Annotated in this window: 56 protein-coding genes (2 of these 56 running past the window's edge); 36 read left to right on the top strand and 20 right to left on the bottom strand. The window is 54.8% G+C overall.

Annotated features, from left to right (window positions below; genetic code table 11):
• Positions 1-3,779, top strand: the 3' portion of a protein-coding gene (locus OGM59_05180) for a leucine-rich repeat protein (GenBank protein ID UYI90103.1). Its footprint begins 1,030 nt before the window's first position; 3,779 of the gene's 4,809 nt are visible here — the last part of the coding sequence; the start codon falls outside the window, past its left edge; it ends in the stop codon at positions 3,777-3,779.
• A gap of 159 nt (positions 3,780-3,938) precedes the next feature.
• Here the strand turns inward: OGM59_05180 and OGM59_05175 are convergent, their stop codons facing one another.
• From OGM59_05175 to bsh, 3 genes are all read right to left on the bottom strand, one after another.
• Positions 3,939-4,703 carry a hypothetical protein gene (locus OGM59_05175; protein ID UYI90102.1) on the bottom strand — a complete coding sequence of 255 codons (765 nt, stop codon included), beginning with the start codon at positions 4,701-4,703 and terminating at the stop codon, positions 3,939-3,941.
• 33 nt (positions 4,704-4,736) lie between these two features.
• The gene (locus OGM59_05170; protein ID UYI90101.1) at positions 4,737-5,309 is read right to left on the bottom strand and encodes a sigma-70 family RNA polymerase sigma factor; all 573 of its coding nucleotides are present in this window, start codon (positions 5,307-5,309) and stop codon (positions 4,737-4,739) included.
• 325 nt (positions 5,310-5,634) lie between these two features.
• Positions 5,635-6,609 (bottom strand): choloylglycine hydrolase, encoded by a 975-nt coding sequence (gene bsh / locus OGM59_05165; protein UYI90100.1) that lies wholly within the window; start codon positions 6,607-6,609, stop codon positions 5,635-5,637.
• Positions 6,610-6,742: 133 nt separating this feature from the next.
• On the opposite strand from bsh, the gene fliB reads away from it, so the two are divergent.
• Complete coding sequence (gene fliB / locus OGM59_05160; protein ID UYI90099.1) at positions 6,743-7,708, top strand: flagellin lysine-N-methylase; 966 nt, start codon at positions 6,743-6,745, stop codon at positions 7,706-7,708.
• Positions 7,709-7,734: 26 nt separating this feature from the next.
• Here fliB and OGM59_05155 read toward each other — a convergent pair whose 3' ends face one another.
• Positions 7,735-8,079, bottom strand: coding sequence for a transposase (locus OGM59_05155; protein UYI90098.1), 345 nt, complete (start codon positions 8,077-8,079; stop codon positions 7,735-7,737).
• Between the two features lie 149 nt (positions 8,080-8,228).
• Positions 8,229-9,110: an ROK family protein gene (locus OGM59_05150; GenBank protein UYI90097.1), complete on the bottom strand. Its 882-nt coding sequence runs from the start codon at positions 9,108-9,110 to the stop codon at positions 8,229-8,231.
• Between the two features lie 208 nt (positions 9,111-9,318).
• Between OGM59_05150 and OGM59_05145 the strand changes: the two genes are divergently transcribed.
• From OGM59_05145 to OGM59_05135, 3 genes are read left to right on the top strand one after another with little or no spacing between them, the layout of a single operon-like run.
• Entirely contained in the window at positions 9,319-10,089 is a 771-nt protein-coding gene (locus OGM59_05145; protein ID UYI90096.1) for a hypothetical protein, read from the top strand.
• Positions 10,079-10,876 carry an acyltransferase domain-containing protein gene (locus OGM59_05140; protein UYI90095.1) on the top strand — a complete coding sequence of 266 codons (798 nt, stop codon included), beginning with the start codon at positions 10,079-10,081 and terminating at the stop codon, positions 10,874-10,876. Before OGM59_05145 ends, OGM59_05140 begins: the two co-directional genes overlap by 11 nt.
• A 17-nt stretch (positions 10,877-10,893) precedes the next feature.
• The gene (locus OGM59_05135; GenBank protein ID UYI90094.1) at positions 10,894-11,766 is read left to right on the top strand and encodes a DUF4085 domain-containing protein; all 873 of its coding nucleotides are present in this window, start codon (positions 10,894-10,896) and stop codon (positions 11,764-11,766) included.
• 299 nt (positions 11,767-12,065) lie between these two features.
• On the opposite strand, the gene OGM59_05130 is transcribed toward OGM59_05135, so the two are convergent.
• Positions 12,066-12,317 carry a spore coat protein CotJB gene (locus tag OGM59_05130; GenBank protein UYI90093.1) on the bottom strand — a complete coding sequence of 84 codons (252 nt, stop codon included), beginning with the start codon at positions 12,315-12,317 and terminating at the stop codon, positions 12,066-12,068.
• On the bottom strand, positions 12,314-12,538 hold the full coding sequence (locus OGM59_05125; protein UYI90092.1) for a spore coat associated protein CotJA: 225 nt from the start codon (positions 12,536-12,538) through the stop codon (positions 12,314-12,316). Before OGM59_05125 ends, OGM59_05130 begins: the two co-directional genes overlap by 4 nt.
• A 199-nt stretch (positions 12,539-12,737) precedes the next feature.
• Here OGM59_05125 and OGM59_05120 point away from each other — a divergent pair, with 199 nt between their 5' ends.
• Positions 12,738-13,079 carry a type II toxin-antitoxin system PemK/MazF family toxin gene (locus OGM59_05120; GenBank protein ID UYI90091.1) on the top strand — a complete coding sequence of 114 codons (342 nt, stop codon included), beginning with the start codon at positions 12,738-12,740 and terminating at the stop codon, positions 13,077-13,079.
• A 74-nt stretch (positions 13,080-13,153) separates the two neighbouring features.
• On the top strand, positions 13,154-13,666 hold the full coding sequence (locus tag OGM59_05115) for a deoxyuridine 5'-triphosphate nucleotidohydrolase (protein UYI90090.1): 513 nt from the start codon (positions 13,154-13,156) through the stop codon (positions 13,664-13,666).
• A gap of 102 nt (positions 13,667-13,768) precedes the next feature.
• Here OGM59_05115 and OGM59_05110 read toward each other — a convergent pair whose 3' ends face one another.
• Positions 13,769-14,515 (bottom strand): ABC transporter ATP-binding protein, encoded by a 747-nt coding sequence (locus tag OGM59_05110; GenBank protein ID UYI90089.1) that lies wholly within the window; start codon positions 14,513-14,515, stop codon positions 13,769-13,771.
• Between the two features lie 120 nt (positions 14,516-14,635).
• Here OGM59_05110 and spoVAC point away from each other — a divergent pair, with 120 nt between their 5' ends.
• From spoVAC to OGM59_05090, 4 genes are all read left to right on the top strand, one after another.
• Positions 14,636-15,079, top strand: a complete 444-nt coding sequence (spoVAC, locus tag OGM59_05105; GenBank protein UYI90088.1) for a stage V sporulation protein AC — start codon at positions 14,636-14,638, stop codon at positions 15,077-15,079.
• A gap of 12 nt (positions 15,080-15,091) precedes the next feature.
• Positions 15,092-15,445: a stage V sporulation protein AE gene (gene spoVAE, locus OGM59_05100; protein UYI90087.1), complete on the top strand. Its 354-nt coding sequence runs from the start codon at positions 15,092-15,094 to the stop codon at positions 15,443-15,445.
• A gap of 145 nt (positions 15,446-15,590) precedes the next feature.
• Positions 15,591-15,911 carry an SCP2 sterol-binding domain-containing protein gene (locus tag OGM59_05095; protein ID UYI91759.1) on the top strand — a complete coding sequence of 107 codons (321 nt, stop codon included), beginning with the start codon at positions 15,591-15,593 and terminating at the stop codon, positions 15,909-15,911.
• A gap of 236 nt (positions 15,912-16,147) precedes the next feature.
• Positions 16,148-18,601: a glycoside hydrolase family 3 C-terminal domain-containing protein gene (locus tag OGM59_05090; GenBank protein ID UYI90086.1), complete on the top strand. Its 2,454-nt coding sequence runs from the start codon at positions 16,148-16,150 to the stop codon at positions 18,599-18,601.
• 66 nt (positions 18,602-18,667) lie between these two features.
• Here the strand turns inward: OGM59_05090 and OGM59_05085 are convergent, their stop codons facing one another.
• From OGM59_05085 to OGM59_05065, 5 genes are all read right to left on the bottom strand, one after another.
• Positions 18,668-19,540 (bottom strand): DUF4839 domain-containing protein, encoded by an 873-nt coding sequence (locus OGM59_05085; GenBank protein ID UYI90085.1) that lies wholly within the window; start codon positions 19,538-19,540, stop codon positions 18,668-18,670.
• Positions 19,541-19,855: 315 nt separating this feature from the next.
• Complete coding sequence (locus OGM59_05080) at positions 19,856-21,640, bottom strand: L-fucose isomerase (protein UYI90084.1); 1,785 nt, start codon at positions 21,638-21,640, stop codon at positions 19,856-19,858.
• Between the two features lie 21 nt (positions 21,641-21,661).
• Complete coding sequence (locus OGM59_05075; GenBank protein ID UYI90083.1) at positions 21,662-23,077, bottom strand: rhamnulokinase; 1,416 nt, start codon at positions 23,075-23,077, stop codon at positions 21,662-21,664.
• On the bottom strand, positions 23,074-23,514 hold the full coding sequence (fucU, locus tag OGM59_05070; GenBank protein ID UYI90082.1) for an L-fucose mutarotase: 441 nt from the start codon (positions 23,512-23,514) through the stop codon (positions 23,074-23,076). The genes OGM59_05075 and fucU overlap by 4 nt, the downstream gene beginning before the upstream one ends.
• 10 nt (positions 23,515-23,524) lie before the next feature.
• A complete protein-coding gene (locus OGM59_05065) occupies positions 23,525-24,235 on the bottom strand; it encodes a class II aldolase/adducin family protein (protein ID UYI90081.1) in 711 nt (236 codons plus the stop codon).
• A gap of 134 nt (positions 24,236-24,369) precedes the next feature.
• On the opposite strand from OGM59_05065, the gene OGM59_05060 reads away from it, so the two are divergent.
• Complete coding sequence (locus OGM59_05060; protein UYI90080.1) at positions 24,370-25,200, top strand: AraC family transcriptional regulator; 831 nt, start codon at positions 24,370-24,372, stop codon at positions 25,198-25,200.
• Positions 25,201-25,249: 49 nt separating this feature from the next.
• Here the strand turns inward: OGM59_05060 and OGM59_05055 are convergent, their stop codons facing one another.
• From OGM59_05055 to OGM59_05040, 4 genes are all read right to left on the bottom strand, one after another.
• The gene (locus tag OGM59_05055) at positions 25,250-25,369 is read right to left on the bottom strand and encodes a hypothetical protein (protein ID UYI90079.1); all 120 of its coding nucleotides are present in this window, start codon (positions 25,367-25,369) and stop codon (positions 25,250-25,252) included.
• Positions 25,366-25,617, bottom strand: coding sequence for an ethanolamine ammonia-lyase reactivating factor EutA (locus OGM59_05050; protein ID UYI90078.1), 252 nt, complete (start codon positions 25,615-25,617; stop codon positions 25,366-25,368). Before OGM59_05050 ends, OGM59_05055 begins: the two co-directional genes overlap by 4 nt.
• A gap of 98 nt (positions 25,618-25,715) precedes the next feature.
• Entirely contained in the window at positions 25,716-28,523 is a 2,808-nt protein-coding gene (locus tag OGM59_05045) for a YfhO family protein (GenBank protein UYI90077.1), read from the bottom strand.
• A 31-nt stretch (positions 28,524-28,554) separates the two neighbouring features.
• On the bottom strand, positions 28,555-31,326 hold the full coding sequence (locus OGM59_05040; protein ID UYI90076.1) for a YfhO family protein: 2,772 nt from the start codon (positions 31,324-31,326) through the stop codon (positions 28,555-28,557).
• A 354-nt stretch (positions 31,327-31,680) separates the two neighbouring features.
• On the opposite strand from OGM59_05040, the gene OGM59_05035 reads away from it, so the two are divergent.
• From OGM59_05035 to OGM59_05025, 3 genes are all read left to right on the top strand, one after another.
• A complete protein-coding gene (locus tag OGM59_05035) occupies positions 31,681-32,235 on the top strand; it encodes a hypothetical protein (GenBank protein UYI90075.1) in 555 nt (184 codons plus the stop codon).
• 203 nt (positions 32,236-32,438) lie between these two features.
• Complete coding sequence (locus tag OGM59_05030; protein UYI90074.1) at positions 32,439-33,266, top strand: Cof-type HAD-IIB family hydrolase; 828 nt, start codon at positions 32,439-32,441, stop codon at positions 33,264-33,266.
• Between the two features lie 15 nt (positions 33,267-33,281).
• Positions 33,282-34,535, top strand: coding sequence for a metallophosphoesterase (locus OGM59_05025; protein ID UYI90073.1), 1,254 nt, complete (start codon positions 33,282-33,284; stop codon positions 34,533-34,535).
• Positions 34,536-34,588: 53 nt separating this feature from the next.
• Here the strand turns inward: OGM59_05025 and OGM59_05020 are convergent, their stop codons facing one another.
• From OGM59_05020 to OGM59_05010, 3 genes are read right to left on the bottom strand one after another with little or no spacing between them, the layout of a single operon-like run.
• Positions 34,589-35,323, bottom strand: coding sequence for a YlmH/Sll1252 family protein (locus tag OGM59_05020; protein UYI90072.1), 735 nt, complete (start codon positions 35,321-35,323; stop codon positions 34,589-34,591).
• Positions 35,323-35,931 (bottom strand): hypothetical protein, encoded by a 609-nt coding sequence (locus tag OGM59_05015; GenBank protein UYI90071.1) that lies wholly within the window; start codon positions 35,929-35,931, stop codon positions 35,323-35,325. Before OGM59_05015 ends, OGM59_05020 begins: the two co-directional genes overlap by 1 nt.
• Before the next feature lie 31 nt (positions 35,932-35,962).
• Complete coding sequence (locus OGM59_05010; GenBank protein UYI90070.1) at positions 35,963-36,424, bottom strand: YfcE family phosphodiesterase; 462 nt, start codon at positions 36,422-36,424, stop codon at positions 35,963-35,965.
• Positions 36,425-36,521: 97 nt separating this feature from the next.
• On the opposite strand from OGM59_05010, the gene OGM59_05005 reads away from it, so the two are divergent.
• The 21 genes from OGM59_05005 to OGM59_04905 form a co-directional block, all read left to right on the top strand.
• A complete protein-coding gene (locus OGM59_05005; GenBank protein ID UYI90069.1) occupies positions 36,522-36,737 on the top strand; it encodes a hypothetical protein in 216 nt (71 codons plus the stop codon).
• 1 nt (position 36,738) lies between these two features.
• Positions 36,739-37,185 (top strand): hypothetical protein, encoded by a 447-nt coding sequence (locus OGM59_05000; protein UYI90068.1) that lies wholly within the window; start codon positions 36,739-36,741, stop codon positions 37,183-37,185.
• A complete protein-coding gene (locus tag OGM59_04995; protein ID UYI90067.1) occupies positions 37,185-37,478 on the top strand; it encodes a hypothetical protein in 294 nt (97 codons plus the stop codon). The genes OGM59_05000 and OGM59_04995 overlap by 1 nt, the downstream gene beginning before the upstream one ends.
• A 75-nt stretch (positions 37,479-37,553) precedes the next feature.
• Entirely contained in the window at positions 37,554-38,843 is a 1,290-nt protein-coding gene (locus OGM59_04990) for an insulinase family protein (GenBank protein UYI90066.1), read from the top strand.
• A complete protein-coding gene (locus OGM59_04985) occupies positions 38,840-40,123 on the top strand; it encodes an insulinase family protein (protein ID UYI90065.1) in 1,284 nt (427 codons plus the stop codon). Before OGM59_04990 ends, OGM59_04985 begins: the two co-directional genes overlap by 4 nt.
• Positions 40,116-41,123, top strand: coding sequence for a prolipoprotein diacylglyceryl transferase (gene lgt / locus OGM59_04980; protein ID UYI90064.1), 1,008 nt, complete (start codon positions 40,116-40,118; stop codon positions 41,121-41,123). Before OGM59_04985 ends, lgt begins: the two co-directional genes overlap by 8 nt.
• A complete protein-coding gene (gene folD / locus OGM59_04975; protein UYI90063.1) occupies positions 41,107-41,958 on the top strand; it encodes a bifunctional methylenetetrahydrofolate dehydrogenase/methenyltetrahydrofolate cyclohydrolase FolD in 852 nt (283 codons plus the stop codon). The genes lgt and folD overlap by 17 nt, the downstream gene beginning before the upstream one ends.
• 154 nt (positions 41,959-42,112) lie before the next feature.
• A complete protein-coding gene (locus OGM59_04970; GenBank protein UYI90062.1) occupies positions 42,113-43,576 on the top strand; it encodes a sodium:alanine symporter family protein in 1,464 nt (487 codons plus the stop codon).
• 123 nt (positions 43,577-43,699) lie between these two features.
• Positions 43,700-45,085, top strand: a complete 1,386-nt coding sequence (locus tag OGM59_04965) for an ABC transporter substrate-binding protein (GenBank protein ID UYI90061.1) — start codon at positions 43,700-43,702, stop codon at positions 45,083-45,085.
• A gap of 12 nt (positions 45,086-45,097) precedes the next feature.
• Positions 45,098-45,946: a sugar ABC transporter permease gene (locus OGM59_04960; GenBank protein UYI90060.1), complete on the top strand. Its 849-nt coding sequence runs from the start codon at positions 45,098-45,100 to the stop codon at positions 45,944-45,946.
• Positions 45,943-46,791 (top strand): carbohydrate ABC transporter permease, encoded by an 849-nt coding sequence (locus tag OGM59_04955; protein UYI90059.1) that lies wholly within the window; start codon positions 45,943-45,945, stop codon positions 46,789-46,791. Before OGM59_04960 ends, OGM59_04955 begins: the two co-directional genes overlap by 4 nt.
• Before the next feature lie 38 nt (positions 46,792-46,829).
• Positions 46,830-47,933 carry a sn-glycerol-3-phosphate ABC transporter ATP-binding protein UgpC gene (gene ugpC, locus OGM59_04950; protein ID UYI91758.1) on the top strand — a complete coding sequence of 368 codons (1,104 nt, stop codon included), beginning with the start codon at positions 46,830-46,832 and terminating at the stop codon, positions 47,931-47,933.
• Positions 47,926-49,437, top strand: coding sequence for a 4-alpha-glucanotransferase (gene malQ / locus OGM59_04945; GenBank protein ID UYI90058.1), 1,512 nt, complete (start codon positions 47,926-47,928; stop codon positions 49,435-49,437). Before ugpC ends, malQ begins: the two co-directional genes overlap by 8 nt.
• Positions 49,425-51,806 carry a glycogen/starch/alpha-glucan family phosphorylase gene (gene glgP, locus OGM59_04940; GenBank protein UYI90057.1) on the top strand — a complete coding sequence of 794 codons (2,382 nt, stop codon included), beginning with the start codon at positions 49,425-49,427 and terminating at the stop codon, positions 51,804-51,806. Before malQ ends, glgP begins: the two co-directional genes overlap by 13 nt.
• A 357-nt stretch (positions 51,807-52,163) precedes the next feature.
• Entirely contained in the window at positions 52,164-52,898 is a 735-nt protein-coding gene (locus OGM59_04935) for an acyltransferase (protein UYI90056.1), read from the top strand.
• Entirely contained in the window at positions 52,891-53,706 is an 816-nt protein-coding gene (locus tag OGM59_04930; protein UYI90055.1) for an HpcH/HpaI aldolase/citrate lyase family protein, read from the top strand. Before OGM59_04935 ends, OGM59_04930 begins: the two co-directional genes overlap by 8 nt.
• Positions 53,707-54,345 carry a sugar transferase gene (locus OGM59_04925; GenBank protein ID UYI90054.1) on the top strand — a complete coding sequence of 213 codons (639 nt, stop codon included), beginning with the start codon at positions 53,707-53,709 and terminating at the stop codon, positions 54,343-54,345. It abuts the gene before it with no gap.
• On the top strand, positions 54,342-55,250 hold the full coding sequence (locus OGM59_04920; GenBank protein UYI90053.1) for a hydroxyacid dehydrogenase: 909 nt from the start codon (positions 54,342-54,344) through the stop codon (positions 55,248-55,250). Before OGM59_04925 ends, OGM59_04920 begins: the two co-directional genes overlap by 4 nt.
• Positions 55,247-56,383: a glycosyltransferase family 4 protein gene (locus OGM59_04915; protein UYI90052.1), complete on the top strand. Its 1,137-nt coding sequence runs from the start codon at positions 55,247-55,249 to the stop codon at positions 56,381-56,383. The genes OGM59_04920 and OGM59_04915 overlap by 4 nt, the downstream gene beginning before the upstream one ends.
• Positions 56,384-56,394: 11 nt before the next feature.
• Positions 56,395-57,468 carry a glycosyltransferase gene (locus tag OGM59_04910; protein UYI90051.1) on the top strand — a complete coding sequence of 358 codons (1,074 nt, stop codon included), beginning with the start codon at positions 56,395-56,397 and terminating at the stop codon, positions 57,466-57,468.
• A gap of 3 nt (positions 57,469-57,471) precedes the next feature.
• A protein-coding gene (locus OGM59_04905; GenBank protein UYI90050.1) for a hypothetical protein crosses the window boundary here: on the top strand, positions 57,472-57,671 show its beginning. The gene runs 694 nt beyond the window's last position; 200 of the gene's 894 nt are visible here — the first part of the coding sequence; the start codon lies at positions 57,472-57,474; the stop codon falls past the right edge of the window.

Here is a 57,671-nt window from a genome sequence, read left to right as displayed (position 1 = left end):
TGGACTTGCCGAATACATTGACCACCATTCAAGACGCTGCTTTTTATAACTGTACAAAGCTGAAGGAAATTACGCTGCCCAATAGCGTAACCCAACTGGGTGAGGGCGTATTTCAGGGCTGTTCGTCTTTGTCGCAGGTGCGGCTGTCTGAAAACTTGAAAACGCTGCCCACCTCTACTTTTGACGGTTGTAAGGCGCTGACGGAGTTCGATTTTGCCGGCATTACGGAAATCGGCGAAGAGGCATTTCAAAATACCGGTATTCAAATCCTGGATTTGCCCACTACGGTAAAAACGCTGGGCGAAAGCGCATTTGCACACAGTGCATTGCAAGAAATTTGGAGTCTGGGCGGTGTGGAGACCCTGCCCACCGATGTGTTTGCTTACACGCAGATCCAGTCCTTTGATATTCCCCAGGGGCTATACATTGCCCCCGGCGCCTTTGAATACTCTGCTCTGCAAAAGGTAGCTACCGGTATAGATGTAACGGAAATCAACGACGGTGCATTCCGCAATTGCCGTAAGCTGACCTCGGTGGAGCTGAATGAGGACGTCACCCGCATTGGGGACAACGCCTTTCGTGCCTGCACGGCGCTGACTTCCATTGATTTTCCGGAGTCGTTGGTGAGCATTGGGGACTATGCCTTTTATACCAGTGGGCTGACTTCGCTGGTGGTACCCAACACGGTGCAGCAGATGGGCCGTATGGCTTTTGCAGGCAGCGCGCTCACAGAAGTATCTGTGGTCAGCGGCATCAAAACCTTGGGCGATTACGCCTTTGCCGGGTGCCATGCCACTTTCCGTTTGCCTATGAGTCTGACGGAGATGGGCAAGTATCCCTTGGGCTTTACCGCCTCGGAGAGCGACGGCAATGTGACCGTGTTCAAAATGGACGATGTGAATGTCATTGCGCCGGCGGCCAGCGAGGCCATTCGCTATGCTAAGGAAAACGACCTGCAGTATAAAATGATCGGCCCGGAGGACACGGACTTTAACGAGGAAAATTACCTGTATGGTACTGTGGGCGACGGCGACTGGTACTTTGACAAGCGCACCGGCGCACTGTCTACCAACGCCACCAATGTGGGGACGAAGCAGGGCTTTTATTTTACAAACGGCCAACTTTGGAAATATAAGCAGGCGGGGGTGCGCTCTGTGCACCTGCTAAATGGCGTGAAGAACCTGGGCGAGACCTTTGCCGGAATCACCACCTTGGAGCAGGTAACGGCAACGGACAGTCTGACCAATATTAACACGGGTGCCTTTGTAGGCTGCACCGGGCTGAAAAGTGTCAGCCTGCCGGCTGTGACCAAGATCGGCGCCAACAGCTTTGCCGATTGTACGGCACTGCAAACGGTAGATCTGCCCCTGGCCGCCACCATTAGCGACCATGCGTTTCAAAACTGCACAGCCTTGCAGTTCCTGGAACTGCCGGCGGTAACCAAGATCACTTCCACCGCCTTTGCCGGGTGCACCGGGCTGACCGATCTGACCCTGGGCAAAGGGGCGGCTGTGATCGACGATCGCGCCTTTACAGACTGTAAGGCGCTGACGAATTTAGATCTGGGCAGCACCGTGTCCATCGGCCGTGAGGCCTTTGCCGGTTGTACCGCTCTGGCAGCCATCAGCCTGCCGGATCGTGTGACCCGACTGGGCGTGGGTGCATTCCGTAACTGTACCGGCGCTACCGGGATCGAGATCGGCAGCGGGCTGACGGAAGTACCGGCCTACGCCTTTGCAGACTGTACCGGTGTCAAGGATATTGCCTTTGACGAAGGCGTGGTCACCATCGGCCCCAATGCGTTTCAAAATGCGGTTTCCGTGGTGTTCCTGACTCTGCCTAATAGTGTAACCACCGTTGGCAGTCGTGCCTTTGCCGGACTGCTGAATGTGGAAAAGATCACCTTGGGCAGCGGGCTAACCCAGGTGGAGAGTTACGCTTTTGACAACGCGGTGAATTGTTACCAACTGACTCTGGACAGTGCTGTGAACGCGCTGACCAACGCAGATATGGTGGCTTGCCACCTGGCCTATTACGGCGGCCAAAAGCCTATGATCCCCGGCGCAGGCGTGGCCTACTCTGTGGAGGGCTACAACAGCTTCCGCCGCATTGGCGAAAATACTGCCGGCTTGGCTGTGGTGGTGGGCGACCATGCCACCGCCCTGAGTATGCACTTCTTGGCAGCCCAGACGGATAAGGTCAAGCGTGTGACCCTGGGCAAGCAGGTGCAGCGGATCGGCTATGAAATCAAAAAGGGCTACCCCGCCGATTACACCAAGGCCTTTGCCGCCGAGTTTATCGGCAACGGCAACCTGGAGCAGGTGACCGTCAGCAGTGAGAACCCCTATTTGTACGCAGACGGCAGCGGGCTGTATTCTAAGGATAAATCCACGCTCTATGCCGCTGTAACCGGCAAGGGGGATTATACAGAAAACACCGCCTCCGCCATCGGCGACTGGGCGCTGTCTTGTAATGCAAAGTTAAAGAAGGTCACGCTGGGCAAGAGCGTGCGTACCGTTGGCACCAAAGCCTTTGCCTACGATCAGAAGCTGAAGTATGTGCAGCTGACCGACGGCTTGCAGCAGATCGGCGCCAGCGCCTTTACCGGCTGTACTGCGCTGAAAGTGCTGGAACTGCCGGATACAGTTACCAACTTGGGCAACAATGTGTTTGAGAACTGTACCGCCCTGGCGTCTGTATTGTTGTCCGGTGGACTGACGGCGCTGCCCACCTACGCATTTCGGAATTGTACTGCCCTGACAGGCGTGGTGGTGCCGGACAGCGTAGCTGCCTTTAATCCGGGCGCATTTGCAGACTGCAAGGCGCTGACGGAGGTGTACATCGGCAGCCAGAGCACCCGGTATGTGCAGCTGGGCACCAACCGCACCCATGTGTTTGCCCGTTGCCCGGCACTGACCGTTTACACCATGGCCGGGTCGGACGCGGCCGTGTACGCCAAGACCCGGAACATTCCCACAGAGCTGTACACGGACGCAGACGCGTTTGCCGATCTGTGCGCCATGAAGCGGGATATTTATGCCGGTTATCTGGGCTTTTGCACGGATGGTCACGGCGATATTCAGTGGCTGACCGTGTACGCTGCGGATTGCACTCATGACGGTTACGCCATTGGTGTATGCGAGTATTGCTCCGCAATTTTGGAAGAGCGGCACACCACCGCCACCGGTCACAACTATGTGGTTAGCGAGACCCCGGCGGCAGACGGTCGGGATGGGGTGCGCATCACCACCTGCCAAAACTGCGGCGACAGCAGCTACACGGTGCTGCCCGGCAGCGGCACGGCGGTGGAGGAGACCCACACCGTGACCGGCACGGTGGTGCTGGCAGCGGATCGAGCGGCAACCAAGGGCACCCACGCCGCCATTGGCGCAGATATTCTGCTAAACGGCTACACCCTGGCGACCACGGACGAAAAGGGCAACTTCTCCCTGCAGCTGAAAAGCGGCACTTATGCCCTGACTGTGCGCTATGCTTACGGCTTTAGCCGCACCCTGTATGTGGTGGTCAGCGACCGGGATCTGCAATGCGGCAGCGTGCCGGTCATCGGCTGTGACTGGAACAAGGACGGCAAGATCGACGATCAGGACTACTATATGTTTAAGCTGATCTTTGGCACCCATCAGGGTCAGGCCGGGTATCTCAGCTATGTGGATATGAACCACGACGGTATGATCAACACCCGGGATATGATTTTTGTGGAGCGGTGTATGGGGCTGCAAGCCGGCAGTTTTGCTTACACACCGCTGGTCATTCGGTAATCGGGGCTGCGGCCCGGATATACAAGTGGGGGCACCCACGGTCAAAATCAATATAAGCGGAAAGGCAGGACTTTAGGGTTCTGCTTTTCTGCTTTGCGGCAGCAAAAAAAGACAGCCGGTGCAGAGCACAAGGCTGTCTTCTTGTATGGGCGATTCTGTTTATGCCAGATCTTCGGCAAATGCCACGGCTGTGTCCTCGTCGCATTCCAAATACAGATCGTATTCGGTGTTACCGTCCCGATAGCGTAGGGTGCAGCTGTCGTCCCGGGCCAAAATCAGAATGTCCAGTCCGTTGGCGTGTACCAGCTTACCGCTGTCAATATCGGTCACCCGGTCTTTGCCATCCCAGTCATTGGCGGTGGCGTACCGGGTCACCGTCAGATCGCCGGCGACGCCGTCAGCTTCAAACAGAACCTGGGCGGCGGTCATGACGCTGTCGCTTTGAATGGTGCTCACAGACTGAATATGGCTTTGCGCCAACTGCCGGGGCAGGGTCACCGGGGAGATGCCCAGTTCCGCCAGTTGCTTGGCAACCGGACTTGCCGTCAGTGCATAGCCGGCGGCGCTTGTGTCTGCCTCCGCCAGATTGGGGTCAATCTGCGCACTGCCGTTGATCTTGTGGGCAATCTCGGACGGAATGTTAAAGTTGAACAGATGGGCGGATACGCTCATGGCAGATACGGTGGCGGCGGCAATCAGGGCTGCTACAATCACAGCTTTCAGCCACTTGCGACGGGGCTGTACGGTGATTTTGCCGTCGGCGTGCATTTCCATTAAGTCAAAGCAAGTGTCGATATAATTCATATCGATCTGGCTGCTGTCTTTTTCCAGCTCCCGGTCGATCATCTGCCGCAGCTCCCGATCGCTCAGATTGGGCAGTCCGTTATACAGTGCCCGCTTTACTTGTTTTTGTGTTGCAGTCATCGTGGTTTTCCTCTTTCATTTCGTTCTTTGATTTTATTTCAGCGATCGTATAGATCGCTTGATCTTTTCTTTCAATCGCACATGGCGTTTGCTGACAGCGTTCTCCGTCATGTTCAGTTCGGCTGCCACCTGCCGCAGCGGTTTTCGTCGCACATAATGCTCATAGTAAATACGACGATCTGTGTCGTTTAGTTTGGACAGAACTGTAACGGCACGACGGCGGATCTCCTCATCCGTAGGGTCCGGATCTGTATCCGAAGGGAATGTTTGTTGATAGATCCCGGCCTGCTCCATGGCGATCACTTTGTCGCTGCTGTTTTCAAATTGCATTTCCCGGCGCATTTTTTCCTCCCGGATCATCACCTGACCTTTGAGAATAGCGACTTTAAACAGCCAGGCTTCATAATTGTGAATGCAACGGCCGGCACGCAGCGCTTGCATCAGCTCTATGTATGCCTCTTGTACGCAGTCCTCCGCGTAGTCCGGCCAATCCCGGAAGTACAACCGACATCGCCAATACAATTTGTTTCGATAGCGCTGGCAGTCCTCCACCGTCTTTTGAACGGTGACTTCTGCCGGCGGCGCGTTTGGTGTTTGTTCTATCATAATGCCTCATATGGAAAAAATAAAAAAATCATCTGTATACAAGAGAAATATGCCATAAACAGTTCATTTTGTCAACACTTTGTCGGTAAAGTTTTGCGGTTAATGAACACTTACCCGCTTTAAAAAATTTTTTTGAAAAATTTTTGCTTTTTTTTGGCGTATTTTGGCAAAAAGGCACACTATATAATAGAGGGTCTTTTTTTCCTCGTTCAAAGAAAAGATGGAAGATTGGAATTAGGGTTGATGCCAGCCGCGTGGGGGCGACCCCCACAACACCGTGCCCCGGCGCAAGAATTCTTGTGCCGGGGCATTTCCTTTTGTTCATTCAGTTTTGATATAAAATATCCTGTTCTTGTTGCAGGGGATAGGTTTGCAGCGAGGCGCTGTCCGCTTCTGCTCCGGACAGGCGCACGGCACAGATCCGGTGATTGTCATAGGTGGTGTAGTAATAGGTGCCGGTGTCTGCGCTGCAACAGCTGGTGTATAGGGTGATCTCGTACTTGCCCTCTGCCACCTGACAGCAGCCCCGCTGTTGTTCCACACTGCCCAAAATATGCAGCAGCTGACTGACGGCGGCAGTTTCCGAGCGGGCGGATTTGGCGTTTGCCCGGGTAAACGCCGCTTTCACAAAGCGGGAGGGGGAGGACAGATCGCCGGGCAGCCCGTAGGCACCCATACCGCGGCTGAACAGTGGTAACTCTGCTCCGGGTACGGCGTTGTTTTCCGGCTGGCGGGGCGACAGCCCTTGGTACAGGCTCAGATGGCGCATTTGCTCCGGGAACGGTGGGTTGTTGGTGAGTACGCCGACCGGATTGTCGTACAGGTGCAGTCCGTCAGCCATAGACTCTACGACCACTGCGCCGGTACGATCCGCGATTAGCCAGTGCAGCTGGGCGCGAGGCATTGCGGTGTTAAAGAGCGTATCGGTGAGCTGCAGGTTTTGCAGTTTTTCTTTGGCCTCTGCCAAATTGGCACATTGACCCAGTAGCCAAGGGATAAATTCAAATTGTGCTACATTTTCTTTATCATGACCCGGTGCGGAATACGCAGCGTTGCCGACAAAATTCAGCCCCGCCATGCACAGGCCCTTTTCGTTCATCGCATCATAGTAAAGGGGATAGTCCTCTGCCACCAGCCCCATACCGATGATGGCGTAGTGGTGCGGCTGATCCTCCGTGTGGCGAAAGCGCAGGGCGTAGTTCCTGGGGGTGATCACGATTTGGTTGCCGTAAGAAACTTCATAATCCAGGGTGCGGCCAAAATAAAAACCGGCCGATTGATAGGTTGCTGCTGTGCACATAGGCGTGGCTCCTTTCTTTTTTACCATTATAGCATACCCAGTTTTTCATTGCAATTTTCAAATTGCACGCGGTGGCTTGACGGGATCGGCCATACATTATATAATAAAGGCCGATTTATGGGGAGGGATCTGTATGAAGTTGCGTGTGCCCGCTTTTTATCGGGATTTTGCGTGCATTGCCGGCGCTTGCCCGGACTCTTGCTGCCAAGGCTGGGAGGTGGATGCGGACCCGGCGTCCATGGCGTATTACCACACCCTGCCGGAAAGTGAAATACGCCGGCGTATCTTTTCTGTTTTGGATCAAGATGAGTACGGCAATACTATTTTTCGCCTGTCAGATCAAAAGCGCTGTCCCTTTTTGAACAGCGAGAATCTGTGCGATATGCACATTGCCATCGGCGGGGAGCATACGCCTTTTACCTGCCGTACCTTTCCTCGGTTTATCAATGACTTTGGCGCATTGCGGGAGATGGGACTGTCCTTTAGTTGCCCGGTGGCAGCTGAGATGATGTTTGATCCTAAGTATGATTTCTCTTTTACCGAGGAGATGAACGATCTGCCCCCAACCCTCAATGACATTGACGCCCGGTTATACTTCACTCTGCTGTCGGCACGCAAGACCGCTTATGCCCTGGTGCAGGACAGCACAAAGCCCCTTGCCCGGTGCCTGGCGGAATTACTGGATTTTGCAGAGGAGCTGCAAGGCCAAATCGGTGCGTTGCCCACAGCGACCGAGAAGATGAATTTTCGCTCTGTGTTCCAAAATCCGGAGCTGATCAATCCCCAGTGGCCAGAGAAGGTGGCAGCCGGTGATCTGACTGCCCCGGTGGGAGAGAGCCATTTCGGTCGGCAGATCGCCATGTATTTTCTGTTTCGCTACTTCCTGAATTTGGGACTGGAGGGTGATGTGCTCTCCGCTGCCAAAATGGCGGTGGTGGGCGTGCTGGTGCCCACTTATTTTGGTGCAGACAGCTGGGTGATGCACCTGTGGAGCAAGGAGACCGAGCACAGCGATGTGAATATGGAGCGCTATCGCCGCCTGCTTCGCACCGCCGATTGCTTGTCCGTTCCAGCCCTGAAATCTCGGTTGGATACATAAAAATAAAACAGCAGCGCACCTGTAAGTCATGCAGGTGCGCTGCTATTATTATAGTATGGGTCGTCTGCCCATTTAGCCGGATTTTCTTCAATATACCGGCATTTATTCAAGTAGTCGTCCTCATCGCGAATGATGTGGTCGTAGTAGCCTTTTTGCCACAGGCTGTAGCCCAGTTCCCGGCTGACTTGTCGCTTAAATTGCCCAATGACCGTAGGGGCGGCAATCTGCCGCCCGCCTTGCGTGACAGGGCGGATCTCTAACAAGAAGTGGAGATGATTGGGCATAATGACATAGGAAAGCACGCGGCAGCTGGGATACACTTTTTCGACCTTTTGCAGTGCAATTTGTACAACGGCACCGGCGTGGGTCAAGCGAACTTCCGGCGGGCGGATACTATCCGCCCCTACCAGTGCAGACAGGCAGTTTCGCCTTTCTTTTGTGCATATGGTAATGAAAAAACAGCCTTGCAAATACATCTCGGCGGGCAGTCTGTGCGGCTTCCTTACAGGTAAAGCCATCTTTACAACTGCGCGGCGGCGTAGGCGGCGCCAAGGAGGCCGGCGGTGCTGCCCAGCTTGGTGCGCACAATGTTCACCTTTTTGTAATTCTCCATCATATTTTTGTAGATCTTCCGGTCAATCAACTCAATAATATAGTCCTCGTTGATGACCCCGCCGCCTAAGATCACCAAAGGCGGGTTGAAAATATAAATCAAATTGGTGAGCCCCAGGATCATCTCGTCAATCCATTGGTCCACCACAGCGCGTACAGCCGGGTCCTGCAAATTTTCTTTTTCAAAGATCGTAAAAGCGTCCAGCGGTTTGTTTGTGGCGGTACGCACCTTTTCAATCAGCGCCTTGGTGGAGGCGTATCGCTCATAGCAGCCTTTGCCGCCGCAGGGGCAGTCCAAACCGCCGGCGTGGGTGATCATATGGCCGAACTCCGCAGCGGAGGAGGTGCAGCCTTTATAAAGCTGCCCGTTGAGATACAGCGCACCGCCGATTCCGGTGCCGTACATCAGGCAGAGAAAGTCCTTTTGTCCCTGTCCGGCGCCAAAGTGTGCCTCGCCCAGAGCTGCCGCATTCACATCATTCTCCACATAGGTGGGCAGACCGGTGTCGTTCTCAATGCGCTTTTTGATCATCATACCGGTATAGTAGGGGATATTTCCGGCGGAGTAGACCACAATGCCGTTTTGGCTGTCTACCTGCCCAACGGTGGACACCGCCACCCGGTCAATGTGCTGGTATGTACCGATGATCTCCAGCAGCCGCTCCATAATTTGCTGGCCGCCCTGTTGCGCCCGTGTAGGCACCGTGTGCACATCGCTGAGCCGAAATTGCTCGTCGCACAGTGCATAGCGAATGTTGGTCACGCCAATGTCAAAAGTGAGAATGTTCATAATCGTCCTCCAGTTATAAACGTTGCCTGCCGGTCTTGGTACCAGTGTATGCTCGTCCCGCAAAGGATAGAACAACCCATCGGCAAACAGGTTTCCCCTTGATTGTTATTATATCAGCAAAAAATTCAAATTTCAACACAATATGAATTGAAAAAAAGCCTTGTTTATGGTAATATCAAATCAGAACCACCAAATTGGAGGAATACCCATGAATGAAGAAAAAAAGCGCCCGGAGCAGGAAACAAAAGCACCGGCACAGATCGATATAACCCCCGGGGAGCCGACGACCCCGGCAGCAGAGGAACCGACCATTGCGGAAGAAAGCCCGGCGGCGGAAGCACCGCAGACGGAAAAGGCCGGGCAGACCGCACCGGTGCTGTGCAGCCCGCTGATCGTGCACAAAGAGGGAGACGCCTCTTACCAGCCGGACGCAGTGGAGGACGGAATGACCGCCACCCATACGGAGGACGAGCTGGAGGCACCCACCATTGAGCGTCACCGGTTCCGTAAAAAGAAAAAGAACCACAAGGGCGCCTATGTGCTGATCCTGTTGCTGGTGGCGGCTGTGGCTGTGTGCGCTGCCTTGTACTTTACCGGTACATACGACTTTGGCTTAAAACCTAAGGAGACCACCACCCAGGCGGCAAAGACGGAGGACACCACCCAGGAAACCACCAATTACGACCATGTGATCACCGTAAAGGGAACGTATCTGTTTTACGAGGGCCAGGAGGTGGACGGCGTAGAGGGACTGATCGCGGCGATTAAATATGAGCCGGCAGGCAGCACCTTTACCGTGCAGGATGAGAACGCCAACAGCAACTTCTTAAATAATAATGTGCTGTCTACTCTGTCCTTGTATAAGATGAATTACAAGATTACGCACATTGTGTCCTCCGGTCTGACCTCTAAGAATGAGACCACCCGGCCGCAGACCGCCAAGCCGACCGCTGCGGCAACAAAGAGCAATGATCAATGATTTTTATCTGCGTGCGGCGGATTTGCCGGCGGATACCCGCAGCTTGGTCACCGAATGGATAGAGGCGCACCCGCGGCGGCTGCAATGGGCGGTGCGCCGTACCAGACAGTATTTTGGCTATTTGGATCACTGCAGCGATTTGACCCGCCTGGCGGTGGTGCTGGCTATGCTGCCGGATACCCACGAAAAATACAGGCAACTGGGCATTGAAGATACGGTGTTTGCAGAAACCATGAGCGACATCGGTATTTGGTGCGCCAATTGCGGCGGTGGCGGCCTGCACAATGTGCACTGGATCAAAAATCATTTGGACGCCCGTCTGTTTCGCCTGGGGCGGCTGCAATTCCAGCTGTATCGGCTGCCGCCGGTGGCTGCATATCCCCGTACCGCGCCGCTGACGGTAGGCGCGCCGGTGGTGTATATCCATATTCCCCAGGGCGCGCCCCTGGAGACGGAAGCCTGTCGGTTGTCGATTGCCCGGGCACGGGCGTTTTTTGACCGGGTGTTTCCGGATTATGCCTATACCTGCTTTTTTAGCGAAAGCTGGCTGCTGTTTAGCGGCAACGAGGATTTTATGCGCCCGGGGTGCAATATTTTGCAGTTTGCGGCGCTGTTTCATCCGGTGTGCGACCTGCCTTTCCCGGCGCAGACCATGGAGCGGGTGTTTGGCACCAAGTGTCGCCGCACAGAGGATTACCCGGAGGAGACGGATCTGCAACGGCGGTTGAAAGCCTATTTGCTTGCCGGTGGGCAGCCGGGTATGGGCGTAGGATATATTGAGCGATAACGGCCATGGAGGCAATTATGAAGTATTTTACAAAAGAATGGTACCGTTCTGCGCTGGCTGAGGAACAGCAGCGGGCAGCAGGCGGCAAGTTAAAATTCAATAAAAAGCCGGACAACGCCATGCGGGACTATCAGCGGGCGCTGTCTAAAATTCAAAGCAAGCTGCCGGCGTGCGTGTGCAAGACCTTCCACGGCAGTGTGATCACCGATGTGGCGGCGCGCCATGACCAGGTGGTGCTGTATTTTGACAACAGCGAGAGCTTTTCCGATGTGGAGAAGCTGGTGCTGTACGATGCAGATATTACTTGCAGCGAGGGCGACCCGGTGGGCAAGACCTGGCTTCACGAGGAAGTAAGCTTGGCGGACGGTGCCTTTTGCCTGGCGGCGCTGCTGGGGGACGATCAGGGCGAGCTGTACGAATTTACCGTTCGCTTTACCCATGCGGAGTGCGTGGTCACGGACTATACGGACAGTACCGAGGCCGGTATGGCGGAGACTTTGGAGAGCATTACCGCCCTTTGCGCCGAGGAGGCGGGGCTGGATTATGACGCCCCCACGCCGGAGGCGCTGGGGAAATTCTTGCAGGGTATCGGCGGCTACAAGATCGCTGAGGAGAACCTGTACCGCTTTGAAGCGGGGGTGTTCAACCAGGCTTGCGAGGAGTTCTATGAACTGCTGTTTACCCGCCGGGTGTGTGCTCGCAGCGGCAACTGGGAGCTGACCATTTGCTTCTATTATCCGCCGGAGGCGCAGCTGGAGGAATACTCTGACCTGGTGTGCGCCGATGACCCGGACAGCTTTGTAAAAGAGGTGTTGGCGTCCGAAGCCCTGCAAACCGTGCTGACCCGGTACAAACCCATGCGCGTGCGCGTTCATGCCGAGCAGGTGTAAAAAGTTTACACGATTTATCTTTACAGAACGCGGACTTTCTGTGATAGTAAGCTATAAACTCTGTGCTTGTTTTGCTGATTGCATTTTTATGAACGAACTTCTTGAATCTAAATATCTGCTGCGGGCGGCGGATCAAAGGCGCTACGCCGCCATGTTGAAGCAAGTCGGCGCCTCTATGCGCGCGATACAACGGCTGACCGGCTTGTCCTTGGGCCTTATTGCGCAGTGCAAAAACACGAATAACCAAACGGACGATCCTTTGCCTTTCGGCAGGGGACCGTCCGTTTTTTTGTTGCGTTCTATTCGTCCGTGTCAAAGCCGGCATCCCAAGGCCAGGGGTCTTGGAGCCAGGCGTCGCTGTTGGCACCGTTTAAGGTCAGGGGGCCAAAGCGGGCCTCGTACTCCTTGGCCAGGGTATCGTATTTTTCTTTATAGGCGTTATAGAGCGCCTTGGCGTCCGGGCAGTTGGGGTGGGTATCCAGGAATTCCCGCATCTCCCACATAGCAAACTGCATGGCGGACAGGCGACGCAGCAATTTATCTTTCTTCACTTGGCGCTCCCTCCTAAAAAGACTTTGTTCAAGGCGGGGAACAGCGTGCCGCATTGCAGCGCTTTGTCCTCATCGTAGGTGATCATATCCGTTTGCAGCGGCACATAGGCCATGGTCACGGCAGCGTCCTTTGGCAGCGGGGGTCGATTGTCGCAGGCTTCCTTTGCCGCAGACTCTTTTTTTAAGAAAGAGGGGTTGAAAAGCTCCTCGTATTTCTCCATAATGAACTCTCCTTTCTCACTATTCTATGCCGTTTTTTAGGCGGGTGTGCACAGTTGCGCCCACCGGTGGGTGGCATAGAATGATAGGGGAGTTTTTATTTTCTCTCCCTTTGATTAAATTCTTGCAGATCCGGCTATCCTATGCATGACGGGAGTGCGGCCGCACCCGGGTCTGAATTTGCATACGAGGGTGATCCAAGTGCTTGTAAAGCGCGGAGAAATTTATTACGCGGACTTAAGCCCGGTGGTGGGCTCAGAGCAGGGGGGCGTGCGCCCGGTGCTCATTGTACAAAACGATGTGGGCAACAAATACTCGCCCACGGTGATCGCTGCCGCCATTACCTCCCAGCACGACAAAAGCCGCCTGCCTACCCATATTGAGGTGAACGCCGGCAGCTGCGGGTTGGCACGGGACAGCGTGGTGCTGCTGGAGCAGGTGCGCACCATTGACAAACGCCGCCTAAAGGAGCGTATGGGCGCGCTGGACGGTCAGGATATGGGCAAGGTGGACCACGCCATTTCCGTGTCCTTTGGGTTGTAGCTTTTGCGCATCGGCTCTTCCTTTTTGCCGCTCTTTGTGTTATACTGGGAGCAGAAACGCAAAGGAGAACGGATATGCAAAAGATCGCCAAGTTTGAAAAAGTAAGTTTTGACCGGTTCCAAAAGGACTGGCTAAAAGCGTTCCCGGAGACGGAGGATGTGCAGGCTGTCTATGACAGTATCGTGCTGCCACAGCGCGCCACCGCCGGGTCTGCCGGGTATGATTTTTATGTGCCGGCTGCGGTAATCTTCCCGAAGGACGCCTCTGTGCTGGTGCCCACCGGCATTCGCGCCCGGATGGCGGAGGGCTGGGTGCTGGCGATCTTTCCCCGCTCCGGGCTGGGCTTTAAGCACCGGATCGGGCTGGATAATACCGTTGGTATTATTGACGCCGATTATTACGGCTCCTCCAACGAGGGGCACATTATGATCAAAATGAGCTGCACCGCGCACGATGCGGGTCACAGCGCCACGGTAGCCGCCGGCGACGGCTTTGCCCAGGGTATTTTTCTGCCTTTTGGGATCACCGAGGACGACGCTGCCGACGGGGTGCGGGACGGCGGATTTGGTTCCACCACAAAGAAATAAATCACGCACAAATGGCCGTGTGACCACGCACGCGGCCTGTATTTTGGCAAAAGAAAAGGGCTTGAGATCATCAAATCTCAAGCCCTTTTTGTCTGCTTTCTATTAGCCCTGGTCGATGGGGTTGGCGTTGTCCTTTTTGGACTCGCGGCCGTATTTTTCCTCAAAGCCGGGATTGATGTAGTCCTCCACGATCTTGCCGTCACGGATACGCACCACCCGCTCCGCCTCCATGGCGATCTCATTATCATGGGTGATGACCACCACGGTGCGGCCCTCGTCCTTGAGTCGGTGCAGAATCGCCATAACCTCTTTGGTAGACTTGGTGTCCAGGTTGCCGGTGGGCTCATCGGCCAAAATGACCGGAGGTGCTGCGGCAATGGCGCGAGCCACGGCCACGCGCTGCTGCTGCCCGCCGCTCATTTCCGCCGGCAGATGGTGCATACGCTTATCCAGTCCCACGCGAGCCAGCGCTTTCTCGGCGATCTCTCGCCGCTCCTGGCGACCCATACCTCTGTATACCAGCGGCAGCTCCACATTCTCCACAGCGGTCAGGGAGGAGATCAGGTTGAACCCCTGGAAGATAAAGCCGATCTGCTCATTGCGGATCACGCTCATCTGGTCGTCGGTCAAATCCTCTACCAGGTTGCCGTTGATGTAATATTCCCCGCTGGTGGGTACATCCAACAGACCCAGCATATTCATCAAGGTGGACTTACCGGAGCCGGACTGGCCGATAATGGCTACGAATTCACCCTCGTCAATGGTCAGGCTTACGCCGTCCAGCGCGTTCACCTGGTTCTCGCCGGGGTTGTAGATTTTATAAACATCGCGTACATCAATCAAGTGCATGATGGTACCTTCTTCAATTAAGATTTACAAATAGTATAATGCTATTTTACAAAAGCGAAAGACAAATGTCAAGGGTATAATCGTGAAGTTTCTATGAATAATAGGAATGAGGTGATTTCTTTGGGTATCAGTAAGAGTGATTACAGCAAGATGGCGGACAAGGCCAGCCCCAATTCCCCAAAGCTGTTGAACGCGGTGAAAGCGTTTTTGTTCGGCGGTGGTATTTGTCTGCTGGGGCAGCTGCTGAATACATTGTTTGAGAGCCTGGGATTGGGGGAGCGGCAGGTGCGCCTGGCCACCCCGGCGGTGCTGATCGTTGCAACGGCTGTGCTTACCGGTATCGGTGTGTTTGACAAGATCGCCCGCCAGGCAGGTGCAGGCACGATTGTGCCCATTACCGGTTTTGCCAATGCTGTGGTGTCGCCGGCGCTGGAATTCCAGCACGAGGGCTTTGTACTGGGTACGGCGGCGCAAATGTTCTCCATTGCCGGGCCGGTGCTGGTGTACGGTGTGACTACCTCCGTGCTGTACGGCCTGATCCTCTTTGTTTTTCATTTGTATTAAGGGGGCGGGACGATGATCTATCTCTATGCGTTTTTGATCGGCGGACTGATCTGTATGGCGGGGCAGCTGTTGATGGATCTGACCAAGCTGACACCTGCGCGGATTTTGGTACTGTTTGTGTGTCTGGGAGTGGTGCTGGGCGGTCTGGGTTGGTATCCTAAACTGGTGGAGTTGGCAGGTGCCGGCGCTACGGTGCCGCTGACCGGCTTTGGCAATGCACTGGCTCAAGGGGTCAAGGAAGCGGTGCAAAAGGACGGTCTGCTGGGCGTGTTCACCGGCGGGTTTACCGCCTGCGCCGGTGGGGTGACCGTGGCGGTGCTCAGCGCACTGGTGGTAGCCTGGGTGGCAAGACCTAAGGATAAATAATTTGTCACTGCGAGTTATTACAAGAGAAAAATTGCGAATATTTGTTGAAAGTGCACAATAAATGTTCGGAAACTCCTATTGAATGTGCAAGACTATTGTGCTATAATGATAAAAAACAGATAGGAGGTACATACTAATGGCTGCTATGACATACGAGTCTATTGTTGCGGCTGTGCGCAAAAAGCTCAGCAAGGCAGATGTTTCGTCCATTCCCGGCACTTTGGCATTCCAGGTCGATGTGGAAGGCAAAGCAGAGGGTATCTTTTACATAGAGATCAAGGACGGCCAGCTGCATGTGGAGCCTTATGATTACCATGATCGCAATGCACGGCTGATCATCAACGGCACCAACTTGATGAAGTTGGTGAACGGCAAGCTGGATCCGGTGCTGGCTTTCACCACCGGCAAGCTGAAAGTAGACGGCGACACCAACGCCGCTATGGAGCTGATTCGCTTCTTAAAGTAAGCGGCTTTGACCGTTGTACGGACAAGCGCTGCACCTGTTTTCGTATTAAGCAGGGGCGGCGCTTTTTTCTTTCTTTTTGCGGGGGCAGGAGGTGCGGCAGGTTCTGTGTTTCCGTGATTTTGGTAAAAATCCCATATCTTTTTTTCTTTTTTCACAAAAGGTCTTGGAAACGACCGGCAAATATTGTATAATGTAACAGCGAATTCCATTCGGCATTATGTGAAGGGAGATTTAGAATGAAACACGCTGACATTGTGAACAAGATGAGCCTGGAGCAAAAGGCGGCTTTTGTTTCCGGTTTTGACTACTGGCACCTGGAGGAGGCCCCGGAGCTGGGTCTGCCCAAGATCATGGTAACGGACGGCCCTCACGGCCTGCGTAAGCAGAACCCGAACGGCGACTCCGTGGGTTTGGGTAACTCTTATCCGGCTACCTGCTTCCCTACCGCTGCTACTTCCAGCTGCTCTTGGGACGAGGAGCTGCTGCGCAAAGAGGGCGAGGCACTTGGTGAGGAGTGCTTGCAGGAAGAAGTTTCTGTAATCCTTGGCCCCGGTACCAACATTAAGCGCGCGCCGGTTTGCGGCCGTAACTTTGAGTATTTCTCTGAGGACCCGTACCTGGCCGGTAAGTGCTCTGCCAACATCATCAACGGCGTACAGTCCAAGGGCATCGGTACTTCTTTGAAGCACTTTGCCTGCAACTCGCAGGAGGCATACCGTATGGTCATCAACGAGGTGATCGACGAGCGTGCGATGCGCGAGATCTATCTGACCGCCTTTGAGATCGCCATTAAAGAGGCGCAGCCTTGGACGGTGATGAACTCTTATAACCGTATTAACGGCGTTTATGCTTCTCAAAACGGCTGGCTGCAACAGCAGGTGGCGCGCGGCGAGTGGGGCTTCCAGGGTCTGTTCGTGACCGACTGGGGCTCTTCCGTAGACCGTATTCCCGGCTTGGAGAACGGCACGGATCTGGAAATGCCGTCCTCCGGTGACCTGAACACCCAGCGGATCATTGCCGCTGTCAAAGAGGGTAAGCTGGACGAGAATGTGCTCAACGAGCGGGTAGACAATGTGGTCAACCTGATTCTGAAAGCCAAGAAGACCCTGGATGAGGGCAAAAAGACTTATGATGTGGATGCCCACCACGACCTGGCTTGCCAGGTGGCCGAGGGCTCCATTCAGCTGCTGAAGAACGACGATGGCCTGCTGCCGCTGAAGAAAGGGCAGAAAGTGGCCGTCATCGGCGAGATGGCTAAGGCTCCCCGTTACCAGGGTGCCGGCTCTTCCGTGATCAACCCCACCAAGATGGAAAATGCCTATGACAATCTGGTAGAGCTGGGCGTAGATGTGACTTATGCCCAGGGTTACAAGAAGGGCACCGAGCAGGTGGACGATGCACTGGTGGCCGAGGCTTTGGCTGCTGCTAAGGCAGCAGATGTGGCTGTGGTGTTTGCCGGTTTGACCGAGGAGTTTGAGGGCGAGGGCTATGACCGCGCGAATATTGAAATGCCCGCCAATCATAATCAGCTGATCGAGCAGGTGGCTGCTGCCAATCCCAACACCGTGGTGGTGCTGGCAGGCGGTTCCGTTATTCACATGCCCTGGCTGAACAGCGCAAAGGCGCTGCTGAACAGCGGCCTGTCCGGCCAGGCCGGCGGCAAGGCTGTGGCTCGTATTTTGACCGGCGCCGTATGTCCCAGCGGTAAGACCTCCGAGACGTATCCGCTGTCCTTTGAGGATAATCCCACCTATGGCAACTATCCCGGCCAGCCGGTGGTCAGCGAGCATAAAGAGAGTGTGTACATCGGCTACCGCTACTATGACACCGCAGAGAAAGAAGTGCAGTTCCCGTTCGGTTACGGCCTGTCTTATACCACTTTTGAATACAGCGATCTGGAGCTGTCCTCCTCCAATATTAAGGACACGGACGACCTGACCGTTACCTTTAAGATCAAGAACACCGGCGATGTGGACGGCGCAGAGATCGCAGAGATTTATGTGGCCGATCAGGAGAGCACCATCTTCCGTCCCAAGAAGGAGCTGCGTGCCTTTAAGAAAGTGTTCCTGAAAGCCGGGGAGGAGAAGGAAGTCTCCGTTACCCTGTCCAAGCGCGCCTTCGCATTTTACAATGTGGAGCTGCAGGACTGGCAGGTAGAGACCGGTTTGTTTGATATTATGGTTGGTGCTTCCAGCCGGGATATTCGCCTGACTAAGGCTGTAAATATCATTTCCGACTGCACCGCTGCCGTGCCGGATTACAGAAAGACGGCACCGGCTTACTACACCGCAGACCTGGCGGCAATGGACGATGCCCAGTGGACCGCTGTGTACGGTAAGGAGCTGCCTGCCCGTGAGCGGGACACCACCAAGCCCATTGACCTGTACAACTGCCTGGACGATGCCAGCCACACCAAGTGGGGCGGCAAGATTTGCCGTCTGATCAGCAAGGTGGTGGGCAAGTTCGGCTCTGCGGAGAACGGTGACGGTCAGATGCTGGCAGCTATGGCTACCCAGATCCCGATCCGTAACTTTATCGCCATGTCCATGGGCGTGTTCTCCCCCAAGATGGCTGAGGGCCTGTTGATGATCCTCAACGACGATCGTTCCACCTTCGTTGGCTTTAATAAGATCCTTGGTGGTATTGGCGGTGCTTTGGCGAAGCTGCCCAAGCTGCTCAAGTCCATCTAAATTTCCTTACATAACCGCAGAACCCCGCACCAAACGGTGCGGGGTTCTTTATGTGTTTTTGACGGATCAACGGTCTTCTAACTTGACCGGGTCTAAGAAGAATAGGGAAGTGTATTCGTCATAATCGGATACGATCGCTTTGATCTTTACATTTTTGCCTACATGCAGCCCCTCTCCGGTATATCCCATATCCGTGCGATTTACATTATCGTATTTGAAGTTTGGACCCTTTTGTTGGGACTCATTGTAATTGCCGTATCCAAACATAACATCATATCTGGTTTTATAAATCGTGCCGTCATCCTTATAGTGATTGGAAACAAAAGTGACGCAACCGTTAAACTGGATGGTATCGCCTTTATGTTCCTTTGCAAACGCCTTTACATACTCGTCATCCGGATTTTTCAGCTCTAATAGCTTTTTCAGTTCCGGGCAGTTCTTGACTGTCAGTACGGTTTGCTCCTTTGCTTGCGCGGAATGGGTCGTTGTGGTCGTAGTCGGTTTGGCGGCGGTTGTCTTTTCTGTGGTGCTTTCCGGTTTTTCTGTTGTGGCTTCAACTGTGGTCGTTTCTGTTAAATCACTGAAAGCCTCTGTACTTTCGTCCGTTATATGCACCGCTGAAGCAGTGTTTGTATCTGCACTCGTCGGTTGGTTTCGTTCGGTCGCTATGCCGATCTCAATAATGATAAAAAAGAACAGAAATATGATCACGATACCGACGATCCAGTATTTTTGCTGCTTGCGGTTATGCTTTTGTTCTAATTCTTTTTGTTCTTGTAGTAGCCGGGCTTCTTGCTGTTTGTAAGTATCGCTCTTTTTGATTTTATACCAGTTGTCCTTTCGTAATTTGTTCAGTTCCTCCCGAATTGTTTTCAGTCGTTGGGCTTCTTGTTTGAAGTCGCAGAGGTCGTCTTTCACCTTTTTTACAACTTTTTTCATTTTTCTTCTCCTTAAAATAAAAAAATGCGTACAGCAGAAGCCATACGCACAAAAAACGCATAGCTCAACTGTCGCCAAACATCATTACAACTCACTTAAAAAGCAGTATGCAAATAAGAGCATGCATTTTTATCAAGGATAAAAAGACATACTGCACAAGTGAGTTGTTCAAATGTAATAATGTTTGGCTCTTTCATTATATCATCCTTCTGCCGCCATAACAAGTTGCATTTGTAAAATTAAAAAGAAGAAGTTACAGACAAAGAAAACGCCATCCTGTTTCAAAGAACAGAATGGCGTTAGGTTTAATAGATCTTATTTATACAAGGGACCGTAGGTGGCGCAGGCGCGGTAATCTGCGGACTGGCGGTCTTCTGTGCCAAAGGCAGCCCAGGCGTGGGGGCGGAAGATCTGCGCTTCCGGCACATTGTGCATATTCACGGGGATACGCAGCATGGAGGCCAGGGTGATCAAATCAGCGCCCACATGGCCGTACACGGTAACGCCGTGGTTGGCGCCCCAGTTGGCCATCACACTATACACGTCCTTAAAGGCACCCTCGCCGGTGAGTCGGGGGCAAAACCAGGTGGTGGGCCAGGTGGGATCTGTGCGCTTGTCGATGGTGTTGTGGATCTGATCCGGCAGGTCGGCGGTGTACCCCTCCGCCAGTTGCAAAACCGGTCCGATGCCGTCGATCACATTCACGCGCAGCATGGTTACGGGCATTTCTGCACGGCAGCGGAAGTGGCTGGAGAAGCCGCCACCGCGGAAGTATTCATAGTTCGCTCGGCACCAGTCGGTGGCGTTCAGGCAGGCTTTAATGTCCGCATCCGTCATTTCCCAAAACGGTTTCATGCAAGGCTCGCCCTTGGCATTGCGGCAGGCACCGGTGCCGTCCAGTGCGGTAGCGCCGGAGTTGATCAGGTGGATAAAGCCATCTTTTGCCACGCCGGTGGGCGCCATTCCGGTGACCCGCTGGCAGGCCTCCGGGCTCCAATAGGTGCGCACATCGTGGAAGCAAGGCGCGGTGCCGGAGACCAGGGTGCCCAGCATCATCGCCACGCCGTTCAGAGTATCGTTCTCTGTGGCAAAGGGCGTGGGGGCCTTTTTGCCGTTCCAGTCAAAGCTGGAAGCCATAATGGCCTCGGTGAAGTCCGCATTGGGCAGCCAGTCGGTCCAGTTGCGTTGCCCCTGGAAGCCGCCGGCAATGGCGTTCTTGCCCAGAGCTTCCTCGTGCCAGCCCATTTCGTCCAGCTTGGGATTGCCGTACAAAATATCCCGCATGATCATGGTCATCTTGGTGATGAACGCCCAGTCCTTGTCCGGGTCTACCACCTTGGACTTGCGAATGATCTCCGGCAAGTCCTTACCGGCGTTGCAGTCAAAGCCCTCTTTGCAGTTGGCTTTAACCCAGCTCAGCGCCTTGTCAAACTCGTCATGATCGTAAATGCCCAGGGTGATCCGGCGCACAATCTCGGTCATATCTACCCACTCGGCACGAATGCCAAAGTATTTTTGGAACATTTCTGCGTTGCAGAAGCTGCCGGCAATACCCATGGCAATGCCGCCCAGGTTCACATAGGCCTTGTTCTTCATCCAGCCTACCGCAGCGGCTGCGTGGGCAAAGCGCAAGATCTTCTCTGCCACATCGGCAGGGATCTCTTTATCCGTCATATCCTGCACATCATGGCCGTAAATGGAGAAGGCAGGCAGTCCCTTTTGCGCGTAAGCAGCCATGACGGCGGCCAGGTACACAGCGCCGGGGCGCTCCGTGCCGTTAAAGCCCCAAACCGCCTTAATGGTGTGGGGGTCCATGTCAAAGGTCTCTGATCCGTAGCACCAGCAGGGGGTCACCGTCAGGGTGGCCACCACATTCTCGCCGGCAAAGTATTCGGCGCACTTGGCTGCCTCTGCGCCGCCGCCGATGGTGGTGGGGGAGAGCACGCACTGTACCGGCGTGCCGTCCGGATAGTGCAGATTTTCTTCAATCAGCGCTTTGGCTGCGGTGGCCATGCCCATGGTCTGCGCCTCCAGGCTCTCCCGCACGCCGCCCCAGCGGCCGTCAATGGTGGGGCGAATACCGATTTTTGGATAAGTCATCGTCATTACCTCCGTTTGCGCTTAGCGCAATATGTTTTGAAAGTCACGGTACGCCCGGTCTCGGGCTGCCGTGGGCTTAGGTTCATAGGTTTTTAAGGTCTCGGTTTTGCGGATCAGCTCCCGACCGGCTGCCACATCCGGTAGCTGGTCTAGTGCGATCAGTTGCAGCAGCATATTGCCCAGAGCCGTGGCCTCCGTAGGTCCGGCAATCACCGGGAAAGCCAGGCTGTCTGCCGTCATTTGACAAAGGAAGCCGTCTTTGGTACCACCGCCCAGCAGGTGCAGCACATTGAATTGCCGCCCGGTGCGGGCGCTGATCTGATCCAAAGCAAAGCGGTACTTCATGGCCAGACTCTCGTAAATGCAGCGTACCACGGCGCCTACGCTTTCCGGTACCGGCTGTCCGGTCTCCCGGCAAAAGTCACGGATCCGTTCCGGCAGATCGCCGGGGGTGGAAAAGCGAGGGTCGTCCGGGTCGATAAAGCAGGTGAACGGCTCCGCCGCCCGCGCCAGCTGCTCTAAGTCGTTGTAGCTGTATTCTGCGCCTGCACGGCGATAGGCTCGCCGGGTCTCCTGGATCAGCCACAGACCGCTGATGTTCTTTAAGTAATTGGTCTTTCCGTTGGCACCCTGTTCGTTGGACAAATCGTCCGCCTGGCTCTCCGGCGTTAGGATGGGTTCGTCCAGCTCGCAGCCGATCAGTGACCAGGTGCCGCAGGACAGGAATGCCGGCTGCTCACCGGCAGCGGCAGGCATGGCCGCTACGGCGCACTGGGTGTCGTGCCCGGCGCTGGCGATCACCTGTATGCCGCCGCCTGTTTTACCCAGAACGGTAGCCGACGGGCCTACGGCGGGCAGCAGCTGCGGGTCAATGCCGCAGGCCTTGGCAATATCTGTCCGCCAGGTTTGGTTGACCGGATCCAGCATCTGAGAGGTGGAAGCAATGGTGGGTTCCGTTTGCATACTGCCGCACAGATGGTGGGCAAATAAGTCCGGCATAAACAGCAGCTTCTCTGCACCGGCAGTGTCTTCCGTGGTCAACTGGAACAGGGTGTTGATCTCCATAATCTGATTGCCGGTGGCTCGGTACAGATTGTCTGCCGGTATTTTTTTCAGCACTTTCTCTACCGTTCCGGCGGTGCGGGTGTCTCTGTAATGGCAGGGCAGGCGCAGCAGGTTGCCGCTTTTGTTCAGCAAGCCGTAGTCCACACCCCAAGTGTCAAAGCTCAGGCCGTCGGCGCTGTTCATTTTAGAGAGCGCCGCGTCTACTTCCTTACAAATGGCAGGGAAGTTGTGGCACATACGGCCGTCGTCATCTACCGGGATATTGTCAAATCGGTGGACTTCCTTATATTCCAGTCTGCCGTCTTGATAAGTACCGGCAATAGCACGCCCGCTGGACGCGCCGAAGTCAAAGGCAACTACGGTCTTTTTCATGCCTGCACCACGCCTTTTTGCAGCAGAATGTTGGCATAAATGGCGGTCTCGCCGGTGGCGATAATCAAGTAAGCATCCTTTGCTTTTTCATAGAATGCAAAGCGCTCCACCATTTGAATACCGCTGTGTTCCGGCTCGTGCCGGTGAAGAATGTCCTTGTATTTGTCCCAAATCTTGGGTGTGCCGCAGGTGTCGCCGGGCACCACTTCCATCAGGGATACGGGGGCGTCCACATAGGCATCCAGAGGCAACAGCGCCAGTACCGCATCCAGCAGCTCCGGCACGCCGTGACCGTCTGCACGGATCACCTTGGCGTTTTTGCCGACACTCTCTGCCGGGAAGTTGCCGTCAGCGATTACCAGAGTGTCGCCGTGGCCCATTTCGTCCAGGGCCTTTAGCAGTTCCGGGGACAGTAGGGGAGAAATTCCTTTTAACATAGCCTACTCCTTAGTCTTTCTTGTGCAGCAGTTCGTCATCCGGGTTAAATTGTTTGTAGCCCGGGTGACGGCCGGTGACTCTGTAATAGCCCCGCAGATCAATGAGCTTTTGAATATTGTCTCGGCTGATGTCATGGCTGCCGCCCAGGATCACAGCGTTAATGGTGATCTTGGCCCAAAGTTCCAGGCTTTCCATACGATAAAAGGCAGTGATGACATCGCTGCCAACGGCCAGTGCACCGTGGTTCTCCAGCAGCATCACATCGTGCGCCTCCAGGTACGGCTCAATCGCGTTGGGCACTTCCACGGTAGAAGGGGTACCGTAAGGTGTCAGCGGTACGGCACCGATGACGGCCACATCTTCGATCATATTGTACATATCCATGGCCTTGTGTGCCACGGCAAAGCCGGTTGCTCCCGGCGGATGGGCATGGATCACGCTCATCACATCGTCCCGCTTGTCGTAGCAGCGTAGGTGCATTTTGATTTCGCTGGAGGGGCGCAGGCCGTCCGCGGCTTCCAACACATTGCCCTCCGGATCCAGCAGCACCAGCTTTTCCGGGGTAATAAAGGATTTGCTCATACCGGTGGGGGTGGCAAGAATTCGACCGTCCTCCAGCCGCACACTCACATTGCCGTCATTGGCGGCCACCCAGCCCAGCCGCCACATTTTGTGGCAAACATCGCAAATCTGGTCCTTGATCTCGTTGATATTTTGCATAGATAAACCTCCTTGCCCATGGTTGACAATCCAAGCCCGCCATGGTATGCTAATTGTATTATATTAGATATAAATATTCTTTGCACGCAGGATATGCACTTGCGAGTAGCACAATATTCACTTTTTGAGGGTCTATGAATTACAGCGAATTGCATGAGGACAAAAAGCGGGGCACTTTTGATTTTCCCATAGAGCTTTATTATGTGGAGCCGGGCGCGCCCCGGTACCAAATGCCCCTGCACTGGCACCTGGAATATGAGCTCATCTTGGTGTTGCAAGGCAGCTTTACCCTAAGCTTGGACGGCCGCCAGATGGAGTTGCAAGCCGGGGACAGCGCCTGGATCGCCGACGGGGTGATCCATGGAGGTGCGCCCCACGACTGTATTTACGAGTGTGTGGTATTTGACTTGGGTACCTTGCTCCAGGATACCCCGGTGTGCACCAAGTCGGCGGCAGCATTCCTGGCCAGCGAGAATGGCTTTTCCGGCCGCTTAGCCAAGGGCAGCACGGAGGCGGCGCTGGCGGATCGCATTTTTGATGCTATGGAGCGGGAGCAGCTGGGCTATGAGTGGACCACCGTGGGGCTGCTGTGGCAATTGCTGGGCTGCCTTTTGGGTATGCACAGCGACATCAAACCGCCACAAAGCCGCCAGCAGATCACCCGGATGAAAAATGTGCTCACCTATATCCGCAATAACTACGGCGAGCCCATTACTTTGGATGAATTGGCAGCTGTGGCGGGCATGTCGCCCCGGTATTTTTGTCGTGCTTTTGCAGCGCTCACCGGCAGGACTCCCATTGCGTACCTGAACTATTACCGCATTGAATGTGCCTGCGAGCGGTTGACCTTAACAGATAAAAGCGTGACGGAGATCGCCTTTGTCTGCGGGTTTAACGATATGAGTTATTTTTCTCGGGTGTTCAAGCAGCTAAAGGGAACCACGCCTACCGCTTACAGAAACTAAATAAAAAGCCTGTTGTCCACAGCAGACAACAGGCTTTTTTTGTTTGTCTTTACTTTCCGCCCTTTTGCAGCAGGTCTTGGATCACGTCGGCAATATAGGCTCCGGCTTCTACCGGTGCCATACCGTAGCGGCTGATGTTGGACACCACGGTGTAGTCGCTCTCGCTCATATCCGGTCGGGCGTTGTACCGGCCTTTTCCAGCTCCAGGTGGATGATGGTCTGCACCCGGGGCAGGTCAATTTGACCGTCTGCCAGCGGGGTAAAGTAAATGGGACTTTGGTATAGAATTGTTTTTTCTTTGATCTCGGCCTTGGGCACCGTGCCCCAGCCACGCTCCACGGCGATGCCGATGCGGCTGATGACCAGGTGCGTGGTTGTGGTGCCAATATCAATCCCGGCAGAAAGTAAATATTCCATAAAATACGCAAAAGGGACAGTTGCACACAGGTGTGCAGCTGTCCCGCTCCTTTACAGGTTACTGTTATTTTAGCACAAGGGGCGTCGGATGTAAAGGCTTAGCCCGCCGGGTGCTGTTTTTTCTTTTTTCGGTTGATCTCTGTGATGACGATCAGTGCGGCAAAGGCTGCCACGCCTGCGGCGCTCAGACAGGCGCCGGTGCGCAGGTAGGGGGTGTGGTAGTGCAGCTCCACCGTGTGCTTACCGGGTTCCAGCGCCAGGGCGCTGAATGCGGTGTTCGCTTGCAGCAGCTCTGCTTTTTTGCCGTCTATCGTGGCGGTCCAGCCGCTGCTGTATGGGATGGATAGGCACAGTATTTTTGCCTCTTTCAGATCCACTGTGCCGGTAATGGCGTTGGCGCGCATCTGCACATTTTGCATGGTGTCTGCGCTCAGGGCAGCGATCTGCGTCTTGGCATTATCTACCGGCTGCTCCAGCACTTCAATGTCTGCCAGGTCGTAAATGCCCCGCTCATCAAAGGTGATGGTGATGCTCTTTTTGGCGCTGTCCGTATAACCCAGCCCCACCAGGTAAGTCTTAGCACCGGTGTAGCGCACATAGGCGTCTGAGTAGCAGGTGAGGGTGTTGGTCTTGTAGGTCTTGCCGCTCTCCGTTTGGGCAGAGAAACGCAGGTTCAGCGAACTGGGCAGGCGGAACTTGCGGGCGCTGATCTTAACAAGATTTTGGTCGATCTCGTCCTTTTTGTTCCACTTCTCTGTGGAATAGCGGTGCAGTGGGTCGTTCTCCTGGGTCTTGTAGTAGGTGTACGCCGGGTAATCGGTGTAGTCTTTCAGCGTAAAGCGCAGGTAGGTTTCCTGTGCGGCGCTGCCGGTGAACTGAATGGTCACGCTGCCTTTTTTCTTGTAAATGTGCAGCTTTTGACCCTCCACGGCGGCGTCGTCATTGCCTACGATGGTGTAGGGCAGGCTCTTGTCTGTAAAGGTGGGCGTGGTGGCGGTCATACCGGTGGGTACGCTGTCCAGCACCACCCCTTGCAGCAGGGTCTGCTGCTTCTCCAGAGAGGACAGCTTTTCGTACTCCGCCCGGGTGATCACATGGGCGGTGGTGTAGCCCAAAGGCAGGGCGTTCTCGTTTTGATACACCTTGCCGCTGATCTTGGTAAAACCGTAGGGTAGGGCGGTCTTGCTCTGCTTGGCGTAGTATTTTACGCTGTTTACCGCGTTCAAGGCGGCAGAGCTGTTAAAGCTGCGGATCATATAGGCGGCGTTGGCCGGTTGCTCTGTCTCCGTAATAAACCGGGTCAGGTGCTTGTTTTGCAAGCTCCAGTAGAAAGAGGTGCCGTTCATACCGGCGGTGAGCGCCTCGTTGTAATTGACCTTGTCTCCGCTGTAACGATAAAAGCTGTCGTCGTTCTTGGTGGCTTTCTTCACCTTGCGAGCGGCAGTGGATTTTAGCTTTTTGTTCACATCGCTGTAGCTCACATAGCGGGCAATGTGGTTTTGGCCGTGGTGGCTGTAAAAGTAGGCGGCGTTACCTGCAAAGGAGGTAAACACCAGTACCAGCGCCAGCACCGGGGCCATATATTTCTTAGGCATTTTGGGGCCGAACATACACACGATCACCAGCAGAAATGCCAGCAGAACGGAAACGCCCACATTGCGGGTGTCTGTATTCATAAGGGGAATGGCAACTAAGGAGTACATCGCCAGGGCGGCAATAACCGCCACGCCCTTACCAATGCTGATTTGGCGCAGGTGCTGCCAGGTGGTTGCCACAATGTATGCCACGATCATACCGTAGGCCCACACCCAGCGATTGGCTACATAAGAAAAGCCATTCATACCCCAGCCGAATACCGGGATCAGCAGCAGCGCAGTGGCGATTAGGAACACCACCCGCAGCGGGCGGTATTGCTTGTTCTTGATAAAGAACAGCAGGCAGATAGCCGGGAACGCCACCGCGTTGTAGCCAAGGAAGGTCAGGTAGCCCAGCTTGGTCTCTGCGGTGAACAGGGCGGACAAGAAGTTGCGGTAGTAATCCGCACTGTAGACCCAGGTGCGCACATAGCTCTCGGCAGAGCGGCTGTCACCCATAAAGGCCAGCACCACCGGCAGCAGTACCACGGCACTGAGCACTACGCCCAGCAAGGCACAGCCGGTGATTTGAAAGAACTTGCCCACCGCAGCTTTGCCCCGGTGCCGGAAACGGCAAATCAGCTGATACAGCGTGTACAACGCCGTGATGATGGCCAGCATATAGAAAAAGTAAAAATTGCTGACGGCGGCCAAAAAAACAATGAAGATAAACAGATACGGCCGCTTGCCTGCCAAGATCTGCTCCACACCCAGCAGCAACAGGGGCAGAAACACCATGGGCAAGGCAAAGAACGGATGGTGAGAGACGATGAACAGGCTGTACAGGGTGAACACATACACCAGCGCACCGACGGTGACGCCGCCTACCCGGCGCTGCTTTTTCACAAAGCAGAAAGCACCGAAGGCCAGGCCGGACAGATACAGTCGCAGCAAGGATAAAAAGCTGTAAAGATACGCTGCATAGCGGGTGGGGCACACCACGCTGAGCAGATCCAGCGGATCGCCGATGGCGTAAAAGTGCAGGGTGGTGAGCACATCGCTGCCCAGCCCGATGGAAAAGTCCCATTGGGGCAGTACCAGCTTGTGGGTGGCCAGAAGGGTGCGGGCCACCTCACGACCGTATTGGCCCAGATACACAAAGGCGGCAAAGTGCTGGCGCCAGCCGTCGCTGTCTACGATCAGGGTCTTGCCCTTGATCAGAAACCAACAGTAGCACCCGGCAGCGCAAAGCAAAAAGCCCAGGGTATAGCACCAAAAGAACTGGGTGCGCGGGCTGCGCTTTTTCATTTTTTCCAGTGGATTGCTTTTCATTACTCTTTGCCTCTTGCCATAGAATTGAAAATTATGCTTTTCTCTCTTTTCTCTTTTTCACTTCTGTGCACAGAAGGGTAGCACCAAAGGCTGCGAAGCCCAGTACGCTCACCGCCAATCCCGCTTTTAAGTGCGGGGTGCGGTAAGTCAGGTGAATGGTGTGTTCGCCCGGTTCCAGTGCCAGCGCGCTGAACATGGTGTTGGCTTGCAGCAGCTGAGCTTCCTTGCCGTCTACCGTAGCGGTCCAGCCGTCGCAGTAGGGAATGGTCAGCAGTAGGATTTTGGACCGGTCCAGGGTCACAGTGCCGTCTACCGTGTCTGTGCCGATTTGAATATTCTCCAGCGTATTCTCCGCCAGCTTTGCCACTTGTCTGTCTGTGTCTGCCATAGGCTGCTCCAGCACCTCCAGGGTGCTGAAATCATAGATACCCCGTGCGTCAAAAGTGACGGTAATATCTGTCTTGGCATCTTTGCTGTAGCCGGCATTGACTGTATAGGTTTTGTAACCGTCAAAGCGCAACTCATACGCAGAAGCGAAGTTTAATGTGCGGCTTTGTTTTACGCTGATGTTCTCTGTGGAATACCCAAATCGGAACCCAAGTAGCGTCTCTTGTTTGAACTTGCGGGCCGACTGCTTTACAAGGGCTTTTTGCGTATCGTCCTTCTTTTCCCACTTTTCTTTGTTATAGCGGTGTAGCGGGTCATTCTCTTGGGTCTTGTAATAGGTATAGGCCGGGTAATCCGTATAATTGCGCAGCCCCATGCGTAAATAAGTCTCGCTGTTTGGTGTGCCGTTAAAATGCAGGGTCACCTTGGCGCCTTTGTCATACACATGGATCTTTTTGCCGTCTACCGCCACATTTTTGTCTGCGGTGATGGTGTAGGGCAGGGATTTGTCCGTAAAGGACAGAGTGGTTTGTGCCGTGCCGGTAGGCACGCTGTCCAATACCACCCCTTGCAGCAGGGCCTGCTGCTTCTCCAGCGAGGACAGTTTTTCATAATTCGCCCGGGTAATGGCGCTGTCATAGGTGTAACCCAGGGGCAGGGTGTTACTGCTTTGGAAAACCTTGTTTTTGAATGCGGTAAAGCCATAGGGGACTTCATCGGCGTTGCCGTTCTTCTGTACATAGTATTTGACACCGGCCAGGGCTTGCAAAGCGGCGCTGCCATTCAAATCCTTGTACATATAGTCCTCACGAGCGGGTAACTCTGTTTCGTTGATAAATTGGGCAATATTCGGATTTTGCAGGCTCCAATAGAAAGAGGTGGAATGGGTTTTAGCCAGTAAATCTGTATTGTAGACCAAATTGCTGCCGGAGTAGCGGTAAAAGCTGTCGTCTTTTTTGGCTGCTTTTTTTACTTTTTTGGCGTCGGTGTTTTTCAGCTTCTTGCTCACCTGGTCATAGGTGACAAACTTGGAAGCGTAATTGCTGCCGTGACTACTGTAAAAATAGGCGGCGTTGCCGGCAAAGGAGGTGAGCACCAGTACCAGCACCAAAGCGGTTGCCAGGTGCTTTTTCTTGAACTTGGGCGCCAGGGCGCAAAGCACGATGATCAGGAAAGCCAGCAGCACGGATACGCCGATATTGCGGGTGTCCGTGGTCATCAGCGGAATGGCGAGCAGCGAATAGAGTGCCAGCGCACCTACGCAGGCCACTGCCTGACCCACGGTGATGTGGCGCAGCTTTTTCCACTGGGTGGTTACGATATAGGCCACCAGCAGGCTGTATGCCCAGATCCAGCGATTGGTTGCATAAGAAAGACCGTTGAGCAGCCAGCCGAACGCAGGAAATAACAGCAACAGCGTAGACAGTATGAACAGAATACGCATGGGTTTTTCTTCCGGTTCGCGCTTAAAGAACAGCAGGCAGATGGCCGGAAATGCAATGGCATTAAAGCCCAAGTAGGTTTGGCTGCCCAGCTCGCTGGAAGAAGTGAAGTAGGTGGAAAGAAAGTTCTTATAGAACTTGGCGTCATAAAACCAGTTGAACTGATAGCCGGCGGTGCGTGTATCGTTCATAAAAGCCAATACCACCGGCAGCAGAATGGCGGCGCTCATCAGTGCGCCTACCACAGCCCACAGGGTCACTTGCAGCAGTCCGCCCACAGCCTGCTTGGCGCTGTGCCGATCATACAGGCAGCACAGACGATAGACGGTATAAATGGCCGTGATGATCGCCAGCATATAGAAAAAGTAAAAATTGCTGACAGCCGCCAAAAAGACGGTGACGATGAGCAGATACGGCCGCCGCTTGGCAAGCACCTGCTCTACGCCTAGAAGCAGCAGGGGCAGGTACACCATAGGTAAGGCAAAGAACGGGTGCCGTGCCACCATAAGGAAGCTGTAAGTAAAGAACACATAGCAAACGCTGCCTACAGCCACAGGCAGGGGCGCGCCATGCTTTTTATACCGGCAAAAGGCGCCGAAGCCCAGCCCGGCCAAGTACAGCCGGAACAGGGACAAAAAGCTGTAAAGATACACGGCGTACCGGGTAGGACAGGCAATGCTCAGCAGGTCCAGCGGATCGCCGATTACATAGTAGTGCAGGGTGGTGAGAATATCGCCGCCGTAGCCCAGGCTGAAGTTCCATTGGGGCAGCACCAGTTGATGTTCCGTCAGCAGTGTGCGCAGTACAGTACGGCCATACTGGCCAAAATAAACAAAAGCTGTGAAGTGCTGTTTCCATCCGTCGCCGCTGACAACTAAGCTGTGCCCCTTTACAATAAAGCAGGCATAAACACCGGCAGCACACAGTAAAAATGCGGCGGTGTAGATCAAAAACAATCGGCTTCTATTTTTCATCGGTTTTCGCCGAACGGTCAACTTGCTTTTCATTACTATCCTCTTCTTTCGCACAAATTAAACGGCCTACATTATAATCCCGCACCCTCGGGAAGTCAAGGGCGAGCCTTTTATATATAATGTATATCGCCATTTTACCACAAGGGTGTGTGCTTTGCAACCGTTTGGATCTGTCCGGTGGTATTAAGAATCTGCAAAGTTTGTAAAGGTGGGGTCAGTTATTTTTATTTTGTGTCATTTGCAAGTTAAGTTTCTGTAAAGTACCTTGCAGTTGATGGGCGGACGGCGTATGCTGACAGCAGAAACAAAAAGACAACTACAAACACCCGAAAGCGAGAAAGGCAAGGTTATTGTATGAAAGAAAAATGGGTCGCTTTTACAGAGAAACATGCAGAAATTTGGAAGTTTATCAAGTTTACATTTACCGGAGCCAGCACCTCGGTGCTGGAGTTGGCGGTATTCGCCTTTTTACAATATGTGGTCTTTAAGAGTATGAACACCACCCCGGTTACGGACAATGCGGTGCTGCACTTCCTGGGGATTCAGTATAAGGGTTATATGTACTCCTACGCCATCAGCGCCGTTATCGGCTACGCGGCGGCGTATGTGATGAACCGCAAGCTCACTTTCCAGGCAGACGCCAATCCGGTGCTGTCCACCATTCTTTACACCATTATGGTGGTGTGCACCATCGCCTTTAACACCTGGTTCGGTGCGTACCTGGGCACCATCGTCACCAATCACCATTGGGACAGCGTGTTTATCACCCTGCTCACCAAGCTGCTGGTGATGACCGTACCCACCCTGTGGACTTATCCGCTGAACCGCTTTGTCATCCACCGCAAAAAGAAAGCCAAGGTGGAACCGCTGCCGGAGAGTGCAGATACCTCCGCCGGTGCGGCTGCCTAACGCCTAAAGAGGGCAGCGCCCTTTTTAGATATACCCCTGCTCGGTGCATTTTTTGTTTTGATCTGACTTCCCCGTCGATCACCGGATTTTGTTTTGTTCTGTACCGGGCACCCTCTTCGGAGCAGGCGCCGTCACCCCGGCGCTTGCTCTTTTCCTCTATTTGACATATACTGGTGCAAAACCGGTAAGGAGAACAGACTGTTATGACAAGACCCAAATTGGTGGCTTTTGATTTAGACGATACATTCATCGGCAGTGACGGCAAAATTGCCCCGGCCAACTTTTGCGCGCTGGAACAGCTGTCGGCAGCGGGCGTGACCGCTGCTGCGGTAACCGGGCGCACCTTTTACGAAATGCCCGCAGAGCTGCGGTTTAACCCGCTGGTGCCCTATGCGGTGTACGGCGATGGCGCTGCCGCGGTGAATGCGGCAGGGGAGACCCTCTTTTCCAGCTATTACAGCCGGGAAAAGGCACTGGCGGTGCTGCACTTGCTACGGCAGTACGATACTATGATCGAGGTGTTCTACGGCGGGCGGCCGTATGCCCCGGCGGATAAGCTGGATCCGGCGGCCTACGACTACTACCGCATTGAGCCGATCTATCACCCGGTGATGGCGGCCAGCCGAGTGCCCTGCACAGACTTGGAGGCACTGCTGGCCGGGGAGGAAAAAACGGAGATGTTCAATATCTTCTTCCACCTGGACGATGAACGCCGGGCTTTTATAGATCGGGCGACGGAGCTGTTTCCGGAGCTGCTCTGCACCTATTCTATGCAGAGCAATTTGGAGATCCTGCGCCGCGGGGTGGACAAGGGCAGCGCCCTGCAAAAACTGGCGGAGCACCTGGGGCTTGCCCCGGAGCAGGTGATCGCCGTGGGCGACAGCCGCAACGATCTGTCTATGATCCGCTACGCCGGCACCGGGCTGGCGGTAGCCAACGCCTGTGACGAACTTAAGCAGGCGGCAAACGCTGTGGCGTGCACTTCCGATGCGGGTGTGCTCAGTTATATTTATCATCATTTTGTAGAGTAAAGCGAGGTTATTCCTTTGGTATTTTGGATCCTTCTTGGCGTGGTGGCGGCTGTGGTGCTGCTCACCGTGCTGGTCAACGGTATTTTGGCGCTTTTACAGCTGCGGTATGTGGCGGGCATTGCGCCGGTACAGTATAAAAATCAGTTGCAGCCCCAACCGCTGGATGGCCGTTGGGTGTTCACCACCGATCGGGATTTTCGTGTTATGCAGCTGACGGATGTGCACATTGGCGGCGGCTGGATGAGCTTCTTCAAAGACCGGCGGGCCATTGACTGCGTGGTGCGTATGGTCACCGCCGAGCAGCCGGACCTGGTGGCTGTGACCGGCGACATTGCCTACCCGGTGCCGTTCCAGTCCGGCACATTTAACAACAAAACCGCCGCTCGTCTGTTTGGCCGGGTGATGCAGAACCTGGGCGTGTACTGGGCGCCGGTGCTGGGCAACCACGACACAGAGTCCTACGCGGTGTACAACCGCCGCTATATTGGCAAATATTATCAAGAACAGAAGTTCGCCAAAGCCGGCAGCAAGTCCTACTGCCTGTTCCGCTCCGGGCCGGAGGGCGTGGACGGCGTGGGCAACTATACCGTGGTGGTGGAGAACCGTCGTGGCGCCGTGACCCAGGCGCTGTTTTTTACCGATACCGGCAGCTATGTGGACGGCGACTACCTGGGCTTTATGTGGAAGTATGACGGTATGCACAAGAACCAAATGGACTGGTACAGGGGCGAGGCGGAAGCCTTGACCGCCCACAACCGGGCGTTGGGTGCACCGATGCCAAAGAGCCTGATGTTCTTTCACATTCCCATCGCTCAGTACAAGACTGCCTGGGAGGCTTATAAAGAAAACGGCTATAAAGACACCGGTGAAGTGCAGGTGCACTACGGCGGCATCGGCGAAAAGGGCGGCCTGTTCCCCAGTTTGCACCCGGATCATGTGTTTGACACCTTGCAGCAGGTGGGCAGCACCCAGGGCACATTCTGCGGCCACGACCATTTGAACAATTTGTCCGTCACTTACAAGGGTATACGGTTGACCTACGGCCTGTCCGTGGACTATCTCGCTTATATCGGCATCAAGAATTACGGCGCCCAGCGGGGCTTTACCCGCATTACTGTGCACCCGGACGGCAGCTTTGACTGCCAACCGGTGTCCTACTACCAAAAACCCTTTTGGAATGGAGAAGAACAGGTGCAAATGACACCTTATTATCCGCCGGAGAAGAACCCAAACGCCTACCCGGTCGACTACAAGGCACCAATAGCATAAAAGAAAAAAGGAGCGGTACTTGCAGGTACTGCTCCTTTTGCTATGGGTTTGATTTAATACACTTCTACCGGCACCACCAGCCGGTCTTTTTTTGTGCGGCGCAGAGGCGCACCGGCGGTAAATCGGCCGTGGCCCCGCACGGAAATTTTGTCCCCCGGCTGTACGGTGTGGGCACGGTTCTCTATGCACCGTCCGTTGACAAATACCTTTTGCTGTAAAAAGAATTTGTCTGCGCTGCTGCGGGAGAGATTGTATACTGCGCCCACCAGCACATCCAGCCGCAGAGAGGGCACGATCACTTCTCTGTCTTCCGGTTGGGGCAGCAGGTGCGGGGGCAGGTCGTCCGCCCGGGTGCAGGTCACCTCTGTGTGGCGCACTCGGTGCAGTTGGGTCTCAATATACTCCGCCATGCCTGCGGTGCAAAAGAGATATGCCCCTTTGCCGCAGGGGAAAATGTCGCCCAGCACCCGCCGCTCCAGCCCTAAGCCCATTAAGGTGCCCAAGTAGTCCCGGTGGGTCAACTCCTCGGCAAATTTTTCCTGCTTAGGCACAATATGCAGGCAGGTGATGGGGTAGTCCGCCGGCTCCGGCGCCGGGCCAAAGGCTGCCATCACCCGCTCGGCACCGTCAAATCCGCCGTAGGCGGGCACCGACCGGGGGCCGGTCACTTCTGCCAGCAGACTTTGCTCCTCCAGACCTAAAAAATCCGTATAAACCGTGTAGCCGCCAAATGTGCCTCGATTTTGCAGTTCTGCCAACCGCTTTTTAATCTGCTGTGCCTGATCCATCAGTACAGACCGCCCAGCACGGTGGCGGAAAATACAGTAAACATCAAGATACACACGATCAGGGCAACGGCAAAGATAGCAGTGGACACGCCGATGGCCCACTTGGCAATGTTTATGGCGCTGCGTGCCTTTTCACTGCCGGTGATCTCATACGCCTGGCGGCCGCTCGACAAGGCAATGCCGCCCATGATCCAGCCGAACAGCGGACCCATGATAATCCCTAAGATCAGACCGATTATGGCCAGTATGTAGGCGTTGTCCGCCTTCTCTGTCATTTGGCGGTACTGGGCTTCGTTCACCGGCGCACCGTAGGGGGGCTGGTAAGGGTTGCCCCAGTTGTTGTAGCCGGCGTTATATGCCTGCTCACCATAGTTCGTTTGACCGTGGTTGTAATTTTGCTGGCCGTAAGTGTCGCCCTGTGGCTGGTTGTGCGCCTGTTGGCCGTAGGGGTCGCCTTGGGGCTGGCTGTATGCCTGCTGACCGTAGGGCGCGCTTTGGGATTGGGCGTTCTGCTGTGCGGTGCAGCCCTCAAAGTGGGGGGTATGGCACACCGGGCATTCTGCGGTGCCGGGTGCCAAAGGTTGGCCGCAATGTTCGCAATAAGTCATAGGTTCTGCCTCTTTTCTTTGAAAATCGTGTTTATAGCCGGCAGGGCAGCAGCATAATGCCGCCGGGGGTAATGTCTACCATGCCGTAGCAGCCCTCTGCCACCGCGCCGGGGTTCATTAGATATAAGCCGTCCCGGTAGTCAGTCATCTGCTGATGGGTGTGACCAAACAGGCAAATGTCTGCGTGGGCCTCCCGGGCAGCCTGCTCCAGCTCTGCCAGACCAAACTTTACATGGAACGGGTGGCCGTGGGTATAAAGCACCGTTTTGCCGCCCAGTTTGGCTGTGCCCCAGGCGGGCAGGTCACTGCCCCAATCGCAATTCCCGGCCACTTGCAAAATATGCAACCGGGGGTACAACATACGCACATTTTCCAAATCATTCTCGCCGTCGCCGAGAAAGAGCAGCACATCGCTGTCCTCCAGGTGCAGTTCCACAATGTCCAGCAGATTGCCAGCGGCTCGGTGAGAGTCCGAGGCGACCAGTAAGCGCATTCATAATCCCCGCCTTTCTGCATACTATGTACTGAGTATAACATATCTGCGTGCCCACGGCAAGCGGCTTTGCAGATAAAAAAGAGGAGTGCGTTTTATGCAGGACCCGAGAAAACAGAAAAAAGGATTTGACCCGGCGGCATTCCAAGCGGCGGCCAAAGCTGGACAGCAGCAGGCCTATTTGCAGCAAAACCTGGACCCGGACACTAAGGCCAAATTAGAGGCGGTACTGAATGACAAGGAACGATTGCAGCAAATGCTCAATTCTCCCCAGGCCAAGGCACTGATGGAAAAGTTAGGCGGGAAGCGGTAATATGGACGATATTAACCAGATTATTGCCAATTTGACCCCGCAGGATATGGAAATGCTGCGGGGCGTGGCCGCGTCCATCTTAGGCGACGGCGGGCAGGGAAGTGCGCCCGGTGCGGCGTCCCCTCCCGGTGCACAGCCTACGCCCCAGCCTAAGCCGGGGAGCGCCAACAGCGCCGTGCAGCAGCTGACAGACACGGTGGCCGGTGCCCAGAATATGCAAAATCTGCTGTCCGGGTTGGAGGGACTGAACTTTGGCAAGGCAGACTTTGAAATGATGATGAAAGCCAAGTCCATTTTTGACCGTATGAACCGCAGCAGCAATAAAAATGTGGATCTGATCCGGGCGCTGAAGCCCCATTTAAGCCCCAAGAGCCAAAACAAGGCGGACCAGGCCATGCAGATCCTGCGTCTGTTTGAGGTGCTGCCTATGCTGGAGGAGTTGTTTTAGTGCCGGCGTTTAGTGAGGACCAGATCAATGAAGCCAAGGAGCGGGTGCGCCGTATGCATGCTCGTGCCGGGTCGTATCTGCCCCGGGAGGAACCGCCGCAAAGGCATAACGACCGTCAGACGGCACCGCCGCCCGGCAAGGAAAAAGCATGTCCGGCTGCGCCAAACCCGGAGGAACCGGCATCGGAGAACGAAGGGGATGACAACGCCGTAATCTTAATGCTGCTTCTGCTTTTAGGACGCGAAGGCGCAGATCAGGCGCTGCTTTTAGCTCTGCTTTATCTTTTGTTTTGATAAGGGTTGGAAAAATAGGGTAAAATATGTTATAATCCGTTTGTGTAACATCTCACAATGAAAGGAAGTTTCATTTTGACAGATTATGTGCAAAAGAAGATAGCCCCCGGGGTAGAGCTTTTGGCTGTGCCTGCCGGGCGGTTTAAGACCAATGAACTGGCCATTCACTTGGCAGTGCCCATGGAGGAGCAGATGGCGGCGAACTATGCGCTGGCCATCTCAGCGGTCAGCCGTAAGGGCAAGGCCTATCCGGATATGCGTGCGCTGCACTTGCAGTTGGACAAGCTCTATGGCGCGGCCATCAGCGTCACCGCTAACAAATCCGGCGGCTGCCAAATCTTGAAGATGGGCATCACCACACTGGACGATCGCTTTGCCCTGGATGACGAGAAGATTGCCGAGGCGGGGCTGGAGCTGCTGATGAATCTGCTGTTTGACCCGCTTTTGGGGGAGGACGGCCTGTTCTCACCGGCGGATATTGAGACGGAGCGCCGGGTGCTGCTGGAGAAGCTGGCTGCCGAGGAGAACGAAAAACGCCTGTATGCTGTAATGCAAATGCAGCAGATTATGTTTGCCGGCGATCCGTACCGGATCAATCCCAAAGGCACCAAAGAGACTTTGTTGGCTGCCACGCCGGAGAGCGTAACCGCCGCCTGGCACCGCATGCTGCGAGAGAGCAAAATGCTGGTAACTGTGGTCGGCAGCACGGATCCGGAGGCGGCCTGTGCGGCGCTGCGCCGTCGGTTAGAGGGCGTGGAGCGGGCGTATCAGCCCATGCCCACTCCCCATTTTGTGCCCCGGTGCGAACAGGTGAAAGATGTGCGGGAGAGCGAAAAAATTCGTCAAGGTAAGCTGGTGCTGGGCTTTCGTGTGGATATGCGCCCGGATGATCCGTTGGCACCGGCTATGCGTAGCTTTTGCGATGTGTTCGGCGGCGGCCCGTACTCCAAACTCTTTATGAATGTGCGAGAGAAGATGAGCCTTTGTTACTACTGTTCTGCTCGCTTTGCCCGCCAAAACAGCCACATTTTTATTCAGTGCGGCTGTGAGGAGGAGAATATGGACAAGGCTGTGGCCGAGATCCTGCATCAGCTGGAGATGATTCGGGATGGTGACTGCAAAGCCGAGTTGGAAAGCTCCCGCATTGCCATGATCGACGCGCTGGACGGCGTGGCAGACACCCCCAACGGCTTGGAAAACTGGTATGCCGCCCGGCTGTTGGATGATGACTTCCGTACCCCTGCCCAGGTGGCAGAGGAGACCCGGAGCGTGACCGTGGAGCAGTTACAAGAATGTGCCGGTCGGTTGTCGCTGGATACCGTTTACCGCTTAGTGGCAGAGAAAGAGGAGGTGCAGGCACAGTGAAAGAACAAGTTTCTTCCATTTTGGACGAACGCTATTATGAAATTGACCACCCCACAGGGCTGAAAATATTTGTGATGCCTAAGGCCCATTACCGCTCTACTTATGCGGTGATCGGTACCAAGTATGGTTCCATTGACAATCGCTTTAAGCGCTCGGACGCTGCCGAATACACCCAGGTACCGGAAGGAATTGCACACTTTTTGGAGCACAAGCTGTTTGAGTCTGAGGAGCTGGACGCTTTTCAGCGCTTTGCGGCCACCGGTGCGTCTGCCAATGCGTATACTTCCTTCGACAAGACCTGCTATCTGTTCCAGTGCAGCGACCACTTTGACCAGTCGTTGGAGATTTTGCTGGACTTTGTGCAGCACCCGTACTTTACGCCTCAAACGGTGGAAAAAGAGCAGGGGATTATCGGTCAGGAGATCACCATGTACTATGATGTACCCGGCTGGATGAGCACCTTTAACCTGTTGCGGTGCCTGTATAAGAACCACCCGGTGCGCATTGATATTGCCGGTACGGTGGAGTCCATCTCCCACATTACGGACAAGCTGCTGTATGACTGCTACAATACTTTTTATAACTTGCACAATATGGCACTGGCGGTGGTGGGCAATGTGACACCGGAGCAGGTGCTGGCCGTCTGTGATCGGTGCTTAAAACCGACAGCCGATGTGACGGTAGAGCGGGCGTTTCTGCCGGAACCGCGAGAGATCGTGCAGGACTATCAGGCGTGTCATTTGGCTACCTCCATTCCGGTGTTCTCCTTTGGCTATAAAGAAGCCTGCACCAAGCCGGAGCAGGACATAGAGACCATTATTCTTACCAATCTGCTGCTGGAGATTATGGCCGGTGACTCCTCGCCTCTCTATAAAGACTTGTTTGACCGAGGACTGATCAGCGGCGAATTCTCTACGGAGTATTTTCACGGCCACGGATATGAAGCCATTATCTTTGACGGCGAGAGCACGGACCCCCGGCAGGTGGCGGCCGCCATTCAGGCAGAAGTAGAACGCCTGCGCCGGGAGGGGATTCCGGAGGATCTGTACCAGGCAGCCTTGCGCAAGTCCTATGGTCGGGAAGTGATGTCCTATAACGATATTGACAGTGTGGCCAACGGTATGATAGATGCCCACTTTAACGGCTTTTCCATCTTTGATGTGACGAATCGCTACAAGGCCATTACCAAGGAGAAGATTGAGGCGCGCTTGCAGCAGGTAATGAACCCGCAGTACAGCGCCCTGTCCATTGTAAAGGCAGAGGAGGAGCAGCATGAGTAATTTTACCCGCGTGTACTTCCCCGGACTGGGGATTGACTTTGATCTGCCCTCCGTGGCGTTTACCATCGGCAGTTATGATATTCATTTTTACGGTATCATTATCGCCTTTGGCTTTATGCTGGCAGTGCTGTACGGCGGCCGTATGGCATACAAGTGGCGTATGAGCCTGGACGGGATGACGGATGTGCTCATTTGGGGTACGGTTTTCGGTATCGTTTGTGCTCGTGCATATTATGTGATTTTTGAGTGGAGCTATTACAGCGCCCACCCGGCAGAGATCGTGCAAATTTGGAACGGCGGGCTTGCCATTTACGGCGGCATTATCGGCGCGCTGATCGGCGCCGCCATCGGCTGCAAGGTGGGCAAGATTGACTTTCGCAATTTGCTGGACCTGGGTGCGTTAGGCTTGCTTATCGGCCAGGGTATCGGCCGCTGGGGCAATTTCTTTAACCAGGAGGCCTTTGGCACCAATACGGACACGGCGCTCTTTAGAATGTGGAGCGTAAAGATCAGAGATACGCTGGCCGCCTCCTCTGCGGACCTGGCTGCTAAGGGCGTGACCGTGGACCCGGAGGTGCCGGTGCACCCCACTTTCCTGTATGAAAGCCTGTGGTGTGTATTGGGCTTTCTGATCCTCAATTACATTGTGCATAAACACCGCAGCTTTAAGGGCGAGATTTTTGTGCTATACGGCGTTTGGTACGGCGTGGAGCGTATGGTAGTGGAGGGTATGCGTACAGACAGTCTGTACATCGGCTCCACCAGTATTCGGGTCAGCCAGGTACTGTCGGCGGTGATTGCCGTTGTGGCACTGGTATACTTTATTGTGGTGATGGTGAAGAAGAAGCAGGGCCGTCTGCCCCAGCGCCTGCGGGTGGTGCCGGTAGAGGAGCTGCCGCCCCGCCCCACCAAGGAGGAGCGCCGTGCTGCCCAGGCGGCCAAGCGCAGCAAAACAAAGAATAAAGGAGTAAACGAGGAGAAAAATGGCACAGATCATTGACGGCAAGGCCGTGTCGCGCGCCGTACGGGCGCGGGTGGCACAGGAGACCCTTGCATTAAAAGAACAGGGCGTGACCCCGGGGCTGGCAGTTATCTTGGTAGGCGAGGATCCGGCATCCCAGGTGTATGTGCGCAACAAGGAAAAAGCGTGCGCAGAGGTGGGCTTTTACAGCGAAAAATACACGCTGCCCGCTGACACCACCCAGGCGCAGCTGAATGCACTGGTAGACGAATTGAACGCGAAAAAAGAGATAAACGGTATCCTTTGCCAGCTGCCTTTGCCGCCGCACCTAAGCGACAAAGAGGTGATCGCACGCATTGACCCGGCCAAGGATGTAGACGCCTTCCACCCGGAGAATGTGGGTGCTATTATGATTGGCGACTACCGTTTTTTGCCCTGCACCCCTGCCGGGGTGATGGAACTGATCCGTTCCACCGGCACGGACCTGACCGGCAAGCGGGCGGTGGTGCTGGGGCGCAGCAACATTGTGGGCAAGCCCATGGCTATGCTGCTGCTGCACGAGAATGCCACAGTGACCATTGCCCATTCCAAGACACAGAATTTGGCAGAGCTGACCAGGCAGGCGGATGTGTTGGTGGCGGCAGTGGGTCGCCCTAAGTTCGTTACAGCAGATATGGTAAAGCCCGGCGCGGTGGTTATTGATGTGGGTATGGACAGGGATGAGAACGGCAAGCTGTGCGGCGATGTGGATTTTGATGGCGTTTCCCAGGTATGCGGCGCCATTACCCCGGTGCCCGGCGGTGTGGGTCCCATGACCATCTCCATGCTGCTGGAGAACACGCTGACCGCTGCCAAACTGCAAAACAGCCTGTAATTTTAACCAAGAATTCTTTGGCAAACAGCCAAACCTATGGCGGATATGTATAAAAATACATATTCGCCTCTTTTTTTGCAGTTTGCACATTGAATGGTCGCCCGGTTTGTGGTAAACTTGTATCAGTTTTTTTATTTGCAGAAAGGGTGAAACAATGCAGACAATTACACTTGCAATGTCCGTGGATGACATCATTGGTAAGGTACAGAACGCCGTATGGGGCTGGCCGCTGATCATTTTGATTTTAGCCGCCGGCGTGTGGCTGACGGTGAGAACCGGCTTTGTTCAGGTGCGGCACCTGGGCAAGGCACTGAAGTTTATGGTTAAGAATGAGGACAACGGCGAGGGAGAGGTTACTTCCTTCGGCGCGCTGTGCACGGCGCTGTCCGCCACCATTGGTACCGGCAATATCGTAGGCGTGGCTACGGCCATTTGCCTGGGTGGTCCCGGTGCACTGCTGTGGATGTTGTTGGCCGCCTTCTTCGGTATGGCCACCAAGTACAGCGAGGGCTTTTTGGCCATTAAGTACAGAGAGAAGAAGGACGACAGCCATTATCTGGGTGGCCCGTTCTACTACATAGAAAAGGGCATGGGCTCCAAGTGGAAGTGGCTGGCGAAGCTGTTTGCCGTGTTTGGTATTTGTGTCGGTCTCTTTGGTATCGGCACCTTTACCCAGATTAACGGTATTGCAACGGCCGTGCAGGATTTCTTTGATCCGGAGTCTGCCCATGTGGCGTTTACGCTGTTTGGCAATGATTACACTTGGGCCACCGTGATCGGCGGCCTGGTGGTCACCCTTTGTGTGGCACTGGTGGTGCTGGGTGGTATTCAGCGCATTGCCAAGGTTTCTCAGGTGATCGTGCCCTTTATGGCCATCACTTATGTGGTATTTGCGCTGGTTATCGTGCTGGGCCACATTACCGCTATTCCCGCTGCGGTGAAGCTGATCTGCCAGAGCGCCTTCGATCCGCAGGCAGCCCTGGGTGCTGCCACCGGCGTAACCATTAAGCTGGCTATGCAAAAGGGTATCGGCCGCGGCATTTTCTCCAACGAGGCGGGCCTTGGCTCTGCACCGATTGCTGCCGCTGCCGCCAAGACCAAGGACACGGTGCGCCAGGGTTTGGTGACGATGACCGGCACCTTTATTGATACCATTGTGATTTGCACCCTTACCGGTCTGTCCATTGTGGTTACCGGTGCCCAGAACGCTTTCGTGGCCGGTTCCGTAGAGGGCGTAAAGATCACCAGCCGTGCCTGGCAGACGGGTCTGCCCTGGAACGGTCGGTTCTCTGCCTTCGTGCTGATGTTGTGCCTGGCGTTCTTTGCCTTTACCACCATTTTGGGCTGGAATTACTACTCCGAGCGCTGCCTGGAGTACCTGGTAGGCTCCCAAAAGTTCACCAAGGTGTACCGCTATCTGTACATCCTTGCCGTGTTCATCGGCCCGTACCTGACCGTGGCGGCTGTGTGGAACATTGCGGATATTTGTAACGGCCTGATGGCATTTCCCAACCTGATTGCCCTGTTTGCCCTGTCCGGGGTGGTGGGCAAGGAGACGAGAGCCTATTTTGCCGAAAAACGCCACGACTTAAAAGCCATGGCGCAGGATAAAAAATAAATTAAAATTCTATCTGTTTCAGCGACTGTGATCGGCTTTGCCGGTTACGGTCGCTTTTCTTTTTGTATATCGTCTGACAGGCGGCACACACTATAAACATCAAAGCGAACGGAGGTTTTCAAAATGAAAATGATGAAAAAATGGCTTTCTTTGCTGCTGTGTGGGGTGCTGCTGCTGTCAACCGGCGGGCTGTTTGCCGCCTGTGGCAAGCAGACGGACGACGGCACCACCAACGCTACGGACGCGGCCAAGAGCCAGGTGACCCTGCGCTACCTGAACTTTAAGCCGGAGATAGCCGGGGTATATGAAAAGATCGCCAAAGCCTACAAGAAAGAAACCGGCGTGAATGTGATTGTAGAGACGGCGGCCAATAACCAGTACGAGTCCACGCTGACAGCCAAGATGGCCACAGCAGAGGCGCCCACGCTGTTTCAGATCAACGGTCCCAAGGGCTATGCAAACTGGGCGCCTTATTGCGCTGATCTGTCCGATACCAAGCTGTATGAACACTTAACAGACAAATCTCTGGCGGTCACCGGCGACGGCAAGGTGTACGGCATTCCCTATGTAGTGGAGGGTTACGGGATCATCTATAACGAGGCCATCACGGACAAGTATTTTGCACTGAAGGATCGAGACAGTAAGTACAAATCCATGGATGAGGTGCGTTCCTTTGCAGCGCTGAAGTCTGTGGCAGACGATATGCAAAAGCACAAGACAGAGCTGGGTATTGAAGGCGTGTTTGCCGCTACTTCACTGAAAAGCGGCGAGGACTGGCGCTGGCAGACCCACCTGATGAATGTGCCCATCTATTATGAATTTAAGCAGAATAAGGTGGATTTGACTACGGATGCCACCAAGGAGATCACTTTCTCTTTCGGTGACAATTTTAAGAATATTTTTGACCTGTATTTAACGGACAGCACGGTGGAGGCGAAAAAGTGCGGCACCAAGACGGTGACGGATTCGATGGCGGAGTTTGCGCTGGAAAAGTGCGCCATGGTACAAAATGGTAACTGGGCATGGGAACAGATCGCCGGTGTCACCGGTAACAAGGTGCAGGCAGACAAAATCAAGTTCCTGCCTATTTATATCGGCGCAGACGGCGAGGAAAACCAAGGCTTGTGTGTGGGCACGGAGAATTTCTATGCCATCAACGCCAAGGCAACAGAGGCACAGCAAAAGGCGGCAGCCGATTTTATTTATTGGTTATATTCTTCCGATACAGGCAAAAAATTCGTAACGGATGAATTGGGCTTTATTGCACCCTTTGACACCTTCTCCGCAGAAGATGTGCCGGAGGACCCGCTGGCGGTGCAGGTGCAGCTTTGGATGAACAAGCAGGGCGTTTACAGCATTCCCTGGGACTTTACTGTGTTCCCATCTCAGACCTTCAAGCAGCATTTTGGCTCCGCGCTGTTGAGCTATGCCCAGGGCAGAAAAACATGGGCGCAGGTGCAGGAAAATACCGTGGCGGACTGGAAAAGTGAAGCGGCTGCCTCCGCCTAAAGGAACGACGGTATGCAGAAAAATTTGAAAAAATACGGCTGGTTGTTTTTACTGCCCACGGCGGTGGCCTTTCTCTTTGCCTTTGCGGCGCCCTTTGTACTGGGGGTAGGGCTTTCCTTTACCCGGTTCCGAACGGTGACGGACGCCGCGTGGGTAGGACTGCAAAACTATGTGCAGGCTTTTACTGCAGACAGCGGCTTTCTCCACGCGCTGTGGTTTACGGCGCTGTTCTCCGGTGTGAGTATCATCACAGTGAATGTGCTTGCCTTTGCACTGGCGCTGCTTCTTACCCGAGGGCTGCGGGGCACCAATTTCTTTCGCGGCGTGTTCTTTATGCCTAATTTGATCGGCGGGATTGTGCTGGGATATATTTGGAATTTGCTCATTAACGGTGTGTTGGCCTGGGCAGGGGTGGATATTACCTATCAGCCCGCCTACGGCTTTTGGGGGCTGGTGGCGCTGACCAACTGGCAGCTGATCGGCTATATGATGGTGATCTATATTGCGGCGCTGCAAAATGTGCCGGACGATCTTTTGGAGGCGGCGGCCATTGACGGCGCATCCCGGACGCAGACTCTGTTTCGCATCAAGCTGCCGCTGGTGATGCCTGCGGTGACCATTTGCACTTTTCTGACCCTTACAAATACCTTTAAGATGTTTGACCAAAATCTGGCGCTCACCGGCGGAGCCCCGGAACAAAAGACGGAGCTGTTAGCGCTGAATATTTATAACACCTTTTACGGCCGCAGCGGCTGGCAGGGGGTGGGTCAAGCCAAGGCGGTTGTGTTCTTTATCATCGTGGCGTTGCTTGCCTTTTTGCAACTGCGCGTGACCGGACAGCGGGAGGCCCACGGCGTATGAGAAAAAAACAAAAACAGAAAGCTCCCCAAAGTGCGATGGAAACGCTTCTGCTGGTGTTGCTAGCGGCGCTGACCCTGGTGCCTCTCTTTTTGGTGGTGCAAAATTCCTTTAAGTCCCGATTTTATATCTCCGGCGACCCGTTTGCACTGCCCAACAAAGAGACCTTTGTGGCGTTGGAAAACTATATCAGCGGCCTGTCTGCCGGCGGCTTTTTCGCCGCCTTTGGCCGGTCGCTGCTGATCACCGTTGTGTCTGTGGGGCTGATCGTTCTTTGCACCTCCATGGCCGCCTGGTATCTCATGCGGGTACGCACGGCACTGACCAAGGGTATGTACTACCTGTTCGTTTTCAGCATGATCGTGCCGTTTCAAATGGTGATGTACACCATGACCTATTTGGTTGGCCGGGCAAAGCTGAATACCGTTCTTGGTATGCCGTTTATTTATCTGGGCTTTGGCGCCGGGCTGTCCGTGTTTATGCTGTGCGGTTTTATCCGAGGAATTCCCCGGGAGCTGGAGGAGGCAGCCACCATTGACGGCTGCAATCCGGTACAGACTTTCTTTTTGGTGGTGTTGCCACTCTTAAAACCTACGGCGGTGACGGTAGCGATCCTCAATACGATGTGGATTTGGAATGATTATCTGCTGCCGTACCTGGTGCTGGGCACGGAGAAAAAGACCGTGCCGGTGGCCATTCAAATTGCCATGCAGGGTGCCTACGGCTCCACAGATTACGGCGGGCTGATGGCGATGCTGGTGCTGGCGATGATCCCCATTGTGGTCTTTTACCTGTTTTGCCAAAAATATATTATCAAAGGCGTGGTAGCCGGTGCGGTTAAGGGCTAAACGGCAGCTGCGGAAAGGAGTGTGCCCCAGTGGCGTCTATCTCGCTTGAGCATATTAGAAAAACATATGAGGACGGCGTGACTGTCATACCGGATCTGAATTTGGAAATCCGGGATCGGGAATTTTTGATTTTAGTAGGGCCTTCCGGTTGCGGCAAGTCCACCACCCTGCGTATGATTGCCGGGTTGGAGGACATCAGCGGCGGCACCTTGAAGATCGGTGACCGGGTAGTGAACGATCTGCCGCCCAAGGATCGGGACATTGCCATGGTGTTCCAAAGCTACGCTCTGTACCCCCACATGACGGTGTACAAGAATATGGCCTTTGGTCTGCAACTGCGGCGGGTGCCCAAGGCGGAGATCGACCGCAAGGTGCGGACAGCCGCACAGGCGCTGGAACTGACCGCGTACCTGGATCGGCGACCCCGCGCCCTGTCCGGCGGGCAGCGGCAGCGGGTGGCGCTGGGCCGTGCTATGGTGCGGGATCCGGCGGTGTTCCTTTTGGACGAGCCCCTGTCTAATCTGGACGCCAAGCTGCGTACAGAAATGCGCGCACACATTGCAGAGCTGCACCGGGAACTGGGCACCACCTTTGTGTATGTGACCCATGACCAAACGGAGGCTATGACCATGGCGGATCGGATCGTGGTCATGTTGGACGGCAAAATTCAGCAGGCAGACACGCCCGCACAGTTGTATGCCCACCCCTGCAATGTGTTTGTAGCCGGGTTTATCGGCACGCCGCCTATGAATATATTGCCCGGCCGTTTGGTGCGACGGGGAAAGTCCCTTGATTTGCAAGTGCTGGGTACGGAGGTGGCTTTGCCTCGTCGACTGCAAAACCATGCCAAACTGTCGACGTATGTGGATCGGGATGTGCTTTTGGGCCTGCGCGCGGAGGATCTGTCCACGGACCCGGCATGGCTGAATATAACAGATTCTGCGGCCTTTCGGGTTCAGGTGGAGATGGCGGAGCGTATGGGGGCGGAAACCTATTTGTATGCAGATTTGCAAGGACGGCGGGTGATCGCCCGAGTGCCCGGCACTGTTTCGTTCCAAAAGGACGACCAAACGGTGCTGTACCCCAATATGGAGGCGCTCCATTTGTTTGACCCGGAAACGGAGGTCTGTATCTGTGACTGACCGCTTGTTGCAGCGGCGTGGCGCCGGGGTGCTGCTGCCGCTGTTTTCTTTGCCCGGGCGCTACGGGATCGGCACGATGGGTGCCGCGGCTTACCGCTTTGTAGACGATTTGTCGTCTGCCGGGCAGCGGTACTGGCAGCTGCTGCCCCTGTGCCCGGCAGGGCAGGGGAATTCACCGTACCAAAGCCCCGGCAGCTTTGCAGGCGATGGGCTGTATATTGACCCGCAGCTGCTGGTGGAAAGCGGGTATTTGCAGCCGTCGGATTTGGATTTGTTACCCTGCGGTGGTGATGACCGGGTGGATTATCCGGCTGTGCGCCGGGGGCGTCAAGTGCTGTTTGATCGACTGTTTGACCGCTTTGTGCGCCATATACCGGCAGACTTTGACTGCTTTTGCCAAAGTCAGGCCGATTGGCTGGAGGATCATGCCCTGTTTTGTGCCCTTAGTGAACGTTATGGAAAGCGTTTTTTTCTGTGGCCGTCGGCTTTGCGGCGGCGAGAGCCGTCGGTTTTGGAGAGGGCGGCAGCGCAGATGGAGCGGCGGGTTTTGTACCATAAAATGCTGCAATATTTTTTGGATCGTCAGTGGCGAGCGCTGCGGGCTTATGCCAATGCCCGGGGTGTTTACCTGATCGGCGATCTGCCTATTTATGTGGCGCCGTGCAGTGCCGATGTGTGGGCGGCGCCGGAGTTGTTTATGCTCTCTCCCTCCGGCGCGCCGTCTCGGCTGGCCGGGTGTCCGCCGGACGCGTTTTCGCCCACCGGCCAGCTGTGGGGCAACCCGGTATATAACTGGAGCGCCCACGCGCGTACAGAGTACCGCTGGTGGGTGGCGCGGCTGCGGCACGCCTTGAACTGGTTTGACGCGCTGCGGCTGGACCATTTTCGTGGCTTTGCCGCTTATTATTCTGTGCCTGCCCGGGCAAAGAATGCCCGGGACGGCTGCTGGCTGCCGGGGCCCGGTTTGTCGCTGTTTTCGGCGCTCCAACAGGCGTTGGGAGATGTGCCGCTTTTGGCGGAGGATCTGGGCTTTTTGGACGATACGGTGCGGGCGCTGCTTTCAGATTGCGGCTTTCCCGGTATGCAGGTGCTGCAATTTGACTTTGATTCCCGGGACTGCGGCGGTGATGCTGTTTGTAAGCCCAATACGGTGATTTACACCGGCACCCATGATAACGATACGCTGCTGGGCTGGTGCACCACCGCTCCGCGGCAAGACATACGCCGGGCTTGCGCCGCCTATGGCGTGCGTTATCCCAATCAGTTACCGAGACAGATGATGCTTTCTGCTCTGCGAAGCCCGGCCAACACCTGTATTTTGACTGTACAGGATCTGCTGGGACTGGGCAGCAGTGCCCGCATCAACACGCCGTCAACGGTGGGCGCCCACAACTGGAGCTGGCGTATGCGCCCCGGCGCCCTAACCCCGGGCATTTTGGCGCATCTATATACCGAGACTTGCGCCGCAGACCGGACGGAAAGGAGTAATATATGTCGGATATGAAAGAGAATTTGGAACTGCTCTCCCGCAGTCTGTACCGACTCCCGGTGGCAGAATTGACCGATGAACAACTGCACGCAGTGGTGGCGCGGGCTGTTTTGGCACGGCTGCAACCGGCTTGGCAAGGGTCGTTGCAGGCCCATTGTGCCGGGCGGCGGGCGTATTATTTTTCTGCGGAATATCTGTTGGGCAAGGCGGTGTACAATAACCTGCTTTGCACCGGCCTGACCGGCGAGGTGGAGGCGGCGCTTACCGCCTGCGGCCGCAAGCTCGACCAGCTGGACTGTGTGCCGGACCCGCCTTTGGGCAACGGCGGTTTGGGACGGCTGGCGGCCTGTTTTTTGGACAGCGGCGCCACGCTGAATTTACCGCTGGACGGCTATGGCTTGCGCTATCGGTGCGGACTGTTTCGCCAGCAGATCGAGGACGGCTTTCAGGTGGAGACGGTGGAGGACGACCTGCAATACGGCGACCCCTGGAGCGTGTGCTGCCGAGCGGATACTGTAACGGTGGAATTCGCAAATTTTTCTGTGCAGGCCGTGCCCTATGACTTGCCGATCCCCGGTTACGGTACGGCGCACATTTCTACTTTGCGGCTGTGGGAGAGTGTGCCCATAGAGCCGTTTGATTTTGACGCTTTTAACCGTCAGGATTATACAGCGGCGGTGACACGCCGCACGGCGGCAGAGAACCTGACCCGTGTGCTGTACCCAAATGACACGAAGGAGGACGGCAAGCGGCTGCGGCTGCGGCAGCAGTATTTTTTATGCAGTGCGTCCTTGCAAGATCTGCTGCGCCGGTATTTGCGCACGCCCGGCTCTGCGCCGGAGAAATTGGGGACTGCGGTGGTGATCCAGCTAAACGACACCCACCCGGTGCTGGCCATCCCGGAGTTCATTCGTTTGCTTTTAAAGCAAGGCCTTACTTTGAAAACGGCACTGGGCGTTGCAAATGAGGTGTTTTGCTACACCAATCATACGGTGATGCCGGAGGCCATGGAAAGCTGGGATCTGGCGCTCTTGGCGTCGGAATTGCCGGAGATCGCCCGCCTGCTATGCCAATTGGACGATCTGTTTTGTGCGGAAATGCAGGCGCTGGGCGCAGAGGAGCGGCTGTGGCACCGGGTGCGCCCGCTGCGGGACGGGCGCATTTATATGGCTGATCTGGCCTGCTGGGTGTGTGGTTATGTGAATGGCGTGGCAGCTTTACACACGGAGATTTTGCGCCTTCGGGTGCTGCGGGATTGGGCGCAGCTGTACCCGGACAAAATTTTGAACCGCACCAACGGCATTACCCAGCGGCGTTTTTTGGCACTGTGTAATCCGTCCCTGTCTGCGCTGCTGACCCACCGCCTGGGCAGTAAAAACTGGATCACCAACTTGTTCCAACTGGAGAAGCTGAAGCCCTATGCGGAAAACAGCGAGGTTTTGACAGCTTTTTGCGAAACCAAGAAGGAAAACAAGCGCCGCCTGGCCCAGTGGCTGGAGCGGCAGGGACTATACTATGACCCGGCGCGTATGCTGGATGTGCAGATCAAGCGCCTGCACGAATATAAGCGCCAGTTGCTGCATTGTCTGGGTATTTTGGCATTGGCCTTTCAGATCGAGCAGGGGGAGATCACAGAATTTGCCCCCACCACCTTTTTGTTTGCCGCCAAGGCAGCGCCCGGTTACGCCCGCGCCAAGGCCATTATCAAGCTGATCCACGCAGTGGGGGACTATGTGTCCCGATCGCCTAAGGTAGCACCGCTTTTGCAGGTGCTGTTTGTGCCGGATTACAGCGTAACGGCGGCAGAATGGATCATTCCCGCTGCGGATGTGTCCGAGCAGATCTCCGCCGCCGGCACGGAGGCTTCCGGCACCGGAAATATGAAGTTGATGCTGAACGGCGCAGTGACTTTGGGCACTTATGACGGCGCCAATGTGGAGATTGTGGCGGCCGCCGGAGAAGAAAATAATTATATTTTCGGTGCCCGGGTAGAGGACCTAGATGCCCTGCGCCGGGGCTATGACCCAAAGGCTTTGTATCGCAGTGATCCGCTGCTGCGGCAGTGCCTGGATGCATTGACAGACGGCACATTGTCCGACAGTGGCACCGGCTGTTTTGCGGATTTGAAGCGTAGTCTTTTAGAGCCGGAGGCAGACGGCGTGGCGGATCGATATTTTGTGCTGGGTGACTTTCAGTCCTATGTGCACGCCAAGCTGCAAGTAAACGGCGATTATCTGCGGTCACCTATGGCCTTCGCCCGCAAATGCTGGCTGAATATGTGCAGTGCCGGCGTCTTTTCGGCAGACCGTACCATCGAGGAATATGCCAATGAAATTTGGCGAATCGACCCGGTGGAATTGCCGGAATACGCAGAAAATGAGTAAAAGGAAAAGACTGAAATGGCAGTATGGTCTCCAATCGTGTAGTCGATACAAAAAAGCCTACTTGATGAGAAAAATGGATTTTTAGTAGCAAACTGATTTCACTTTTCAAGCGGAGTCAGTTTTGTTTTTGCTTGAATACGTTGCTTGTGATAGAAGCAGAGGCATTCCGCTTTGAGAATCGAAAAGCACATTTGCCTGAAGTATGGTCATACGGATTGCCTTGCCGTGCAATGCTGTTTGGCTCGGTAACAGACAATCTTTTCGTCGTGTGTTGACGAATATCTCTATTTATAATATAATATAGCTTGCATAATAATGATCCGGCGTTGTTGCCGGCAATGACCCGGTGGTGAAAAGATGTTTAAACAGTACTGGAACCGTATTGAAAAATTATGGAGTTTTCGCAGCACTTCGGCGTATTTGGCTCATTTGCGCAAGACCGGTATGCGTATCGGTGAGGGCACAGAAGTGTTTGCCCGGACAACAGATATTTTGATCGACACCACCCGGCCTTGGCTTATTGAGATCGGTCGGAATGTACAGTTGACTGCCGGTGTGAAGATTTTGACCCATGGCTATGACTGGGCGGTATTGAAAGCCAAGTACGGCGATATTTACGGCAGTGCAGGTAAGGTTACCATCGGGGATGATTGCTTTATCGGTATGAACGCATTGATTTTGAAAGGAACGACTATTGGTGATCGGGTGATCGTCGGTGCGGGCAGCGTGGTGGCCGGCGGCACATTCCCGTCAGATTGTGTGATCGCAGGCAATCCGGCAAGGGTTATCTGCACATTAGAGGCGTACCGCGCTAAGCGAGCGGCGGCACAGTTGGCAGAAGCAAAACAACTGGTGACTGAGTATCAAGCGGTGTACGGCCGTGCGCCTGACAAGTCTGTTCTATCTGAGTTCTTTTGGCTGTTTGAAGAACGCGGGCAGTTGCAAGTGCCTGCCTTTGAATCGCAAATGCGCAATATGCGAAATTACGAAGCGTCCATGGAGCGATATTTGCATACAGAGCCCCTGTTTAATGGGTATTCTGCGTTTTTGGACTATTGCTTTTCCGACAAGGAGGAGCAAAACGATGCTTAAACTGTTTTACATAACCAAGGATCCGGCGGTGGCGCGGATCGCACAGGCGGCCGGAGTGGATCGTATTTTTGTGGATATGGAATACATCGGCAAGGCACAGCGCCAAGGCGGTATGGATACGGTGCAAAACCACCACACCGTAGAAGATGTGGCTCGGTTGCGGCCGGTGCTGGATCAGGCGGAGCTGCTGGTACGGGTCAATCCGGTGCACCCGGGGTCAAAAGATGAGATCGACCGGGTGATCGCCGCCGGTGCAGATGTGATCATGCTGCCTATGTGGCAATCAGTAGAAGAGGTGCAGCAATTTATCCGCTGGGTGGACGGTCGCGCCAAGACACTCCTGCTGCTGGAAAATCAGGCGGCGGTGGATTGCCTTGACCGTGTGGTGGCAATGCCCGGAGTAGACGAAATTCATATTGGGTTGAATGACCTGAGCATTTCCCAAGGGAAAAAATTTTTGTTCCAGCCTTTGGCGGACGGTACGGTGGACGCGGTGTGCGCCAAGATCAAAGCGGCGGGTATCCCTTTCGGTTTCGGCGGATTCGGTCGTTTGGGCGGCGGCACATTGCCGGCAGCGTATATTGTAGCGGAGCACTACCGGCTGGGTTCGTCCATGAGTATTCTGTCTCGCGCCTTTTGCAACACGGCGCAGATCACCGATTTGAAGGAGATCAAACGAATCTTTACTTCCGGTGTGGCAGAGCTGCGGCAGTATGAGGCGCAGCTGAGCCGGGCGGAGGATGATTTTTTTGCCTTGCAGCATAAAAAACTGCAGGACTGTGTAGAACAAATTGTTGAGGGCATGTAGATGTATCGAGGAGTAAAGCGGGCGCTGGATTTTATTACGGCGCTGCTGGCGCTGATCGTTCTTTCGCCGCTGTTGGCGATCACGGCACTGGCGGTGAAGTTGGATTCCAAAGGCCCGGCCATCTTTAAGCAGCAGCGCTTAGGGCTGCACGGCAAGACCTTTTGGATTTATAAATTCCGCTCCATGTGCCAAGGCGCGGAGCACACAGGCACCGGCGTGTACAGCGGCGCAGACGATATGCGTGTGACCCGAGTAGGCAAGCTGCTGCGAGCCACCAGTATTGACGAGCTGCCCCAGCTGGTGAATATTCTAAAGGGCGATATGAGTTTTATCGGCCCTCGTCCGCCGCTGACCTATCATCCTTGGCCGCTGTCGGATTATACATCGGCGCAGTTACATATGTTTGATGTGCGCCCGGGCATTACCGGCTGGGCGCAGGTGCACGGTCGTAAGGATGTGGAGTGGCACCATCGAATTGAGCTGAATTGCTGGTATGTGGACCACATGAGTCTGGCGCTGGATGTGCGTATTCTCTTTGTTACCGCCTTTAAGGTGCTGAAGAATGAGGATAATGTGAACACTGGCGAGACCTTGGCCCGGGATGACGTCCAGGCGCAGGAAACGGTGATGAAGAGATGAAAGAACTATTGATCACCGGCGCATGGCGGTGTGGGGAGCAACAGGTGCAGGCGCTGGAGCAGATGGGGTATGCCGTCACTTTTTGGCCGGACGAACGGCAGGCGGTGAATATGGATACCCAACGATTTGAAGCAGTGATTTGCGGCGGCTTGTTTTTGACTACGCCGATTGAACGCTTCCCGGCGCTTAAGTGTATTCAGGTGACTTCCGCCGGGTTGGACCGGGTGCCGCTGGACTATTGCAAGGCACACGGCATTACCGTGTATAACGCTGGCGGCGTTTACAGTGCGCCTATGGCGGAGTTTGTGCTTGGCGGTATTTTGCAGCTGTATAAAGAGAGCAAGTTTTTTGCAGAAAATCAAGCAGCGCATCGGTGGGAGAAGCACCGGGATCTGCGGGAACTTAGCGGCAAGACCGCTTGTATTATTGGCACCGGCAGCGTGGGCTGCGCCATTGCTCGGCGGCTGCGAGCCTTTGATGTACAGACGGTGGGTGTGAATCGTTCCGGCCACCCGGCGGCAGAGTTTGACCAAACCCAGCCCACCTGCCGGTTGGACGATCTGCTGCCTTTAGCGGACTTGGTGATTTGCGCTATGCCCCTGACGGCGGAGACTGCCGGCCTGTTTGACAGCGTGCGGCTAGCAAAGATCAAACCCGGCGCTGTGTTTGTGAATGTGGCTCGCGGAAAGGTGACAGATCAGCAGGCGCTGGTGGAAGCGCTGCAAAGCGGGCAGTTGTCCGGCGCGGTGCTGGATGTATTTGAAGAAGAACCCTTGCCCCGGAGCAGTCCCTTGTGGGATATGGAGCAGGTGATATTGACTCCCCACAATTCCTTTGTGGGCGAGCACAACGGCGAGCGGCTGTTTCGCCTAATCTGCAAGAATTTGGAGTCATTTGCACAATGAAGGTACTGTTTGTTGCTACTGTGCGTAGCCATATCGGCCAATTTCACATGCCTTTTATTCGGGAACTGGTACGCCGGGGCTGCCGGGTGGAAGCGGCGTTCAAGGACAATTCCGCCGACAAACCCGGTCTGGATCTGAGCGGCATTGCCCGCACTTATGAAGTGCCCTTTAGCCGCAGTCCGTATAGTGTAGATAATCTGAAAGCCTATCAGGTGCTGAAAAAGATCATTGACGAGGGTCGGTACGACGCCATTCATTGCCACACGCCTATGGGGGCTGTGGTGACTCGGCTGGCTGCGCGGGATGCCCGCAAGCGGGGCACCAAGGTGATCTATACCGCCCACGGCTTTCACTTCTATAACGGCGCTACCAAGAAAAACTGGCTGCTGTTTTACCCGGTGGAGAAGGCGCTGGCGAAAGATACGGACTGCCTGATCACCATTAACAGCGAGGATTATAATACCGCTAAGGCGCGGCAGTTTGCTGCCGGGCGACTGGAACTGGTCAACGGCGTGGGTGTGGATCTTAGCGATTTTCAGCCGGTGACCCGGAAGCAAAAGTTGGCGCTGCGCCGGGCGTATGGGTACAGCCCGGACGATTTTATTCTAATATACCCGGCGGATTTTTCCACCCGGAAAAATCAAAATATGTTGTTTGATACATTAAAATTGCTGCTGGAAAAGGACAAGCATTTTCGCTTGCTGCTGCCCGGCTCCGATGTGGAAGCCCGGCCGTTTTTGGACTATGCCAAATCTATCGGCGTGGCAGATCATGTGGAGGCGCTGGGCTACCGGCGGGATATTCGTCAGTTGATAGGGCTTAGCGATGTGTCCGTGTCCTCCAGTCGGCAGGAGGGTCTGCCCATCAACTTGGTGGAGGCCATGGCGCTGGGCAATCCGGTGGTAGCCACCGATGTGCGTGGCAATCGGGACCTGGTACAGGACGGTGAGAGCGGCTACTTGGTGCCATTGAATGACAGCCGGGCGATGGCGGATCGGATCTGGTCCCTTTATACCGATCCGGAACAAACGGCGGCCTTTGGCGTTGCCGGGCGTGCACTGGCCCAGGACTATGCGGTGGAGCCGGTGCTGCACCGTATGATTGAAATTTATCAAGCGTTAGAACTTTTGTGAGGTTGGCATTTATGCGTGTGTTGCAGGTAATACCGGATATTGGCGTGGCTAACGGCGTGATGAGCGTGATTTTGAACTATGCCAAAGCGATGCCGCCGGACATTACATTTGATGTTGCCTATTTTGCGAAGAAACCTCAAACACGGCAAGCGGAGGTCGAGGCGCTGGGCGGTAAGGTATATCGGCTGGATGCTCCCTGCCCGCAGGATCTGTGCAACGGCAAAATGGGACGTTTTTTTGCAGAGCACGCCGGTGCGTGGGAGGCGCTGCATATCCATTGCCCCCACTTTGCGGTGTTTATTGCGCCGGCTGCCAAACGAGCCGGGATCCATAAAATCGCTGTGCATTGCCACACCACTGCGTATTCTTTGTCCGGCCACGGCCGCCGAAATCGGCTGCTCAGTCTATATGCCAAGTATATGGTGCCTACGCGCTTTGCGTGCAGCCATGCGGCCGGCAAAATGTGGTACGGCAATCGTCCCTTTCGGGTGCTGAATAATGCCATTGACTGTGCCGCTTATGCGTATTCCCCGGAGGTGCGACAAGCTGTGCGCGCGCGGGAACAGGTTACAGACGCTTTTGTGGTGGGCCATATCGGCCAGGCTACGGTCAAGCAAAAGAATCACCCGTTTTTATTTTCCGTGTTTGCGCAGATCACGGCGCAAAGGCCGGGCGCGCAGTTGTGGCTGATCGGCGCGCAGCCTACGCCGGAGCTGATCGCTTTGGCAGAAAAATTGCAGATCACAAAGCAAATTCGGTATTTCGGCCAGCGGCGGGATGTGCCGGAGCTGCTGCAAGGGTGCGATGTGTTTGTCTTCCCGTCTTTCAGCGAGGGACTGCCGGTGTCTGTGGTAGAGGCCCAGGCTGCCGGGTTGCCGGTGGTGCTGTCTGACGCGGTCACCCGGGAGGTGGCTTGCACCCCGCTGGTGAAGACTCTGTCTTTGCATCAGTCGCCGAAAGAATGGGCAGGGGCTGCCTTGCAGCCGCAACCGCCACGCCAAAGTCCCACGGCGGCGCTGATTGCCGGTGGGTGGAATATCAAAGAAGCCGCTTTTGAGTTGGCTCAAATTTACAGATCGGAGTAATGTATGCTGGATAAACTGCGCGTACCGGAATGGTGTTGTGCCGTTCGCTTCAATACAGACGGTCATACGGTGTTTGACGATTTGGAAACACCGTTTACCGTGTTAAAAAACAGTCGCCGTTATTGGTGCGCAGATCCGTTTTTGTATCAGCGGGACGGGCAGTATTATTTGTTTTTTGAGGCGTATGATAGGCTAAAGCGTAA

The organism is Oscillospiraceae bacterium (assembly GCA_025757685.1).
GTDB lineage: Bacteria > Bacillota > Clostridia > Oscillospirales > Acutalibacteraceae > CAG-217.
This window is presented reverse-complemented; position numbering and strand designations above follow the sequence as displayed.

Excerpts from the sequence above, each read along its gene's own strand:
- OGM59_05175 (UYI90102.1), bottom strand. The coding sequence starts at position 4,703 with ATGACTGCAACACAAAAACAAGTAAAGCGGGCACTGTATAACGGACTG.
- OGM59_05170 (UYI90101.1), bottom strand. The coding sequence starts at position 5,309 with ATGATAGAACAAACACCAAACGCGCCGCCGGCAGAAGTCACCGTTCAA.
- bsh (UYI90100.1), bottom strand. The coding sequence starts at position 6,609 with ATGTGCACAGCAGCAACCTATCAATCGGCCGGTTTTTATTTTGGCCGC.
- fliB (UYI90099.1), top strand. The coding sequence starts at position 6,743 with ATGAAGTTGCGTGTGCCCGCTTTTTATCGGGATTTTGCGTGCATTGCC.
- OGM59_05150 (UYI90097.1), bottom strand. The coding sequence starts at position 9,110 with ATGAACATTCTCACTTTTGACATTGGCGTGACCAACATTCGCTATGCA.
- OGM59_05145 (UYI90096.1), top strand. The coding sequence starts at position 9,319 with ATGAATGAAGAAAAAAAGCGCCCGGAGCAGGAAACAAAAGCACCGGCA.
- OGM59_05140 (UYI90095.1), top strand. The coding sequence starts at position 10,079 with ATGATCAATGATTTTTATCTGCGTGCGGCGGATTTGCCGGCGGATACC.
- OGM59_05135 (UYI90094.1), top strand. The coding sequence starts at position 10,894 with ATGAAGTATTTTACAAAAGAATGGTACCGTTCTGCGCTGGCTGAGGAA.
- OGM59_05125 (UYI90092.1), bottom strand. The coding sequence starts at position 12,538 with ATGGAGAAATACGAGGAGCTTTTCAACCCCTCTTTCTTAAAAAAAGAG.
- OGM59_05115 (UYI90090.1), top strand. The coding sequence starts at position 13,154 with ATGCAAAAGATCGCCAAGTTTGAAAAAGTAAGTTTTGACCGGTTCCAA.
- OGM59_05110 (UYI90089.1), bottom strand. The coding sequence starts at position 14,515 with ATGCACTTGATTGATGTACGCGATGTTTATAAAATCTACAACCCCGGC.
- spoVAE (UYI90087.1), top strand. The coding sequence starts at position 15,092 with ATGATCTATCTCTATGCGTTTTTGATCGGCGGACTGATCTGTATGGCG.
- OGM59_05095 (UYI91759.1), top strand. The coding sequence starts at position 15,591 with ATGACATACGAGTCTATTGTTGCGGCTGTGCGCAAAAAGCTCAGCAAG.
- OGM59_05090 (UYI90086.1), top strand. The coding sequence starts at position 16,148 with ATGAAACACGCTGACATTGTGAACAAGATGAGCCTGGAGCAAAAGGCG.
- OGM59_05085 (UYI90085.1), bottom strand. The coding sequence starts at position 19,540 with ATGAAAAAAGTTGTAAAAAAGGTGAAAGACGACCTCTGCGACTTCAAA.
- OGM59_05080 (UYI90084.1), bottom strand. The coding sequence starts at position 21,640 with ATGACTTATCCAAAAATCGGTATTCGCCCCACCATTGACGGCCGCTGG.
- OGM59_05075 (UYI90083.1), bottom strand. The coding sequence starts at position 23,077 with ATGAAAAAGACCGTAGTTGCCTTTGACTTCGGCGCGTCCAGCGGGCGT.
- fucU (UYI90082.1), bottom strand. The coding sequence starts at position 23,514 with ATGTTAAAAGGAATTTCTCCCCTACTGTCCCCGGAACTGCTAAAGGCC.
- OGM59_05065 (UYI90081.1), bottom strand. The coding sequence starts at position 24,235 with ATGCAAAATATCAACGAGATCAAGGACCAGATTTGCGATGTTTGCCAC.
- OGM59_05060 (UYI90080.1), top strand. The coding sequence starts at position 24,370 with ATGAATTACAGCGAATTGCATGAGGACAAAAAGCGGGGCACTTTTGAT.
- OGM59_05055 (UYI90079.1), bottom strand. The coding sequence starts at position 25,369 with ATGAGCGAGAGCGACTACACCGTGGTGTCCAACATCAGCCGCTACGGT.
- OGM59_05050 (UYI90078.1), bottom strand. The coding sequence starts at position 25,617 with ATGGAATATTTACTTTCTGCCGGGATTGATATTGGCACCACAACCACG.
- OGM59_05045 (UYI90077.1), bottom strand. The coding sequence starts at position 28,523 with ATGAAAAGCAATCCACTGGAAAAAATGAAAAAGCGCAGCCCGCGCACC.
- OGM59_05040 (UYI90076.1), bottom strand. The coding sequence starts at position 31,326 with ATGAAAAATAGAAGCCGATTGTTTTTGATCTACACCGCCGCATTTTTA.
- OGM59_05035 (UYI90075.1), top strand. The coding sequence starts at position 31,681 with ATGAAAGAAAAATGGGTCGCTTTTACAGAGAAACATGCAGAAATTTGG.
- OGM59_05030 (UYI90074.1), top strand. The coding sequence starts at position 32,439 with ATGACAAGACCCAAATTGGTGGCTTTTGATTTAGACGATACATTCATC.
- OGM59_05020 (UYI90072.1), bottom strand. The coding sequence starts at position 35,323 with ATGGATCAGGCACAGCAGATTAAAAAGCGGTTGGCAGAACTGCAAAAT.
- OGM59_05015 (UYI90071.1), bottom strand. The coding sequence starts at position 35,931 with ATGACTTATTGCGAACATTGCGGCCAACCTTTGGCACCCGGCACCGCA.
- OGM59_05010 (UYI90070.1), bottom strand. The coding sequence starts at position 36,424 with ATGCGCTTACTGGTCGCCTCGGACTCTCACCGAGCCGCTGGCAATCTG.
- OGM59_05005 (UYI90069.1), top strand. The coding sequence starts at position 36,522 with ATGCAGGACCCGAGAAAACAGAAAAAAGGATTTGACCCGGCGGCATTC.
- OGM59_05000 (UYI90068.1), top strand. The coding sequence starts at position 36,739 with ATGGACGATATTAACCAGATTATTGCCAATTTGACCCCGCAGGATATG.
- lgt (UYI90064.1), top strand. The coding sequence starts at position 40,116 with ATGAGTAATTTTACCCGCGTGTACTTCCCCGGACTGGGGATTGACTTT.
- folD (UYI90063.1), top strand. The coding sequence starts at position 41,107 with ATGGCACAGATCATTGACGGCAAGGCCGTGTCGCGCGCCGTACGGGCG.
- OGM59_04970 (UYI90062.1), top strand. The coding sequence starts at position 42,113 with ATGCAGACAATTACACTTGCAATGTCCGTGGATGACATCATTGGTAAG.
- OGM59_04965 (UYI90061.1), top strand. The coding sequence starts at position 43,700 with ATGAAAATGATGAAAAAATGGCTTTCTTTGCTGCTGTGTGGGGTGCTG.
- OGM59_04960 (UYI90060.1), top strand. The coding sequence starts at position 45,098 with ATGCAGAAAAATTTGAAAAAATACGGCTGGTTGTTTTTACTGCCCACG.
- OGM59_04955 (UYI90059.1), top strand. The coding sequence starts at position 45,943 with ATGAGAAAAAAACAAAAACAGAAAGCTCCCCAAAGTGCGATGGAAACG.
- glgP (UYI90057.1), top strand. The coding sequence starts at position 49,425 with ATGTCGGATATGAAAGAGAATTTGGAACTGCTCTCCCGCAGTCTGTAC.
- OGM59_04935 (UYI90056.1), top strand. The coding sequence starts at position 52,164 with ATGTTTAAACAGTACTGGAACCGTATTGAAAAATTATGGAGTTTTCGC.
- OGM59_04930 (UYI90055.1), top strand. The coding sequence starts at position 52,891 with ATGCTTAAACTGTTTTACATAACCAAGGATCCGGCGGTGGCGCGGATC.
- OGM59_04925 (UYI90054.1), top strand. The coding sequence starts at position 53,707 with ATGTATCGAGGAGTAAAGCGGGCGCTGGATTTTATTACGGCGCTGCTG.
- OGM59_04920 (UYI90053.1), top strand. The coding sequence starts at position 54,342 with ATGAAAGAACTATTGATCACCGGCGCATGGCGGTGTGGGGAGCAACAG.
- OGM59_04915 (UYI90052.1), top strand. The coding sequence starts at position 55,247 with ATGAAGGTACTGTTTGTTGCTACTGTGCGTAGCCATATCGGCCAATTT.
- OGM59_04910 (UYI90051.1), top strand. The coding sequence starts at position 56,395 with ATGCGTGTGTTGCAGGTAATACCGGATATTGGCGTGGCTAACGGCGTG.